Annotated in this window: 58 protein-coding genes, 1 pseudogene and 1 riboswitch (2 of these 60 only partly in view); of the genes and pseudogenes, 24 read left to right on the top strand and 35 right to left on the bottom strand. The window is 40.7% G+C overall.

Features of this window, described 5'->3' with window-relative positions:
* Both rsgA and asd read left to right on the top strand, forming a co-directional pair.
* On the top strand, positions 1 to 543 hold the 3' portion of the coding sequence (gene rsgA, locus J8L71_RS01325) for a small ribosomal subunit biogenesis GTPase RsgA (RefSeq protein ID WP_058546956.1). 516 nt of this gene lie to the left of the window's left edge; only the last 543 of its 1,059 coding nucleotides appear in the window; its start codon lies off the left edge, out of view; it ends in the stop codon at positions 541 to 543.
* A gap of 15 nt (positions 544 to 558) precedes the next feature.
* The gene (gene asd, locus J8L71_RS01320) at positions 559 to 1,425 is read left to right on the top strand and encodes an archaetidylserine decarboxylase (RefSeq protein WP_210998931.1); all 867 of its coding nucleotides are present in this window, start codon (positions 559 to 561) and stop codon (positions 1,423 to 1,425) included.
* Between the two features lie 144 nt (positions 1,426 to 1,569).
* Here the strand turns inward: asd and J8L71_RS01315 are convergent, their stop codons facing one another.
* The 8 genes from J8L71_RS01315 to J8L71_RS01280 all read right to left on the bottom strand — a co-directional run bounded on the left by J8L71_RS01315 (position 1,570) and on the right by J8L71_RS01280 (position 9,161).
* Positions 1,570 to 2,319: a HesA/MoeB/ThiF family protein gene (locus tag J8L71_RS01315; RefSeq protein ID WP_210998930.1), complete on the bottom strand. Its 750-nt coding sequence runs from the start codon at positions 2,317 to 2,319 to the stop codon at positions 1,570 to 1,572.
* Complete coding sequence (thiE, locus tag J8L71_RS01310; protein ID WP_210998929.1) at positions 2,312 to 3,850, bottom strand: thiamine phosphate synthase; 1,539 nt, start codon at positions 3,848 to 3,850, stop codon at positions 2,312 to 2,314. Before thiE ends, J8L71_RS01315 begins: the two co-directional genes overlap by 8 nt.
* 13 nt (positions 3,851 to 3,863) lie before the next feature.
* Complete coding sequence (locus J8L71_RS01305) at positions 3,864 to 4,655, bottom strand: thiazole synthase (RefSeq protein WP_210998928.1); 792 nt, start codon at positions 4,653 to 4,655, stop codon at positions 3,864 to 3,866.
* Positions 4,656 to 4,659: 4 nt separating this feature from the next.
* The gene (gene thiS, locus J8L71_RS01300; protein WP_210998927.1) at positions 4,660 to 4,854 is read right to left on the bottom strand and encodes a sulfur carrier protein ThiS; all 195 of its coding nucleotides are present in this window, start codon (positions 4,852 to 4,854) and stop codon (positions 4,660 to 4,662) included.
* A gap of 7 nt (positions 4,855 to 4,861) precedes the next feature.
* Positions 4,862 to 5,863, bottom strand: a complete 1,002-nt coding sequence (locus tag J8L71_RS01295; protein WP_210998926.1) for an FAD-dependent oxidoreductase — start codon at positions 5,861 to 5,863, stop codon at positions 4,862 to 4,864.
* 66 nt (positions 5,864 to 5,929) lie between these two features.
* Positions 5,930 to 7,882, bottom strand: a complete 1,953-nt coding sequence (thiC, locus tag J8L71_RS01290) for a phosphomethylpyrimidine synthase ThiC (RefSeq protein ID WP_247655156.1) — start codon at positions 7,880 to 7,882, stop codon at positions 5,930 to 5,932.
* Positions 7,883 to 8,024: 142 nt separating this feature from the next.
* Positions 8,025 to 8,131: riboswitch (TPP riboswitch) on the bottom strand.
* A gap of 107 nt (positions 8,132 to 8,238) precedes the next feature.
* Positions 8,239 to 8,637, bottom strand: coding sequence for an META domain-containing protein (locus J8L71_RS01285; protein ID WP_282098359.1), 399 nt, complete (start codon positions 8,635 to 8,637; stop codon positions 8,239 to 8,241).
* 125 nt (positions 8,638 to 8,762) lie between these two features.
* The gene (locus J8L71_RS01280; RefSeq protein ID WP_210998925.1) at positions 8,763 to 9,161 is read right to left on the bottom strand and encodes an acyl-CoA thioesterase; all 399 of its coding nucleotides are present in this window, start codon (positions 9,159 to 9,161) and stop codon (positions 8,763 to 8,765) included.
* Positions 9,162 to 9,245: 84 nt separating this feature from the next.
* Here J8L71_RS01280 and J8L71_RS01275 point away from each other — a divergent pair, with 84 nt between their 5' ends.
* The gene (locus J8L71_RS01275; RefSeq protein WP_210998924.1) at positions 9,246 to 11,384 is read left to right on the top strand and encodes a TonB-dependent receptor; all 2,139 of its coding nucleotides are present in this window, start codon (positions 9,246 to 9,248) and stop codon (positions 11,382 to 11,384) included.
* 202 nt (positions 11,385 to 11,586) lie between these two features.
* Here J8L71_RS01275 and epmA read toward each other — a convergent pair whose 3' ends face one another.
* Positions 11,587 to 12,561, bottom strand: a complete 975-nt coding sequence (gene epmA, locus J8L71_RS01270) for an elongation factor P--(R)-beta-lysine ligase (RefSeq protein WP_210998923.1) — start codon at positions 12,559 to 12,561, stop codon at positions 11,587 to 11,589.
* A 56-nt stretch (positions 12,562 to 12,617) separates the two neighbouring features.
* Positions 12,618 to 13,184, bottom strand: coding sequence for an elongation factor P (efp, locus tag J8L71_RS01265; RefSeq protein WP_058546947.1), 567 nt, complete (start codon positions 13,182 to 13,184; stop codon positions 12,618 to 12,620).
* A gap of 41 nt (positions 13,185 to 13,225) precedes the next feature.
* On the opposite strand from efp, the gene epmB reads away from it, so the two are divergent.
* Positions 13,226 to 14,239: an EF-P beta-lysylation protein EpmB gene (gene epmB / locus J8L71_RS01260; protein WP_210998922.1), complete on the top strand. Its 1,014-nt coding sequence runs from the start codon at positions 13,226 to 13,228 to the stop codon at positions 14,237 to 14,239.
* Here the strand turns inward: epmB and J8L71_RS01255 are convergent.
* Positions 14,236 to 14,445: pseudogene (locus J8L71_RS01255) on the bottom strand (hypothetical protein). The gene epmB and the pseudogene J8L71_RS01255 sit on opposite strands and share 4 nt — an antisense overlap.
* An 81-nt stretch (positions 14,446 to 14,526) precedes the next feature.
* Here J8L71_RS01255 and J8L71_RS01250 point away from each other — a divergent pair.
* Positions 14,527 to 14,817, top strand: a complete 291-nt coding sequence (locus tag J8L71_RS01250) for a hypothetical protein (RefSeq protein ID WP_024031487.1) — start codon at positions 14,527 to 14,529, stop codon at positions 14,815 to 14,817.
* 38 nt (positions 14,818 to 14,855) lie between these two features.
* Here J8L71_RS01250 and J8L71_RS01245 read toward each other — a convergent pair whose 3' ends face one another.
* Positions 14,856 to 15,347: a DUF3016 domain-containing protein gene (locus J8L71_RS01245; RefSeq protein WP_210998921.1), complete on the bottom strand. Its 492-nt coding sequence runs from the start codon at positions 15,345 to 15,347 to the stop codon at positions 14,856 to 14,858.
* Between the two features lie 241 nt (positions 15,348 to 15,588).
* On the opposite strand from J8L71_RS01245, the gene galE reads away from it, so the two are divergent.
* Complete coding sequence (gene galE / locus J8L71_RS01240) at positions 15,589 to 16,605, top strand: UDP-glucose 4-epimerase GalE (RefSeq protein WP_210998920.1); 1,017 nt, start codon at positions 15,589 to 15,591, stop codon at positions 16,603 to 16,605.
* A gap of 234 nt (positions 16,606 to 16,839) precedes the next feature.
* Here galE and J8L71_RS01235 read toward each other — a convergent pair whose 3' ends face one another.
* Together J8L71_RS01235 and J8L71_RS01230 are read right to left on the bottom strand one after the other, a co-directional pair.
* Positions 16,840 to 17,520 (bottom strand): Fe2+-dependent dioxygenase, encoded by a 681-nt coding sequence (locus J8L71_RS01235; protein ID WP_210998919.1) that lies wholly within the window; start codon positions 17,518 to 17,520, stop codon positions 16,840 to 16,842.
* A 77-nt stretch (positions 17,521 to 17,597) separates the two neighbouring features.
* Positions 17,598 to 19,778, bottom strand: a complete 2,181-nt coding sequence (locus J8L71_RS01230; RefSeq protein ID WP_210998918.1) for a TonB-dependent siderophore receptor — start codon at positions 19,776 to 19,778, stop codon at positions 17,598 to 17,600.
* Positions 19,779 to 20,154: 376 nt separating this feature from the next.
* Between J8L71_RS01230 and J8L71_RS01225 the strand changes: the two genes are divergently transcribed.
* The 6 genes from J8L71_RS01225 to J8L71_RS01200 are packed head-to-tail and all read left to right on the top strand — an operon-like array spanning position 20,155 to position 25,125.
* Positions 20,155 to 20,928: a DUF3450 family protein gene (locus tag J8L71_RS01225; RefSeq protein ID WP_210998917.1), complete on the top strand. Its 774-nt coding sequence runs from the start codon at positions 20,155 to 20,157 to the stop codon at positions 20,926 to 20,928.
* Positions 20,928 to 22,232 carry a MotA/TolQ/ExbB proton channel family protein gene (locus J8L71_RS01220; protein ID WP_210998916.1) on the top strand — a complete coding sequence of 435 codons (1,305 nt, stop codon included), beginning with the start codon at positions 20,928 to 20,930 and terminating at the stop codon, positions 22,230 to 22,232. The genes J8L71_RS01225 and J8L71_RS01220 overlap by 1 nt, the downstream gene beginning before the upstream one ends.
* 13 nt (positions 22,233 to 22,245) lie before the next feature.
* Entirely contained in the window at positions 22,246 to 22,620 is a 375-nt protein-coding gene (locus tag J8L71_RS01215) for a MotA/TolQ/ExbB proton channel family protein (protein ID WP_138683719.1), read from the top strand.
* Positions 22,621 to 22,629: 9 nt separating this feature from the next.
* Positions 22,630 to 23,034 carry a biopolymer transporter ExbD gene (locus tag J8L71_RS01210; RefSeq protein WP_210998915.1) on the top strand — a complete coding sequence of 135 codons (405 nt, stop codon included), beginning with the start codon at positions 22,630 to 22,632 and terminating at the stop codon, positions 23,032 to 23,034.
* Between the two features lies 1 nt (position 23,035).
* Positions 23,036 to 23,692, top strand: coding sequence for an energy transducer TonB (locus tag J8L71_RS01205; protein WP_210998914.1), 657 nt, complete (start codon positions 23,036 to 23,038; stop codon positions 23,690 to 23,692).
* A gap of 20 nt (positions 23,693 to 23,712) precedes the next feature.
* On the top strand, positions 23,713 to 25,125 hold the full coding sequence (locus tag J8L71_RS01200; protein WP_210998913.1) for a tetratricopeptide repeat protein: 1,413 nt from the start codon (positions 23,713 to 23,715) through the stop codon (positions 25,123 to 25,125).
* A gap of 92 nt (positions 25,126 to 25,217) precedes the next feature.
* On the opposite strand, the gene zapE is transcribed toward J8L71_RS01200, so the two are convergent.
* The gene (gene zapE, locus J8L71_RS01195) at positions 25,218 to 26,327 is read right to left on the bottom strand and encodes a cell division protein ZapE (protein WP_210998912.1); all 1,110 of its coding nucleotides are present in this window, start codon (positions 26,325 to 26,327) and stop codon (positions 25,218 to 25,220) included.
* Positions 26,328 to 26,386: 59 nt separating this feature from the next.
* On the opposite strand from zapE, the gene rsuA reads away from it, so the two are divergent.
* Positions 26,387 to 27,085, top strand: a complete 699-nt coding sequence (rsuA, locus tag J8L71_RS01190; protein ID WP_210998911.1) for a 16S rRNA pseudouridine(516) synthase RsuA — start codon at positions 26,387 to 26,389, stop codon at positions 27,083 to 27,085.
* A 40-nt stretch (positions 27,086 to 27,125) separates the two neighbouring features.
* On the opposite strand, the gene J8L71_RS01185 is transcribed toward rsuA, so the two are convergent.
* A complete protein-coding gene (locus J8L71_RS01185; protein ID WP_210998910.1) occupies positions 27,126 to 27,824 on the bottom strand; it encodes a methyltransferase in 699 nt (232 codons plus the stop codon).
* Between the two features lie 76 nt (positions 27,825 to 27,900).
* On the opposite strand from J8L71_RS01185, the gene srmB reads away from it, so the two are divergent.
* Together srmB and J8L71_RS01175 are read left to right on the top strand one after the other, a co-directional pair.
* A complete protein-coding gene (gene srmB / locus J8L71_RS01180) occupies positions 27,901 to 29,127 on the top strand; it encodes an ATP-dependent RNA helicase SrmB (protein ID WP_210998909.1) in 1,227 nt (408 codons plus the stop codon).
* 259 nt (positions 29,128 to 29,386) lie between these two features.
* Positions 29,387 to 29,707 carry a BON domain-containing protein gene (locus tag J8L71_RS01175; RefSeq protein WP_058549507.1) on the top strand — a complete coding sequence of 107 codons (321 nt, stop codon included), beginning with the start codon at positions 29,387 to 29,389 and terminating at the stop codon, positions 29,705 to 29,707.
* Positions 29,708 to 29,782: 75 nt separating this feature from the next.
* Here J8L71_RS01175 and J8L71_RS01170 read toward each other — a convergent pair whose 3' ends face one another.
* From J8L71_RS01170 to yaaA, 3 genes are all read right to left on the bottom strand, one after another.
* Complete coding sequence (locus J8L71_RS01170; protein WP_210998908.1) at positions 29,783 to 31,747, bottom strand: methyl-accepting chemotaxis protein; 1,965 nt, start codon at positions 31,745 to 31,747, stop codon at positions 29,783 to 29,785.
* 494 nt (positions 31,748 to 32,241) lie between these two features.
* Positions 32,242 to 33,165 carry a mechanosensitive ion channel family protein gene (locus tag J8L71_RS01165; RefSeq protein ID WP_210998907.1) on the bottom strand — a complete coding sequence of 308 codons (924 nt, stop codon included), beginning with the start codon at positions 33,163 to 33,165 and terminating at the stop codon, positions 32,242 to 32,244.
* 123 nt (positions 33,166 to 33,288) lie between these two features.
* Positions 33,289 to 34,068, bottom strand: a complete 780-nt coding sequence (gene yaaA, locus J8L71_RS01160) for a peroxide stress protein YaaA (RefSeq protein WP_210998906.1) — start codon at positions 34,066 to 34,068, stop codon at positions 33,289 to 33,291.
* A 225-nt stretch (positions 34,069 to 34,293) separates the two neighbouring features.
* On the opposite strand from yaaA, the gene tal reads away from it, so the two are divergent.
* Together tal and J8L71_RS01150 are read left to right on the top strand one after the other, a co-directional pair.
* A complete protein-coding gene (gene tal / locus J8L71_RS01155; RefSeq protein WP_210998905.1) occupies positions 34,294 to 35,244 on the top strand; it encodes a transaldolase in 951 nt (316 codons plus the stop codon).
* 190 nt (positions 35,245 to 35,434) lie between these two features.
* The gene (locus J8L71_RS01150) at positions 35,435 to 35,623 is read left to right on the top strand and encodes a DUF3545 family protein (protein ID WP_210998904.1); all 189 of its coding nucleotides are present in this window, start codon (positions 35,435 to 35,437) and stop codon (positions 35,621 to 35,623) included.
* Positions 35,624 to 35,690: 67 nt separating this feature from the next.
* On the opposite strand, the gene ung is transcribed toward J8L71_RS01150, so the two are convergent.
* The 8 genes from ung to J8L71_RS01110 form a co-directional block, all read right to left on the bottom strand.
* On the bottom strand, positions 35,691 to 36,353 hold the full coding sequence (gene ung, locus J8L71_RS01145) for a uracil-DNA glycosylase (RefSeq protein WP_210998903.1): 663 nt from the start codon (positions 36,351 to 36,353) through the stop codon (positions 35,691 to 35,693).
* Positions 36,350 to 37,210: a cobalamin-binding protein gene (locus tag J8L71_RS01140; RefSeq protein ID WP_210998902.1), complete on the bottom strand. Its 861-nt coding sequence runs from the start codon at positions 37,208 to 37,210 to the stop codon at positions 36,350 to 36,352. The genes ung and J8L71_RS01140 overlap by 4 nt, the downstream gene beginning before the upstream one ends.
* A complete protein-coding gene (gene cobO / locus J8L71_RS01135; protein WP_210998901.1) occupies positions 37,210 to 37,809 on the bottom strand; it encodes a cob(I)yrinic acid a,c-diamide adenosyltransferase in 600 nt (199 codons plus the stop codon). Before cobO ends, J8L71_RS01140 begins: the two co-directional genes overlap by 1 nt.
* Entirely contained in the window at positions 37,799 to 39,283 is a 1,485-nt protein-coding gene (locus J8L71_RS01130; protein ID WP_210998900.1) for a cobyric acid synthase, read from the bottom strand. The genes cobO and J8L71_RS01130 overlap by 11 nt, the downstream gene beginning before the upstream one ends.
* Before the next feature lie 4 nt (positions 39,284 to 39,287).
* On the bottom strand, positions 39,288 to 40,292 hold the full coding sequence (locus J8L71_RS01125; protein ID WP_210998899.1) for an iron ABC transporter permease: 1,005 nt from the start codon (positions 40,290 to 40,292) through the stop codon (positions 39,288 to 39,290).
* 1 nt (position 40,293) lies between these two features.
* Positions 40,294 to 41,106 (bottom strand): ABC transporter ATP-binding protein, encoded by an 813-nt coding sequence (locus J8L71_RS01120; protein ID WP_210998898.1) that lies wholly within the window; start codon positions 41,104 to 41,106, stop codon positions 40,294 to 40,296.
* Between the two features lie 355 nt (positions 41,107 to 41,461).
* On the bottom strand, positions 41,462 to 42,394 hold the full coding sequence (locus J8L71_RS01115) for a porin (RefSeq protein WP_210998897.1): 933 nt from the start codon (positions 42,392 to 42,394) through the stop codon (positions 41,462 to 41,464).
* A 183-nt stretch (positions 42,395 to 42,577) separates the two neighbouring features.
* Positions 42,578 to 43,429, bottom strand: coding sequence for a LysR family transcriptional regulator (locus J8L71_RS01110; RefSeq protein WP_210998896.1), 852 nt, complete (start codon positions 43,427 to 43,429; stop codon positions 42,578 to 42,580).
* Between the two features lie 91 nt (positions 43,430 to 43,520).
* Here J8L71_RS01110 and J8L71_RS01105 point away from each other — a divergent pair, with 91 nt between their 5' ends.
* Both J8L71_RS01105 and J8L71_RS01100 read left to right on the top strand, forming a co-directional pair.
* Positions 43,521 to 43,895 carry a DUF413 domain-containing protein gene (locus J8L71_RS01105; protein ID WP_210998895.1) on the top strand — a complete coding sequence of 125 codons (375 nt, stop codon included), beginning with the start codon at positions 43,521 to 43,523 and terminating at the stop codon, positions 43,893 to 43,895.
* An 87-nt stretch (positions 43,896 to 43,982) separates the two neighbouring features.
* Positions 43,983 to 45,218, top strand: a complete 1,236-nt coding sequence (locus tag J8L71_RS01100) for a diguanylate cyclase (protein WP_210998894.1) — start codon at positions 43,983 to 43,985, stop codon at positions 45,216 to 45,218.
* A gap of 15 nt (positions 45,219 to 45,233) precedes the next feature.
* On the opposite strand, the gene rarD is transcribed toward J8L71_RS01100, so the two are convergent.
* Both rarD and J8L71_RS01090 read right to left on the bottom strand, forming a co-directional pair.
* The gene (gene rarD / locus J8L71_RS01095; RefSeq protein ID WP_210998893.1) at positions 45,234 to 46,151 is read right to left on the bottom strand and encodes an EamA family transporter RarD; all 918 of its coding nucleotides are present in this window, start codon (positions 46,149 to 46,151) and stop codon (positions 45,234 to 45,236) included.
* Positions 46,152 to 46,280: 129 nt separating this feature from the next.
* Entirely contained in the window at positions 46,281 to 46,736 is a 456-nt protein-coding gene (locus tag J8L71_RS01090; protein ID WP_210998892.1) for a thioesterase family protein, read from the bottom strand.
* A gap of 134 nt (positions 46,737 to 46,870) precedes the next feature.
* On the opposite strand from J8L71_RS01090, the gene recQ reads away from it, so the two are divergent.
* The 4 genes from recQ to J8L71_RS01070 all read left to right on the top strand — a co-directional run bounded on the left by recQ (position 46,871) and on the right by J8L71_RS01070 (position 51,477).
* Positions 46,871 to 48,694: a DNA helicase RecQ gene (recQ, locus tag J8L71_RS01085; RefSeq protein ID WP_210998891.1), complete on the top strand. Its 1,824-nt coding sequence runs from the start codon at positions 46,871 to 46,873 to the stop codon at positions 48,692 to 48,694.
* A 7-nt stretch (positions 48,695 to 48,701) separates the two neighbouring features.
* Entirely contained in the window at positions 48,702 to 48,986 is a 285-nt protein-coding gene (locus J8L71_RS01080; RefSeq protein WP_210998890.1) for a DUF3630 family protein, read from the top strand.
* A gap of 138 nt (positions 48,987 to 49,124) precedes the next feature.
* Positions 49,125 to 50,834 carry a ShlB/FhaC/HecB family hemolysin secretion/activation protein gene (locus J8L71_RS01075; RefSeq protein WP_210998889.1) on the top strand — a complete coding sequence of 570 codons (1,710 nt, stop codon included), beginning with the start codon at positions 49,125 to 49,127 and terminating at the stop codon, positions 50,832 to 50,834.
* Between the two features lie 70 nt (positions 50,835 to 50,904).
* A complete protein-coding gene (locus J8L71_RS01070; protein ID WP_210998888.1) occupies positions 50,905 to 51,477 on the top strand; it encodes a mechanosensitive ion channel domain-containing protein in 573 nt (190 codons plus the stop codon).
* Between the two features lie 41 nt (positions 51,478 to 51,518).
* Here J8L71_RS01070 and J8L71_RS01065 read toward each other — a convergent pair whose 3' ends face one another.
* The 3 genes from J8L71_RS01065 to J8L71_RS01055 are packed head-to-tail and all read right to left on the bottom strand — an operon-like array spanning position 51,519 to position 53,908.
* On the bottom strand, positions 51,519 to 52,577 hold the full coding sequence (locus J8L71_RS01065) for a succinylglutamate desuccinylase/aspartoacylase family protein (protein ID WP_210998887.1): 1,059 nt from the start codon (positions 52,575 to 52,577) through the stop codon (positions 51,519 to 51,521).
* Positions 52,564 to 53,469, bottom strand: a complete 906-nt coding sequence (gene rimK, locus J8L71_RS01060) for a 30S ribosomal protein S6--L-glutamate ligase (RefSeq protein WP_210998886.1) — start codon at positions 53,467 to 53,469, stop codon at positions 52,564 to 52,566. The genes J8L71_RS01065 and rimK overlap by 14 nt, the downstream gene beginning before the upstream one ends.
* A 10-nt stretch (positions 53,470 to 53,479) precedes the next feature.
* Entirely contained in the window at positions 53,480 to 53,908 is a 429-nt protein-coding gene (locus J8L71_RS01055) for a RimK/LysX family protein (protein ID WP_210998885.1), read from the bottom strand.
* A 327-nt stretch (positions 53,909 to 54,235) separates the two neighbouring features.
* On the opposite strand from J8L71_RS01055, the gene J8L71_RS01050 reads away from it, so the two are divergent.
* Positions 54,236 to 55,207 carry a zinc transporter ZntB gene (locus J8L71_RS01050; protein WP_210998884.1) on the top strand — a complete coding sequence of 324 codons (972 nt, stop codon included), beginning with the start codon at positions 54,236 to 54,238 and terminating at the stop codon, positions 55,205 to 55,207.
* A 230-nt stretch (positions 55,208 to 55,437) separates the two neighbouring features.
* Here the strand turns inward: J8L71_RS01050 and rraB are convergent, their stop codons facing one another.
* From rraB to parC, 3 genes are all read right to left on the bottom strand, one after another.
* Positions 55,438 to 55,773, bottom strand: a complete 336-nt coding sequence (gene rraB / locus J8L71_RS01045; protein ID WP_006793171.1) for a ribonuclease E inhibitor RraB — start codon at positions 55,771 to 55,773, stop codon at positions 55,438 to 55,440.
* Entirely contained in the window at positions 55,773 to 56,486 is a 714-nt protein-coding gene (locus tag J8L71_RS01040) for a 1-acylglycerol-3-phosphate O-acyltransferase (protein WP_210998883.1), read from the bottom strand. Before J8L71_RS01040 ends, rraB begins: the two co-directional genes overlap by 1 nt.
* 166 nt (positions 56,487 to 56,652) lie before the next feature.
* Positions 56,653 to 57,671: the final stretch of a DNA topoisomerase IV subunit A gene (parC, locus tag J8L71_RS01035; RefSeq protein ID WP_210998882.1), read on the bottom strand. Its footprint extends 1,270 nt past the window's final position; only the last 1,019 of its 2,289 coding nucleotides appear in the window; the start codon falls outside the window, past its right edge; its stop codon occupies positions 56,653 to 56,655.

Raw genomic sequence — 57,671 nt, 5'->3', positions numbered from 1 at the left:
GCAGGTCTAAGCGAAATACAAAAGATTCTCGATATTTATCGAAGCCTTGGCTATCAAGTTCTACTTGTAAGTAATATTACCGGCGAAGGCATTGAGCAATTAAAAGACGTACTTGTTGGTAAAAATAATATTTTTGTTGGCCAAAGTGGTGTTGGTAAATCAACCCTCGTTAATACAGTATTGCCCAACGCTGAAATATTAACTAAAGAAGTATCTGAAAACAGTGGCCTTGGCCAGCATACAACGACAGTTTCGCGCTTACATCACTTACCTAGCGGCGGTAATTTGATTGACTCACCGGGTATTCGTGAATTTGGTTTATGGCACTTAGATGTTGAACGTGTAACCTGGTGCTTTAAAGAATTTAGAGAGTTTATAGGTGGGTGTCGTTTTAGAGATTGTAAACATTTAAACGATCCGGGCTGTATTATTAAACAAGCGGTAGCCGATGGCGATATTTCGCAATTACGCTTTGATAGCTACCACAGAATTTTAGAAACTATGGCTGATGGCCGTGCTGGGGCTCGTGCGCCTCGCGTATAAATTAGGGAACAACCTGTGAATTTAGATAAATTTAAAATCGCAATGCAGTACGCAATGCCAAAACATTTTATTTCACGCGTAGTAGGTAAATTAGCAGCAGCTAAAGCTGGCGCTCTCACTACAACATTAATAAAGCTTTTTATTAAGCAATATAAAATTGATATGAGCGAGGCTGAATATTCAGATCCTGCGCATTACAAAACGTTTAACGAGTTTTTTACTCGCCCATTAAAAGATGGTGTACGCCCAATGGCACAGGGCGACAATGTTATTACTCACCCAGTAGATGGCGCAATTAGCCAGCTAGGTGATATTGTTGACGGACAGCTAATACAAGCAAAAGGTCACGATTATAGCTTACAAGCACTGTTAGGTGGCTCTGAAGACGATACCACACCATTTTTAGGCGGAAAGTTTGCAACTATTTATCTTGCGCCAAAAGACTACCACCGCATTCATATGCCAATTGATGGCACATTGAGCAAAATGATTTACGTACCTGGCGATTTATTTTCGGTAAATCCGCTTACTGCGCAAAACGTGCCTAATTTATTTGCGCGTAACGAACGGGTTGTCGCTATTTTTGAAACCGAAATTGGTCCACTGGCTATGGTACTTGTAGGCGCCACCATTGTTGCCAGTATTGAAACCATTTGGGCAGGTACCGTTACTCCACCAGCAGGTAGCGATGTATTTAGCTGGAACTACCCAACTAAAGGCGAAAATGCGATTCCCCTTAAAAAAGGTGAAGAAATGGGTCGCTTTAAATTAGGCTCAACCGTAGTACTCGCTTGGGGCGCCGATAAAGCAGATATTTTAGACGATCAGCTACCTGAAACAGTCACTCGCTTAAATACAGCCTTTGCAACAATTAACGACTAAAATCAATCGTTAATTAGAAATCAAAAAAACCGCGTTTAATTAAACGCGGTTTTTTATTTTGTAGACGTAGAGCTTGCTCACGTGAAAAGCGCAGCTTTTAGTTTTTAACGACACATGTAATAACAGGCACAAGCCCCTTCAAACCTATTTTCCGCACTCTTTACAATTTAAATCTTTCACTACTTTAAAATGTTGCTGCTTTAAGCTCAGCGCATCGAAGGCAATAAACACACTCCCCTCAACGTGCCCTAATAATATATTAAGCGTAAGTTGTGCCTGCATAGAACCAATAACACCCAATAAAGGGCTTATTACACCCGCATTACTACAATTTACCACAGGCGCAGAGTCACTTTTTGTAAAAACGCAGCCATAACACGGGCTATTATTTTTCCTAAAATCAAACCCCATTAACTGCCCACTACTTGCAATCGCCGCTCCTGCAATTAACGGTGTTTTATTGGCAATGCAATAGCGATTAACACTATAACGTGTGGCAAAATTATCTGAGCAATCAAGTATTACATCGACATTGTTTAAAAGCTCAGCGGCGTTGTTATCATCAAGCTTCTTATTGTGCGTCACTATGTGTATTTGATTATTAAGGCTTGTTAATACTTTGCCTGCAGCTGTTACTTTGCTTTGCCCTAAGTGATTGACTTTATAAAGCACCTGGCGCTGTAAGTTCGAAAGCTCAACAGCATCATCATCTATTAATATAAGCGTACCAATACCCGCTGCCGCTAAATACAAAAGTGCAGGGCTACCTAAACCGCCCGCACCGACTACAGCAACGGTTGCAGCTTTTAGTGCTAACTGCCCTTCTAGGCCCACTTCTTTTAATAATAAATGGCGACTATAACGCAGGGTTTCTTTATCGCTTAGCTTATCCATTAGGCTGATTTATAGCACTTTGTAGCGCGCTAATCGCAGCAATATAATCATCCGCTTCACTAATTGCACGTACTACCGCAACGCTGCCTACTCCTGTTTGTGCGACCTCGCTTGCGCGTGTTATATCTATTCCGCCAATGGCAACCGTTGGGTAGCTTTGCATTAATGGCACAAACTTTTTAAGTTTATCGAGCCCTTGTATTTGCCCTGTCATATCTTTGGTAGTGGTTGGGTAAATTGCGCCAAATGCCATATAACTTGGTCGATAGTTGTGCGCACGTAGCATTTCGTAAAAGCCATGAGTAGAAAGCCCAAGCCTTAAACCCGCGTCTTTAATGGCGGCTAAATTAGCAATTTCTAAATCTTCTTGGCCTAAATGCACGCCATAAGCACCGTGCTTTATAGCTAACTGCCAGTAGTCATTTATAAATACGTGAGCGCCGTACTTTTTACCCAGTTCAACTGCCTGTTTTATGAGTTCATCAAGCTCAATATCAGTTTTATTTTTAACGCGCAGCTGCACTGTTTTAATGCCTTGTTCTAAGCATTTAGTTAACCAGTCAATGCTACTAACCACAGCATATAAGCCGAGTATTTTACTCTCACAGGGCGCAAAATCCGCAGCCATATTAAATTCAAGCGGCACATCAAAATCAAGCTCATCACCAAGCCAACTACCTGGCTCAATCACTTGTGGAAAATCGTCTAAATTTACAGGAAAAGCAGTATGCGCAACCGGGCCGATTCCTTCACCGTATCTAACTGACTGCTTTAAGCCTTGGTTTATATAAGCTTTAGCTAAAATAAAAGCATCTTTCAGCGGGTAGTCTTTTGCTAAACACGCGGCAATAACCGAAGCCATGCTGCAACCTGTGCCATGGCTATGAGGGCTTTGAATTTTTTTATTACCAAGCCAATACTCTTCACCCTTTTTCGTAAAATTGTTGATACAGTAATCAATACAATAACCGCTTGGGTAATCCCAATGCCCACCTTTAATAACAACCGCTTTTGCACCCCAACTTAATAACTTATTTGCGGCATCTTTAACGGCGCTTGGGCCAATTAAATACACACCGGTTAGTAATTGAGTTTCGTGCGTGTTAGGTGTAATCACATCCACCAGCGGCATTAAGCATTCTTTAATCGCACTTACGGTATCTTCTTCTGTTAATACATCACCACTTGAGGCAATAGCAACAGGGTCGTAAACAATCACAGGAGGGACTGGCCATTTAGCTTTGTAATGCGCTATATGCTCGCTTATTAATTGAATTTGCTGCACATTTGCTAACATGCCAATTTTAATTACTTTGGCTTTCATATCACTTTCAAGCGCCAGTAATTGCGATTCAATAATATCGGTAGATACTGCGTTAATAGCCTCTACACCTAAGCTATTTTGCGCCGTAAGCGCAGTAATTGCAGTGCAACCATGTACACCAAAGCTTTGCATTGCTTTTATATCGGCCTGAATACCTGCACCACCGCCAGAGTCAGAGCCGGCAATTGTCCACACTAGATTATTCATACTCTTTATTTCCTTACTGCTGATGCCAAAACGGCATGCCCATTGTAGGGGTTGAGGGGGCTGCTAAGTCTTTTTCAGGCATTGCTTTGGCATTATATGCAAAGCGCCCAGCCTCCACTGCGGCTTTAAATGCGCGGCTCATCGTAATTGGGCAACCCGCCCCTGCGATCGCTGAATTTAATAATACCGCATCATACCCTAATTCGAGTGCTTGGCAGGCATGTGAAGGTAAACCAAGCCCCGCATCAACAATCAGTGTTGTGTTTGGTAAGCGTTCGCGAATTGTTTTTAAATTATAACTATTTAAAAGCCCTTTTCCGGTGCCTATAGGCGCGCCCCATGGCATAAGCACTTCACAACCTAGCTCATTTAAACGCTGGCAAAGAACTAAATCATCAGTGCAATAGGGCAATACTTTAAAGCCATCATTAATTAATATTTCTGTTGCCTTTAGTAGCGCAAAAGGGTCGGGCTGTAAGTTATAGTCATCGCCAATGAGTTCAAGCTTAATCCAATCAGTGGCAAATACTTCACGGCACATTTTAGCAAGCGTAACGGCTTCTTTCACACTATGGCACCCTGCCGTATTGGGGAGTATTTTAAGACCGGTATTTTTAATTAATTGCCAAAAGTCATCCCCAGCTGCTGCACTTTGTTGGCGCCTTAATGACACCGTCACTATTTGCGCGCCAGAGGCACTAATCGACTCTTCCATCACCGCTGGAGATGGGTAAAGTGCAGAACCTATTAATAGCCGGCTACTTAGTTGCTCACCATAGATAGTTAAGTAATCGTTACTTTGCATAATGCTACCCACCTTGAATAGGCGATAACAATTCTATGCTATCACCATCGTTAATATTGGTGCTGTCGTGCAGGCTTTGTGGAATAAACTCACCGTTAATAGCAACAGCGAATGGAGGCTTTGCACCAAAACTTTGTAATACTTTAACAAGCGATGCGCCTTTAATAGTTAGCAACTCACCATTAATTGTTATATTCATTAGGTACTTATCCTATTTTTGCAAGTGCGTCTGCCACGAGTGCCGGTGCTAGCATATAACCGTGGCGGTATAAGCCATTAATACTAATTACATTACCCTCTTTCAAAACAGTAGGGCGATTATCACTAAAAGCCGGGCGTAAACCGGTTTGAATATTGAGTAATCGTGCCTCAGCAAATCCACTGTGTACCGTATAAGCAGCCGAAAGTAATTCAAGCGTTGAGCGCACAGTCGCAGGGCCATTATCGTCAGATTCTATTTCGGTAGCACCAATTACATATTCATTATTAGGCTTTGGCGCTATGTAAATTGGATAACGTGGATGCATTAAACGCACCGGCCGCGTTAAATTTACCTCTGGCGCATGTAACCTAGTCACCTCACCGCGCACCCCTCTAACTGGTTTGTCCGTTTTAGCACCTAAGCCTCTACAATCAATAATATAATCAAATGCCCGATTATTAATCTCGCCGTTTTTAATACTGACTCGCTGATTAAATACAAACTTAACTTTACGTTTATTGAGCATGCTAAAACTTGCTTTATAAAAGGCTTGGTTATCTATTTGTCCCTCGCAAGGTAAAAACACACCTTGGTTAAAACGATTAGTGAGTTCAGGCTCTAACTGCGCTATTTGTTGAGCGTTTAATACCTGTGCGCTATGCCCTGCTATTGGCTTTATTCGCTGAGTAAAACTCTGAAGGTCGCCTTTATCTTGCTGATGCGCAACGATTAATGTGCCTTGCTGCTGAAAAAAAACGTCACTTTCAAGTTCGCTTATTATTTCTGGCCAGCGCTTTAGTGAGTTAAGCCCCATAATTGCTAAATCAGTCTCACATAACACCGACTCGGCTAACGGTGCCAGCATAGCCGCAGCCACTTTACCGGCACTATTTTGCGTTTGCTCATCATCCGCTTCAAATACAGTCACATGATGACATTTGCTAAGTTCAAGTGCAGCTAACCGACCAGCTAGGCCAAAGCCTACCACCGCAATGTTGTAAAACATAAAACCTCCTTTTAGCAAATAAGCTACGCGTTACTTAAATTAGCTAACGCGCAACTTGCACTGAACCTATATCGCTTTATGATAAATCTCTGAGCCAGTTTGCTTAAACTCTTCAGACTTAGCCTTCATTTGTGCTTCTACATCAATCATTTTGATCTCTATTGCTTCACCTGCATTATTAGGATCAATACCATTAACTTCTAAGTCTTTTGCGTAATCACGCACTTCTTGGCTAATTTTCATTGAGCAAAACTTAGGGCCACACATAGAACAAAAGTGTGCAACTTTGCCTGATTCTTGCGGAAGTGTTTCATCGTGGTATTCACGGGCACGTTCAGGGTCTAAACCAATATTAAATTGATCATGCCATCTAAATTCAAAGCGCGCTTTCGATAATGCATTATCACGCTCTTGCGCCCCAGGGTGTCCTTTTGCTAAATCGGCGGCATGCGCTGCAATTTTATAGGTGATTAAGCCCTCTTTAACATCTTCTTTATTAGGCAAGCCTAAATGCTCTTTTGGTGTTACATAGCAAAGCATTGCACAGCCGTACCACGCTATTTGCGCAGCTCCTATACCCGATGTTATATGGTCGTACCCTGGTGCAATATCGGTCGTTAACGGACCTAATGTGTAAAATGGTGCTTCGTCGCAATGTTTTAATTGCTCATCCATATTGGCTTTAATCATGTGCATTGGCACATGTCCTGGGCCTTCAATAAAGACTTGTACGTCGTGCTTCCATGCAATTTTAGTCAGCTCACCTAAGGTGCGTAACTCACTAAATTGCGCCTCATCGTTGGCATCAGCAATAGAACCTGGACGAAGGCCATCACCGAGTGAAAAACACACATCGTATTGTTTTAAAATTTCGCAAATATCTTCAAAGTGGGTGTATAAAAAGTTTTCTTTATGGTGTGCTAAACACCACTTAGCCATAATTGAGCCACCGCGCGATACAATACCAGTAACACGTTTTGCCGTCATTGGCACATAACGCAGCAATACACCGGCATGAATAGTAAAGTAATCAACGCCCTGCTCGGCTTGCTCTATAAGCGTATCGCGGAAAATTTCCCACGTTAAGTCCTCAGCCACACCGTTTACTTTTTCAAGCGCTTGATAAATCGGTACTGTACCAATGGGCACTGGTGAATTGCGTACTACCCACTCACGCGTTTCGTGAATATAACGCCCGGTAGATAAATCCATTACGGTATCGGCGCCCCAACGGGTAGACCACACCATTTTTTCTACTTCTTCTTCGATTGATGAACTTACCGATGAATTACCAATATTGGCGTTAACTTTTACTAAAAAATTACGCCCCACTATCATCGGCTCAGTTTCTGGATGGTTAATGTTGTTAGGTAAAATAGCGCGGCCTCGTGCAATTTCGTCGCGTACAAATTCAGGGGTAATGAAATCAGGAATGCTCGCACCAAACGACTCGCCTTTATGCTGGGCTGCTAATAACTCTTCACGAATTTGTGCACGTCCCATGTTTTCGCGTACTGCCACGTACTCCATTTCAGGGGTGATAATGCCTTGGCGAGCATAATGCATTTGCGTTACATTTTTGCCCGCTTTACCACGGCGAATTTTTGGTAAATGATCAAAGCGAATATGATCAAGTCCGTCATCAGCCATACGTTGCTGCGCAAACTGCGAGGTGACAGAATCGAGTATTTCGGTGTCATCTCGGTTTTGTATCCATTGCTCACGAAATTTAGGCAGGCCTTTGCGTACATCTAATTCAAAATTAGGATCGGTATACGGGCCCGATGTATCGTAAACACGAAGCGGGTCATTAGGTTCATACACAGGGTTTTCGTCGGTGCCACCGATAAAGGTGTCGCTTAGTGTTATTTCGCGCATACCTACACGCACGCCCGGCTGGCTGCCTTCTACATAAACTTTATGCGAGCTTGGAAACGGCTGGCCCGTTAAATTGTAAATATAGTCAGATGCGGCTGCGCGCGTCTCTCTGCGTGTTGATTTATTTGTAGTGTTTGACATGACTTACCTCATTGCTTAATGGGTTGTCTTGTCAGATATTCCATAAGGAATAGAGAAAGATCGTAAAGCAGCTGTAATGCTACTTTGCGGCCTAAAAAGATGACATTTTGTTGTGCGCATAAAAAAAGACGCACAAGCGTCCCATTTTAGGCAGCTTGTTCCCTACGCAGGTATTAACCTGATCAGGTTCACGGATCCCGCTTTCGCGATCTCAGCCTAAATTAAACTTAGGCACTCCGACAAGTATTGATATATAAAATTTGTTCGTTGATTTGACAAATAATTCGTCTAATCTGCGCTGAGTGTACGCCAGTTAAAAATTGCCTGCAAGGGGCTAGTTTTTAAAAGCTCAAAAATTATTTTGGAATAAACACAAACGTTTGCTCGCCTTGCATCACCAATTGTTGGTCTTGCATTTTAAGCTCTGCGCCTTGTTTTAAAGCCTCTAGTAGCTGCTGCTCAAACTCGTCAAGCTCTTCACCGCACGACTTTCGCGTCATACCTAACTTACTTACTGTTAAACTACTTTTTTCAAGTTCGCCTTCGCCAAAAAACTTATTACAGCCAGCAAAACCGTTCACTTGAAGTGCTTCTATAAAACTCATGGAGGCGTTATAAGACGCCGGAATAGCTAAACCATCAACCTTTGATAATTGCCATTGTGTGTACTTTAGCTGCTCAGTGGTAACTGTCCCTGTTGATGTGCAACCAACACATAAACCGATTATAAGCATCGGTATTGCTGCTAATTTCATACTACTACTAACTAATTGTTTAATTAGCGACATAGTAACAATTTTTATGCTATTTATCCGTTAAAAATGCATGTTTTAAATGTAAATTTTTGTTCTATGATAGTTTAAAAGTTAAACAGCTTAATTTAGATCTCGGTTTTAAATAGGTTATCTATTTCGGGCGGTAAAAATGGTCGACCTTTTTCGTTTACCGAAGTACCAGTTACAAGCGCGTTAAGCATTACTTTTTCATCACACTTGCGCACCACTGTTTGCTTAAACGCAAATTTTAAACGACTAATGCGTACAGGCTCTACAGCCACGTAAAACTCATCACCCGGTATTAAAGAGTGTTTGTAATCCATTTCACTACGTATCACTACAAGGTTAATTTTATCTTTTGCTAATTGAGCAAAATCAACACCTTTAGCGTATAAAAACTCGTGGCGCGCGTGCTCTAAATAATTAAAGTAAACACTGTTATTTACAATACCCTGTAAGTCACATTCATAATCACGCACTTTAAAGTCAACTTTAAAGGTCATATTAGTAATCCTAATTATTTAACGTATAATTGCCGCGTTTATAGCACATGTGCTGAAATAATTGCTACCATACGAGTCCCTAAAATGGAGTTAAGTAACCCAATGAACTTACGTTTGTCTTTAATTACTGCCGCACTTTTACCGCTAATGAGTGCACCACTTGTAGCTTACGCTGATGACAGCGACCTTGAAAAAATCGTTGTAACTGGCGACTTTCAACGTGAAAGCATTCAAACGCTAAGTGCCAGTGCAAGCCTATTTAGCGAGTCTGAAATAAACCAACGCGGTGCAAATTTCTTAGACGAAATGCTAGGTAGTACAGCTAACGTAAACTTTACTTCAGGCGCTTCTCGTGGTCGTTATATTCAAATACGTGGTGTGGGGCTTCGTTCACAATTCGTAGATCCAATTAATCCATCGGTTGGTTTAGTTATTGATGGAATAAACTATTCAGGCCTTGGTGGCAGCTCATTATTGTTTGATATTGACCAAGTCGAAATTTACCGTGGCCCGCAAGGCACACGTTTTGGCGCAGATGGCATGGCCGGTATGATCCAAATGGAATCAGCTCAAGCCACTGCCGATCCTAGTTTAAAACTACAAGTAGGTATGGGCACGTACAACTCACGTGAAGCAGGCCTTGCAGCAAGTACAGGCTTAACAGATGACACTAGCGCACGCGTAAGCTACTTTCGTAGAAAATCAGACGGCTACGTTGATAACCTATATTTAAATGACGAAACTCAACAACAGGATGAGCAAGTAGCCCGCTTTAAATTAAATAGCCAACTTAGTGAGCATTTAAACACCGAACTAAACCTTCACTACATTGATATAAACAACGGTTACGATGCGTTCACGCTCGATAACAGCCGCAATAGTGTAGCCGATGAACCAGGGCAAGATAATCAAGAAAGCTACGCAATAGGTATTAATAATACCTACACAGGTTTTGATGCCTTTGATATCAGCTTAAACGTATCGGCTATTGATACCGAGTTACTTTACAGCTTTGATGAAGACTGGGTCTGTAACGATCCGAGCGAACCACAATTATGTGCAGCAGGTTTGAATCCAGACGGTTATAGCCATGAAGACGCTTACTATCGCGATCGTGATGATAGAGCAACTGAATTGCAGCTCAGTGGTAAATTAAAAAATTGGGTCTTGGGTGCGTATTACCAAGAGCGTGATGTAGGCCTTGACCGTCAACGTAGAAAATTTTCTGAATACCAAACCTTTAATTCTCGATATGAAGTAAGCAATGCTGCGATTTATGGCCAAGTAGCGACATCGATTGGGCCTAAAACCACATTAATTACAGGTTTACGTGTTGAACAGTATCAAGGCGATTACACCGACAGCAACGGCTTTATCGAAGATACAGACGATATAATGGTTGGTGGTAAAGTAGCACTTGAGTACCAAGTAATTGATCGTACCATGATCTACGCAAGTATTACCCGTGGCTACAAAGCCGGCGGCATTAACTCTGAAGCACTCGCTAAAGCTAAAGATGAGGGTTTAAGCCTAAGCGCTGATTTTCTCCAGCAGCACACCAGTTTCGACCCTGAATATTTATGGAGTGGTGAATTTGGTGTTAAGGGCTCATCGCTTGATGATAAATTTACCCTGCGTTTAGCGGCGTTTTATATGCACCGTGACAACATGCAGTTAAAAGGATGGTTAATAGAAGATCAACAATTTACCAGCTATGTTGACAATGCAAGTTCTGGTAGCAACTACGGACTTGAAATTGAAGGAAGCTACCAACTAACTGATAATCTGTTTTTAACAGGCAGTGCTGGTTACTTAAATACAGAAATTGATAACTTTGTTGCTAGGAGTGACATTTATCAACCCCCTTTGGACCAAGACGGCCGCGAACAAGCGCAATCACCTAAGTACCAATACGCGTTTAGCGCACGTTATAACTTTACGAATGAGCTGTACGGGATGATTGGTGTTGAAGGTAAGGACGATTATTACTTCTCAGATAGCCATAACTCACAAGCGCCAAACAGCAATTTAGTTAACCTAAGTGTTGGCTACGAAGCCGACATGTGGGCAGTACGTGCATGGGCTCGTAACGTGTTTGACGAAACAGTACCAACCCGCGGCTTTGAATTTGGTAACGATCCACTTGTTGGTTACGAAACACATACCTACGTACAATTAGGCGAACCTCGCGTAGCGGGTGTAACGTTTACGCTAGAGCTTTAAAATAAAACTGATAGTTGTCAGTTAAAGATTAGAAAACACCGCGCTTAATTAAAGCGCGGTGTTTTTATTTGTAGACGTCGAGCTTGCTCTCGTGAGAAGCGCAGCTTCTAATTACTTAAATTGAGTATAAACGGCATAATCGGACAACTTTTTAAAGCTTCGCTTTAACGCGCCAGCAAGCTGTGCGCCTACAGGCTAGGCATTAGGCTCTCTCTACATCAAACGCTATTACGTCTTTAATTTTATCTTTATCAGTTGCAAGCATTACTAGCCTGTCTATTCCCATTGCAACACCTGCACACTTTGGCAGTCCGTGCTCAAGTGCGGCTATTAAACGCTTATCCATGGGCACGTGGTTTAAACCATTGTCAGCACGGTATGCGTTATCTTCGTCAAAGCGTTTTGCCTGCTCTTTAGCATTAGTTAACTCATTAAAGCCGTTCGCTAATTCCATATTTTTATAATAAAGCTCAAAGCGACCAGCTACGCGTGCATCATGTTCACAAATTTGTGCAAGTGCCGCTTGAGATGCTGGAAAGTGATATACAAAACATGGGTTAGTTTGCCCAATAGTTGGCTCTACTTTCATACAAAATAACAGCTGCAATAAGGTGTCTTTATTTGTTTCGTTTTTGGCTATATCGGCAAAGCCGTGTTCGCTGGCAAGTGCTTGTAATTGCGTAAGCGTAGCTGTTAATGGATCAAGCGCTAACACTTGCTCAAACGCTTGCTGGTAAGTCAATCGCTCTGCAGGCTCTACATTTAAAATGAGCTGCATTAGCTCATCCATTTCATCCATTAATGCAAACTCATCAAACCCAGGGCGATACCATTCAAGCATAGTAAACTCAGGGTTATGATGGCTCCCCGCTTCTTCGTTTCTAAATGCCTTACAAAGCTGAAATATTGGCCCAGAGCCTGCTGCTAGTAAACGTTTCATTGCAAATTCAGGCGATGTTTGCAAATAAAGCGGCAAGCCACCAGCGTGGCCAGGGCCTACAAAAGTAGTATAAAAACTCGCTAAATGCACATCGGTGACGCTTGCACCGCTTAAGCTAGGTGTTTCTACTTCCATTACATTACGCGTATAAAAAAACTCACGAATAGTACGTAATATTGCCGCGCGCTGTTTAAGTGTTTCTATGCTTGCGCTTGGGGCCCAAAGTGTTGCTGACATATTTTCTCCAAAAAAAATCCCAGCTTAAGCCGGGATTTATTTAGCTGAGTTAAGTATTACTTAACACGGCCTACGTATTCACCGCTACGAGTGTCTACTTTAATAACTTCGCCAATTTGTACGAATAATGGAACACGTACTACTGCACCTGTTGTAAGCGTTGCAGGTTTTCCACCTGTGCCCGCTGTATCACCTTTAAGGCCTGGATCGGTTTCAGTGATCTCAAGCTCAACAAAGTTAGGTGGAGTAACCGCAATTGGGCTGCCGTTCCATAATGTAATTGTACATACATCGTTTTCAACTAACCATTTAACTGCATCACCTAGTGCTTTTTCGTCAGCGGCAATTTGTTCAAATGTTTCGTTGTTCATGAAATGCCAAAACTCACCGTCTGTGTATAGGTACGCTAAGTCGGTATCCATTACATCGGCGCCTTCAACTGATTCACCCGATTTAAAGGTTTTTTCAAGCACCTTACCAGAGATAAGTTTACGGATACGAACACGGTTAAACGCTTGGCCTTTACCAGGTTTTACCATTTCATTTTCTAAAATACTGCAAGGTTCGCCGTCCATCATAATTTTTAGGCCGCCCTTGAACTCGTTGGTGCTATAATTCGCCATCGTTTCCTCTATTTATATTTTTTCGAGTAATCTACGTGCCAATGATACAAAGAAATGAAGCAAATTTGCATAAAAACTGGCAAAAAGAATTAGCAAATGTAGTTACCTGCCCAAAAACCTTGCTTGAAATGGTCGGTTTATCGAGCCAAGCCCATGAAAACGACCTAAAAGCTCGCAGTTTATTTGCGGTGCGCGTGCCAGTCCCTTTTATAAAAAAAATGCGCAAAGGTGATGCAAACGATCCCTTATTACTACAAGTTATGCCGCGCCACCAAGAATTTATGACTAAATCCGGTTTTAATAAAGACCCACTGCTTGAGCAAGACAACTCCCAACCAGGGCTTTTACATAAGTATAAATCCCGTGTTTTAGTGATGTTTAAAACTGGCTGTGCGGTAAATTGCCGTTACTGTTTTAGGCGCCACTTTCCGTATCAAGAAAACCAACTTAATAAAAAAAGTCTTCTTGACGCACTGAGTTATATAAAATCAGATACCAACATAAACGAAGTGATTTTAAGTGGTGGCGACCCACTCATGGCCAAAGACGATGCCATTAGCTGGTTTTTAGATGAGCTTGAGCAGTTACCACAGATTAAGCGTATGCGAATACATAGCCGTTTACCCGTTGTAATACCTGCGCGTATTACCAATGAGCTATGCGCGAGGCTACAACAATCACCGCTAAAAATTGTATTTATTAACCATATAAATCACGCCAACGAAATAGACGACGAGTTTAAAGCCGCCATGCAAAAGCTTAAGCAAGCAGGCGTTATATTATTAAACCAAGCGGTTATTTTAAAAGATGTGAATGATACCGTTGATGCTCAAATAAATTTAAGCGAGGCGTTATTTGATGCCGACGTACTACCCTATTATTTGTATTTGTTAGATAAGGTTGAAGGCGCAAGCCACTTTGATATTAACGAAGAGCAAGCCATAAAAATAATGGCAGAGCTATTAAAAGCTCTACCTGGATTTTTAGTGCCTAAAATAGTAAGAGAAATAGGTGGTCAAAAAAGCAAAACACCTATCGACCTTAAGCTAATTTAAACGTACACGTTTATATTATTGCCAAGCGTTGCAGTGACCGACTGAGCCGGTGTTTGCGCGCTTGTTCATTGTGCAGCACCTTCAATAAGTGCAAGTGCTGCTGCGCCATCAGCTAACTGCTGCTTTTTAGATAAAGCTGCTGTATAAACTTCACCACCTTGGCCAGAGCTAGACATAGCGGGTAGGTTTCCACCTGATATATTCATGTTATAAGCCTTAATCAACCTGACATTTTAATGTAATCCAAGTACTATATCGGCAATGCAGTACATAGCTTTAGGAAATCCATGGATTCAATAATTGAACAACTCAACGCTAACTTAAAAATTGTTTATCGCCAAGCACTTGATGCAGACAAAAAACTAGATGAGCTACAGCAACAAGGCCATGGTAAATTTAAAGCCTTGTTCCCAGCTGATGCCGGATTTAGTTTTGAAGCTAAACGCTTTAAACCATACGTACTTGATGTAGCAGCCGATGTAGAAAGCTTAAGCACTGATGGTTTTAATGAAGAAAAGCTTAAAACAACAGTACTTAAATTACAGCAGTTACTAACGCTGTTAGCGACGTTTAAGTAAAGCGCAGAAAAAATGCCGCTATTTAGCGGCATTATTATTTAATCTAAGTTTGGTAATATTTGCTCGCCAAACCACTCTGTAATTAAGCGCTTTTCGTAATAAAATGACTCATCACGACCCATTTTTATTTTATCCATAAAGCCCATATCTTTAAGCTCTACATCGTTTGCTTCGCTTATTACGCTACCGTCTTTATCGGTTAGCGAGTAATTAAGCTTTAAGCGCGGAAAATAAATAGGTTTTACGACACGTATTTCATCCACACCGCCAAAGCGTACATCACCAGCTAGGTCAATATCCTTTATTTCTATGTTTAGCTTATAATCTTTTGGAAGTTGCTCCACCAATTTAGAAAAATGCTTTTCAAACTGTGTTTTTATCTGTTTATGATACGACGATTTACCTTGGTTAGAAGCGCGTACATCACGATAATCTTTAAAATCTTGCCACTTAACAACAGACTCTCCAGCGTTAGCAAATACAGGTAAAGTGAGACACATTACCATAGCTATTTTTTTTACTGAATTCATAACACTCTCCAAAGGGGCTGTTGCTAATTATTTAGACTAAGCCCTGCAATAATATACTAAAGTTTAGCAGTCACTTATTAACTATAACTTAATGATTGAACTAATTGAACGTTACGCAACCAAACTCAATTCCCCCCTCACTATGACCGCTATAAACGATAAAAGTTATAAATAAAGCATGTAAATTATCAGTATTTATGGTGAAATTAAGGTAATTGAAAAAGGTATCCACGGAGTATTCATGGCAATTTTAGTAACAGGTGGAGCAGGCTACATTGGCTCACATACCGTTTTAGAGCTTTTACAGCAAGGCAGCGACGTAATTGTCGTTGATAACTTAAGCAACGCATCAAAAGAATCGCTTGCACGTGTAAGACAAATTACTGGTAAAGCAGCCACATTTTACCAAGGCGACATGCTCGATAAGTTTTTTTTAGACTCAATATTTAAAAAGCACTCAATAGATAGCGTTATACACTTTGCGGGCTTAAAGTCAGTTGGCCAGTCAGTTGCTCAACCTATAGAGTATTACCAAAACAACGTACAAGGTACGCTAACGCTTGTAGATGCAATGCGTGATGCGGGCGTATTTAAATTAGTATTTAGCTCTTCAGCAACTGTTTACGGCGACCCTGCAAGCTTACCGATTAAAGAAGATTTCCCCGTGGGTGGCACAACAAACCCATACGGTACGTCAAAGTTAATGGTTGAAATGATGCTACAAGATATCGCTAAATCAGATGAGCGCTTTGCATTTGCTATTTTGCGTTACTTTAACCCTGTTGGTGCCCATGAGTCAGGTTTAATTGGCGAAGATCCTAACGGTATCCCAAATAATCTTTTACCGTTTATTGCACAGGTTGCTGTGGGTAAATTAAAGCAACTTGCCGTATTTGGCGATGACTATGACACAGTTGATGGCACAGGTGTGCGCGACTATATACACGTTGTAGATTTAGCTATTGGCCACTTAAAAGCGCTTGATAAAATTGCCAACAGCACGGGTGCATTAGTTTATAACCTAGGTACTGGTAACGGTTACTCTGTACTACAAATGGTTAATGCATTTATTAAAGCAAGCGATCAGGCTGTGCCTTATCAGGTTTCCCCTCGTCGCCCTGGTGATATTGCAGCGTGTTATGCCGCGCCTGAAAAAGCCCTTAATGAACTAGGTTGGGAAGCAGTACGCGGAATTGATGTAATGATGGAAGATACATGGCGCTGGCAGTCAAATAACCCAAATGGTTATAAAGGCTAGTCACCTTCACGCCTACAATACCTCGTGAATGTATTGTAGGCGCCTGGCTTTTTCATGCTAAAAGCAAAGCTCTAATCTTTAATACATTACGCATCTTGCGCGTCGCGCCAACAAGTTGTGCGCCTACGAGTTCATCAAACAACAATGTTAAACTTTGCCGGTAGGTGAAGAGCTTGCTCACGCGAAAAGCGACGCTTTAAATTACTTACATCTAATATCTAACATCAAATATTTTTATGTCTGCGCCCATTGCCTTAACAGGTTATGGTACACACCTGTTAATTGAATAATTTCTGGGCTGTCTTCTACTTTACTGCGCAAGCTTTGAATCGACATATCTAAATCAAATAATAATCCGCGCTTTTCATCGCTGTTTACCATGCTTTGCAGCCAAAAGAACGAAGCTAATCTACGCCCGCGAGTTACAGGCATCACGCGGTGCAAACTCGTCGATGGGTAAAGTACCATGCTACCTGCGGGTAATTTTACACTGTGCGAGCCGTAGGTATCTTCCACAACGAGTTCGCCGCCATCGTAATCTTCAGGTTCGTTAAAAAACAGAGTCATAGATACATCTGTACGAATTTTTACAGGCGTGCCAGGTACTTGTCTAATTGCATTATCTACATGTACACCAAACGATTGGCCGCCTTGATAGCAATTAAATAACGGCGGAAAAATTTTTGCAGGCAGCGCTGCCGACATAAATAAATTATTACGCGCTAATGCCCCCATTATAATTTCACCCAGTTCTTGTGCTTCAGGGCTACTTTCTGGCAATTGTAAGTTATTTTTTGCTTTGGTTGACTGATGCCCTGCAGTAACGCTGCCATTAGCCCACTGCGCCGCCAGTAATTTATCACGGCAATAAGCCACTTCGTCTTTAGTTAGTAGTTCTGGAATTTTAACTAGCATGTGCGCCCTCTCACATTTTCATCAAATAATTAAGGGCAGAGCTAACTCTGCCCTTTTATGCCGTACTTATTTTACTCTTAGAAAGAGTAGCTTGCTGTTAAGCTAAACTTACGACCATCACCTGGTACAAAGTGCCCACCACCTAACTGATCAACGTAATCTTTATCACCTAGGTTTTCACCATTAAACTGCAGGCTCAAATCCTTTGATATCTCATACGCAACCATCAAATCAAAAATAGTGTAACCCGGCGCGCGTGAACGCGTTGCAGTTGTGCCATTGTAACGCTCACCTACATATTGCGCGCCTAAACCAAACGATAATTTATCCGACATATCGTAAGTAGTCCAAACACTTGCGCTGTTTTCTGGTGTACGTGCAAGCTTGTTACCAATTTGTGATGCGTCGTCACCTAGTGCTTTAGTTACTTCACTGTCTTGGTAAGTGTATGAAGCAATTACAGTCCACTCTTTCGTAATTAAACCGGTTGCTGAAAGCTCTAAACCTTGTACGCGCTGCTCACCACCGAGTATTTCGTCACTTGAGCTATCTGCAAATGGGTCATCAGTCCGGGCATTGGTTTTTTCAGTGCGGAAAAGTGCTGCATTAGTTTGCAAACGACCATCCATTAGGTTCCACTTAGTACCTAGTTCGTAGCTGCGGCTTTCTTCAGCGTCTAAATCAGCTGCATTTGAACGCGTAGACACAGTTAGGCTTTCAGCTGATGGATTAAATGAATTACCTGCGCCTAGATATACACTGCCGTTTTCTGTAGGTTTATATACTACAGCTGCATTCCAGCTAAATAAATCGTCACTTGTAGAAATTAAAGCGCTTGGGTCGTCGTAATCGTTATGGTAATCGGTTGTGAAGCTATCAAAGCGAATGCCACCTGTTACTTCCCACTGCTTGTTAAGTGTTACTGTATCAAATGCGTAAATTGCTTGGTTTTTAGCTTTTGCTTCAATGCTTGTGCCATCACGGCCATACACACCTGTAAATGCAATTGTGGCATCAGGGTTGTATAAGTCGTTACGAATTTCGTCTTCAATTAGGTTATCTGGCGTAGTTGCTACAAAGTTGTGGCGTGTAAATGTTTCGTTAGCTAGTTCAACACCTACTACAACATCGTGAGTAAAACCTGCAAACTCGTAATTACCAATTAAATCAACTTGTATTGCTGCAAGTGAGTTTTGTGTATCACGTGTTTTTTCATCAGCAAAAGTTATGTCTGTATCGGTAGTAATTGAGAAATAACGTGGTGCAGTGGTTACTGACTCACGCTTAACTTCACCTAAACGGCCTTGTACACGTAGCATTGTGTTTTGAGAAAAGTCATACTCGTAACGAGCAGTTGTTGAGTAGGCTTCAATGTCTTCGTAATCACGGTAAATGTTACCGTAAAAGTTATCGTAATCTACCGGAGAAGGACTACGCGCGCTATCTGCAAGCTCAGCTACTGGTGTGTCGCTGTATACCCATGCAATACCGTAATCAGGTAGGTTATCTTGGCGTTGGTATTCTAAATTCAAATCAAAGCGGCTATTAGTACCTAAACCCGTTGCAAACGCTACAGCGACTGCATTTGTTTCGTTTTCAACGTAATCACGTCCAGCAACATCACCTTTATCGGCAAGTAAGTTAATACGCAAAGCACTGGTTTCGTTTACTTGAATGTTAGTATCAAAACGACCACGGTAATCGTTTTCAGTGCCTAAACGAAGCGACACGTCATTAAAGCTATCAAGCTTTGCTTTTTTGCTTTCTAGGTTAACACTACCACCGGTTGCACCACGGCCAGACACAGCAGAGCCAGGGCCTTTTGCCACTTCAACCGCTTCAATATTGTAAATATCACGTGTGTAACCTGCCACATCACGAATACCATCTACAAAAATGTCGTTTGTTGCGCTAAAGCCACGAATAGACATGCTATCGCCAGTCGGTGCGCCGCCTTCACCAGCAGCTAAAGAAATACCCGATACGTTACGTAAAGCATCACGAAGGCTATCTACGTTTCTGTCTTTCATTACTGCTTGGTTAATTACCGTTACAGTTTTTGCAGTCTCTAAAAGTGGCTGAGTATATTTATGCGATGTAGACTCTTCTACAACATAGCTAGACTCAGTTTTAGTCTCAGCTTTAGTTACCGACAGCTCTTGAACATCTTGCGCATTTGCCCAAGTTGAAAGAGTGGCAGTGACTACTGCTGCAATTGGCTTTACGTAGGCATTTCCTTTATTCGATGGCTTACTCATGTTTACTCCGTGGTTATTTTTTTGCCTTTAAGTAAGCAAGAAGTGACTGACTTAAAGGTGCTATGTGTGATTTCGGGCAAAATCCTACCACCGCAACAAAATAATGTAAACGATAATTGTTATCAGTTGTGTTGTTATGTGAATTCCTATATTGTATACATACTCAAAATTTAACAAGTAATGCCAATAAACTTAATTAAAAAAAGCTATTTTGAGGCTCAAAACCTTATCGCCAGCAGAAAAATCCCTCTATTTAGTTGTTATAAATAAGAAATTTTAATGTCGCTAACATCGGGTTTCCCTCTGAAAATGATTGAGTTTGTTGTAAATCAGTATATTTACTTGTTGTCGTAACTTTCAGGATTGTTGTTAAGTAATGCGAAGCTTAATTAAACCAGTATGTGCGGTAGTTGCACTATGTAGCACTATGGCTGTAAAAGCAGATACCGTTAGCGAGTTAGAGCAACTCGTTGATAAATGGCTAAAAATAGAAAACCAAACAAGTGAATTAAATACACATTGGCTTGAACAAAAAAGCAGTATGAAACAAACTCTTACGCTATTAAAAGCTGAACAAGAGCAGCTTAGTACCCTTAATAAAAACCGCGAAAAAAACTCGAGCGATCTTAGTAAAAAACGCGAACAGCTCGTTACTCAGCAAGGTGAGCTTGAAAAAGATCAACAAAATTTAAACAGCCAGTTAAAACAAATCAGCCAGCAGTTACTTTCGTTGCAAGTCCAGCTGCCACCTCCACTGCTAAACAGCTGGAAAAATGCAGGCGATTTAGCCGACCCACAACTAAGCACCACTGATAAATTACAAACAGCGCTAAAAATGCTGACCTTACTAAATGAGTTTCAGCAACGTATTTCAATTCACGAAATGGCAATTAAGCACCCCGACGGCCAAGAAGTATGGGTTAAACAGCTATATTTAGGCGCCGCACAAGCATGGTTTGTTAGTGAAGATTTAAGTTATGCAGGTATTGGCTTTCCTAGTGACCTAGGTTGGCAGTGGGAATTTGATAACAGTATTAACGCAGAGCAAGTAGCGCTAGGTATTGCAGTGCAACAAAAAAAACGCGCTGCTGATTGGGTAACGCTTCCGATGCTAAGTTATAAAAATAACGCACAGCAAGGAGCTAAGTAATGACTTTCTCTCAAAAAATTAAAGCTTTTAGCGCTATTATCTTATTTACTAGCTGCAATTTAGCGTTAGCAGCAACAAGTGAGCAAGCCAAACAAAGCGTATTAAACGATATAAAAACCGCACAACGTAGCTTAAGTAGTACTCAAAAGAGCATTGCTAAAGAGCAAGCGAGCCTTGCAAAGCAAATATTTACCAAGCAGCAGTCGCTTAGCAAATTACGCGAACAAGCCGCTGTTAATCGCCGTTTAGCTGACGAAAACACTTTAAGCCTTAATCAGTTACAAACACGGTTAGACACCTGGCAGCAGCAACAGCAGTACCAATTAAACTTACTTAGCCGATTTGTTCGCCAAAATAGCAATAAAGCTTTAAATAACGAGCAAACAAGTAATAATCAAAACGAATTATTAAGCCAAGTAGCCTCTTTTATTAATGACCAAGAGCAAGCGCTTTACCCTCGCTTTAAAAAACAAGCGGTGGTACTTAGCAATGGCGAGCTTACTCAAGCTAATACACTACAAATAGGCCCTGTTGCCTGGTTTAGTACGCAAACACCTAAGCTAATGGGTTTATTAAATTTAGACGATGAATCAAACGCATTAAAAGTGGCATTGGTACAATCAAGCAGTGACGACAACCCGCTTGATAACACTTTAAAGCAAAACGGTGTAGGTGAAACGTTATTTAGCTTTGATCCGAGCTTAACGCATTTAGTAACCAGCCAAGCTCAGCAAGAAAGTCCTTTAGAACACTTAGAAAAAGGCGGTTTATGGGCTATTCCTATTATTTTATTTGCCTGTTTTGCACTAACCATTGCACTAATAAAAGCGGCTCAACTTCTGCGTTTAAGCAAAATTAAAATGCACTCGCAAATGCAGTTACAAACGCTCTTTAAAAGTAAAAATAGCAGCGAGTTTTCAGGCATGCAGCAGCAATTATTTAACCTAACGCTACAAAGCGAGAAAGGCCAAGTACGAGACGATCAATTGTTTAACCAGCTAATACACGATAAGCACAAGCTAGATAACTTTATAGGCGCTATAGCGGTAACAGCAGCCGTAGCTCCCCTATTAGGCTTATTAGGTACTGTAAGCGGCATGATCGAAACCTTTAAAATGATGACCTTATTTGGCTCGGGCGATCCGGAGGTTGTATCGGGCGGTATTGCACAAGCACTTATTACTACCGAGTTAGGTTTAGTTGTTGCTATACCAGCACTCGTTTTAAATGCACTGCTATCGCGCAAAGCAAAAGCGTATTACAGCCAGCTTGAAGGGTTTGCATTACAACTAAGCCAGCTATAACAAGGAGATAACAATGTTTGAGCAAATCGTTAGCAACCCTATTTGTTGGTGTATTTTATTATTAGCTTTGGTTGTGTACCAACTGACTTTTCATGATTTATTGCACCTTAAGCAGTATCAGGCAAACCGAAACGGCTACTGGCAAGAAGTTAGCTCTATATTAACCGCAGCGCTTCCTTTGCTAGGCTTGCTGGGCACCATTGTTGGTTTACTTGATACCTTTAAAGTTATGGCGCTTGGTCATAACGAACTAATGAGCGATGCCATAGGAGATGCACTATTAACCACTCAACTTGGCCTTGTGTGCGCTATACCGGCGTGGTTAATACAGGCTTATTTAGCCTACTCGCAACGTAATCCTAAATTACATACATTAGTAAACAATTAGAGTAAAACCATGCAGTCACGTTTAAAACACAAGCTAGAACAAGAAGCTGGGCAGCATATTGATATGTCGCCACTGCTTGATGTTGTATTTATATTGCTTATATTTTTTATAGTAACCACTGTATTTGTTCGTGAAAGCGGCGTTGAGGTAGATAAACCACAAGCTGTATCGGCCAGTCGTCTTGAGCAACAAGTTATATTTTTAGCAATAACCGACTCCCAACAAGTATTTTTTGATGGCAGCCAAATTGGCGTAGCAGGTGTACGCACAAGTGTAGAGCAAATGCTAAAACAGCAGCAACGCTCTGTGGTTATTCAAGCAGATAAAACAGTACCTACAGAGCTATTAGTGCAAGTAATTGACGAAGCAAAACTTGCCGGCGCCTCGCAAGTTAATTTAGCGACCAAGCAATAATATGCACACGTTTAGCTCAACTAATAAAACAAAAAATAACCGCCATCCGCTTTTTGCGTTTGGCCTTAGTTTAATGGTACTTAGCGCAGCATTGTTATTATTGTGGTTAGGGCAAATGGCTGAGCATCACATGCAAGACAAAGTAGTTGTGCGCGAAATAGCGATGGTTGCCCTACCTCCTCCTCCACCGCCTTCGGTATCGCAGCAGCAAAGTAGCGAGCCAATGCAAAGCTTAAAAGTGCAAGGAGCAGGCGCGTCAATTCAAGCAGTAGACGTTAAAATTAAAAGCAACCTAAGTATTGTAAAACCCGATACTCCAAGCATCAAAGTGAGCACACCGCAGCTACAGTCAATCAGTGTAAATTGGGATGCCTTTAGCTTAAACCAGCTCGATGGGCTGCCAACGCTACTTACCCCTGTTAAGGCCGTTTTACCAAAAAGTTTAACTCGCCAAGGTGTCGATGTATTTACGGTAAAGCTTGATGTATTTATAGACGAAAGCGGTAGAGTAAGCTTAATAGAGGTTGTACAAAACCCTTACCCTGAGCTTAAACCCGCCATTGATAAAATTATAAAGCAAAGCCGTTTTAGCGCACCAAAAAAAGAAGGTGAAACAGTACGAGCTCGCTTTATTTGGCCAATAGAATTTAAACCTTAAGCACCAATAAAATGAAAAATATGAACGCAATTAAACTGCCTAAATCACTTACTCGCACCCTTTATACTTCGCTTATGTGCTCTTTGCCTTTATTAGGTATTACTAACGCATATGCAAGCCAAGAAAGTGCACCGCTTAAAGTCACGCTATCGCCAAGCGATCCTACTTGGCAGTTAGCTATAAATAATAAGCTTTTAGGTCCAACCGAGGTGCTAATTGAACCTACAGAGCGTGGCTTTGCTCGCCAAGTACAGCCATTATTACAAGAAGGCAAATACCAAGAAGTTGCCGCCCTTTTTAAAAGCCGCGATATAAACAGCGACAGCACAGCACTTAACTTATTACGCGCGCAGGTTTTACTCACTTTAAAAGAGTTTAGTAGCGCAGAAACGGCTTACCTAGCGTGTTTAAAAGCCGCCCCCGATTTAGTAAAGGCTCACCAAGGTTTAAGCCTTTTATACATGCAGCAGGCAAATTACACTAAAGCACAAACCCACCTAGTACATAGCATTGAACTTGGCCAAGCTGATGCACAAAGCTATGCGCAACTTGCTTATATTCATGTACAACATAGTCAACCTTGGAGTGCAGTGGCCGCATACCGCCAAGCACTTATGCTTGAACCCGAAACAGCGCAGTACCAAAAAGGCTTGCTGTTTGCACTAATTGAGTCGGGCGATTTAAGCCAAGCAAATGCATTATTAAAAGAGTTATTAAATAAAACGCCTGATAACGCAGAACTTTGGTTACAGCGTGCGCAAATTGCTTTGCAACTTGAGCAAAATAAACAGGCGCTTTCGGCCATTGAGATCGCTTTAAAACTTAACCCAAAAGATACCAGTAACCAGATACTTGCTGCGCAATTACATTTAAGTGAAGGTAGCAGTAAACGCGCCGTTTCGCTTTTAAAACAAGGTTTAAAGCATGCCACTAAAGCGCAGCAAACCGACGTAATTAACACCTCAATGCAAACACTAGGCTGGCTTGTATCGCAGCAACAATGGGATCTAGCAAAAGAGCTAATACGCAGCGCAAAAAGATTAACAAAGCGCCTTCCAAATGAAGAACAAGCACAGTTCTCGGTATACAGTGCCCAGCTAGCTATGCAGCAAGGTAATATCAAACGTGCGGTGAAAAGTTTAAATAATGCACTTAAAATAAACCCTAACTTGGGTGATGCGCTACTAAGCCTTGCCAGTATTTATCGCGATAAAAACCAGCTTACTCAAGCCAAACTAATGTATGTACGCGCACAAGCACTGCCTAAATATCAGCTTTCGGCTTGGCTTGGTTTATCACAAATAGCGATTGATTCAAAAAATTACCCAGAGGCACTTAAGCACCTTAAAAAGGCGTATCAGGCAAACCCACAGCGCCAAGATTTAATAACCAATATTCGCGCGTTAGAGAATATAGTTAGACAAGAAGGGTAAGTTTATAAACGCAGTTTTTAAATCGCTTAATAATTAGAAGCTGCGCTTCTCACGTGAGCAAGCTCGTTTACAGCACATATCAAATTAAAGTACTACCAATTTTGCATTTCGACTATGCGCGACTGTGTTCGCGCATATTCAAAACTTAATTTTTTACCTTCATAAAGCGTTTCTATCTGCGCTTGTGCATTAATTACTAACAACTTATGGCAATCGTAAAACTCATCAACCAATGCAATAAAACGCCGCGCTTCGTCATCTAAATAATGCTCATCAAGCGTTTGCTTTTCTCGTTGATAGCTATCTTCAATCCCGTGCACTATTACCTTACCTGTAGCCCCTACCCCCATTTTTGGCACGTTTGCTATATACAAAACATCAAACTGTTTGGCTAAATACATATAATCGTGAGCACTTCTAGGGCCTGAGCACAGCGCCATAAAATCAATCATCAGCGCATTATTCGCTTTAAATAAATATGGCAAAGCGCGCGAATGCACCTGTAAGCTTTGGTTTTTAGTCGCTTGAGGATACCGCTTAGTAAATAGTTTATTAAACTCATCATTGGGTAAATTAATAAAATAATGGCGGTTATTTTTACCATATCTAAAGCGGTGATCTTCCTGCCCGGCCACACTCACTATGTGGCAGTGGTTGTTAATTAAATCGATTGTAGGTAAAAATCGTGCGCGTTGCAGGCCGTTATAATAAAGCTGCGTTGGTTTTACATTTGAGGTTGCCACCAGCACGACACCATAATCAAACAAGGCGTTAAATAACCTAGCCATAATCATTGCATCGCCAATATCGCTTACAAAAAATTCATCAAAGCACAGAACTTTTATATTTTTAGCCCACTGCTTGGCAATCAGCGTAAGCGGATTTTTTTGCCCTTGTAGCTGGGCAAGTTGGCCATGTACTTGCGCCATAAAATGATGAAAATGCAGCCTTTGTTTTTTAGTAGTTGGTAAGTTTTTATAAAATAAATCCATTAACATAGATTTACCGCGCCCTACTGGCCCATGTAAATAGACCCCTTTAATTAAAGGTGCTTTTTGCCACCAAGGTGTATTAACTTGCAGCTGTATAGCCAAGTTATTTAACGCGTTAACCGCATTTTGCTGAGCGCTGTCAACACACAGTTCTCCCGCCTCTATCTTTGCTGTATAAAGGCTTAATATTTGTGGGCTGTGTACTGTCATGGTATTTCACTATCAGCTATAATCGCGCCCATTGTAGCCGACTAAAAATGTGAACCAAAATGAAATTCCCTTGCCGCTTAGATAAATTTGTTAGCCATTTAGCAGAACTTCCTCGCTCAAAAGCACGCGCCGCAATTAAGCGCCAGGCTGCAACTGTAAATGGCGAAGTAGTTACTGCGTTCGACTTTCAAGTAAAGCAACAAGACGAAATAATGTTTGAAGGTGAGCAACTCGTATATTTAGGTAAACGTTACTACATGCTAAATAAGCCCGTGGGTTACGTATGCGCAAATAGTGATGAATTACACAGAACGGTTTTTGACTTACTAGATGAGCCTAATATGGCCGACTTTCATGTAGCAGGCCGCCTTGATATAGACACTACAGGTTTAGTGATTATTACCAACGATGGTGATTGGTCTCATAAAATCACTTCGCCAAAAAATAATAAATTTAAAACCTACCTAGTAGAAACCCAAGAACCCATTACCGACGAGTCGCTTGAGCAACTACGAACAGGCGTGCAACTGCATAACGAAAAAGACTTAACTCGTCCGGCAAAAGCACAGAGGCTCGCCAACTTTGGGCTACGTTTATCTATTTGTGAAGGTAAGTACCATCAAGTTAAACGCATGTTAGCCGCTGTAGACAACAAAGTGGTAGAGCTACATCGTGAGCAGATTGCGGGTATTAAATTAGATGAAAGCCTAGCCAGCGGTGAATATCGCCAGCTCACCGCTGAAGAAATTAAATTATAATTCAGCACACCTTATCTCATAATTTTAACCTTAAATAGCACTACATTTTTAAATAAAATGCTTTGCATAGCGCCACATAATCAGCCGTGTAAGTGTTGTTTTCATCTTTTATGCAAAGCACCGAATGTTCAGGCTCTGTTTTTATTGTACTAAAGGTCATTAAGCTACGGCTAAATGCTTTAGTTGGTGTGGTTTTTACTTGGCAATGCGCGTTTAAATACAGCCCCCTTTGCTTTGCAAGCTCTATAAATAGACACGCCTCTGCACTTGGTAAAATGACGCTAAAGCGCGAACGTTTATGGCTTAAACGTTTATAGGCATTTATTAACTCTTCAAAGCTTAGGCCATCAGTATGACGAGCAGTGTTACGGGCATTACTTTGACCTTTTAAGCTCTGATTAAAATAGGGCGGGTTTGAAATGACAACATCAAATGGCTGGGTGTATTCAAACGCTTGAATTGTTGTATGCACTACGTTGATATTAGGCCATGGGCTATTAGCACTGTTTTGCAGTGCTTGATTGTAAGCAGCTTCATCAACTTCTACAGCGGTTATTGCAAGATCATTACTTCGCTGCTGGCACATTAATGCTAGTAACCCCGTGCCGGTGCCTATATCGAGTAGTGACTTTGCATCACTTAAATTAGCCCACGCGCCAAGCAAAATACCGTCGGTTGAGACCTTCATTGCACACCTGTCGTGCTCAACCTTAAATTGTTTAAACGTAAACCCTGACATTTTTTCACCTTTTCGTTCACCAACTGGCGTATAGCGCGTATAATTGCAGGTAATTGTCCCTTATTTTAGACACTCTATGCAATTTTCTGAATTTGATCTTGATACCAAGTTACTCGACGCCATTGATAAAATGGGTTACGAAACGCCAACTAGCATTCAACAACAAGCTATTCCTGAGGCATTACAGGGGCGCGATATTTTAGCATCTGCACCTACTGGCACAGGTAAAACAGCGGCATTTTTAATTCCTGCCATTCAATACTTATTGGATTTTCCACGTCGTGAACCTGGTTTTGCCCGCGTATTAATAATGACTCCAACACGTGAGCTGGCATATCAAATTCATGAACAATGCGAACTACTTGCTAAACGTACACACCTAAAAATTGGCGTGGTAACGGGCGGCATTAACTACGGTACTCACAAAGAGATTTTTGAAAAAAATAACGATGTATTAATTGCCACTCCAGGGCGATTAATGGAATACCTAGAAACTGAAAACTTCCATGCTGAACATGTAGAAATGCTTATTATTGATGAAGCAGATCGCATGTTAGACATGGGTTTCAAAAAAGAAATGAGCCGTATTTGTGACGAAGCTAAAAACCGTCGTCAGTGCTTTTTATTCTCGGCAACGCTTGAAGGCGACAGTGTAGAAAGATTTGCAGAAACAACGCTAAACGACCCTGCTCTACTTGAAGCTGAATCGTCACGCAAAGAAAAAGCTAAAATTCACCAGTGGGTTCACCTTGCAGATGATTACCACCATAAACTAGAACTTTTAGTAAACACCCTAAACGGCCCTGATGTCACTAAAGCCATTGTGTTTGTTAAAACGCGTGAGCGCCTTGAAACGCTCATTGGTGAGCTTACTAATAATGGCGTAAAAGCGGCGTGGTTACGCGGCGAAATGCCACAAGATAAACGCATGAAAGCCATGGAAAACTTTCACAGTGGCCGTACTAAAATACTTATCGCTACTGATGTTGCAGCGCGTGGTATAGATGTATCAGACATCAGCCATGTAATTAACTTTGACCTACCGCGCACCGCAGATGTATACGTACACCGAATTGGTCGTACAGGCCGTGCTGGTAAAAAAGGGGTAGCAATATCGCTTATTGAAGCACACGACATTGGCATTTTATATAAAGTAGAGCGCTACATTGAGCAAAAACTTAAACGCCGTGTAATTAAAGGTATTGAGCCGCAGCATAAAGAAGCTAAGCCACCGGCTAAAAAGCGTAAAGATCCAGCAAAAATGAAAGCTAAGAAAAAAGCGAAGGTTAAAAAGAAAAAGTAACCTAAAACACTTTATATTAAAGCCGGCATTAGCCGGCTTTTTAACGAAACCCTTATAGGCTCTGCCCTTTGTACCCGTTACAAATGTAACCCAAGCATGTAACTCATACCCAGTAAAATGTAATTATTGCCCACCTGAATTCTCACTTAATAAAATATCCTTATATTTCAATGTATTAATTTTGGCACTGAAATTGTAACTGTAAGAATAACTCAGCAAACAATTGCTGCACTATTCACCGTAATGTAAGGATAAAGTTATGAACCGCTTCAAGTTAACTATCGCTTTAGTATCATTTTGTTGTTTATTTTTATTAGCTTGCGCTACAAAGGTAAGTGCAGCAACCAACATGGCCGTAGTAAGCAGTGTAGCCACTCAACCTAACTTACAGCAATCAATAACGAATACACTACGCACTAACCCTAATTTAGAGCTAAACGATATTCGAGTGCAGGTAAAAAATGGTGAAGTTGATTTATACGGTGAAGCGCAAACTGGTTTTCAACGTGCACTAGCTCAAAAGTTTTTAGAAAATATGGATGGGGTTAAAATCATTCGTAACAAAATTAGCGTTATTTAATACGTTAGCTGTAACCCAATTTATAAACTCCCCATAAGCGCAGCTTGTTACTCCAACACAAGCTGCGCTTCTTTATTACAATATAAATTTTCGTGTTTTGTCGTGTAACCTATTAGCTATTGTAGAAAGTTCCACACTTGAGTCCGCAATGTGTTTCACTGCTTGTTCCGTCTCGGAAATCCCTGTGTTTATACCCTCAATATTTCGGGCTATTTCGTCTATTGTCGTCGTTTGCTCTTCCGTGGCCGTGGCAATTTGCACTACCATGTCGAAAATACCATCAACTTCTTTTGCTACGTCTCTATTTATTTCATTTGCTTTACTTGCGACGTCTTTCACTAACATTGTTTGCTCAACGTTAGTAGCCATCGTGTCAACCGCAGCATTACTGCTGGTTAATACAGCATCAATAATCACCTCAATTTCTCTGGTAGATTCCTGCGTTGATTTGGCCAAGCTACGCACTTCATCAGCAACGACTGCAAACCCTCTTCCTTGCTCACCAGCTCTTGCAGCCTCGATGGCTGCATTTAGCGCTAATAAATTTGTTTGATCTGCAATTGATTTTATTACGCCTAGCACGTCCACTATTTTCTCAGAATTTTCGCGTAAGTTACTTACCTCACCTGCAGTCGTGCGCGTTGCATCACCAAGTTCAATAAGTGCATTGTATGTATTTTCATTATTTTCAGCGCTCTCTCTTGCCATTTTTTTTATGTCTTCACATACCAGGGAAGCACTTGCTGTAGTGGAAGCGATCTCTTTAATAGTAGAACTCATTTGCGTGCTTGCTGTGGAGACTTGGATGGTTTGAGCTTGTTGTTCATTAACAGATTGGCTTGTCTGCTCAGTTAAAGATGCAAGCTCAGTTGCCGTACTACCTTGCTGCGCCGCAACATCACTCAACTCACTGATAATATTTCGTAAATTCTTAAGCATAGTATGCAAAGCTTCTTGAAGCATACCTACTTCGTCATGGCGATTTACTTCTATATTTTCACTCAGGTTGCCTGTTGCAATACGATCTGCAAATCGCGAAGCTATAATGATAGGGTTAGCTATCTTTTGTGAACATAAAAATCCGATCGCAACCACGACAATCATAGTGATACCTATTAATAAGGCACTTACAAGTATGGTTTTTTCAACTAAACTAAAAGCCTCAGCTTCATCTATTTCGCTAAGAACCGCCCATTTAAATCGGCCGACATTAATACTATTGTAAGCGGATAATACATTATTACCGTTATAATCTACGATTACTTTTACGCCATTTTGACCATTCAATGCATAACTAACCGCCTCTGTATCGGCACCATTGTCTGTTACGTTACCAGCAAAGCTGGCCTTCAATGAATGCCCTATAGGGTCTAAATATGAATCTGAACGCATCAGTTTATCTTCACCTACAAGGTAACTCTCACCAGTTTCGCCCATCCCTTCGCGTAAAGACATAATTTCGTTAATGTCATCACTAGAGAGCTGTAATGCAACTATTTCATCACTATTAGGAATTGGCATAGCAATGAATGCAGCTGGTTCATAATTACTTGGGGCATAAGGCTGATAATCGACAATTTCGAATCTATTTGAGCGTTTTACCTGTTTGATTAAATCACCTAAGTTAGACGTCGAATACTCACCATGGAGAATATTGGTACGATAATCAGACTCTTTAGCTTGAGTATAATAAATTAGACCCGCTTTATTAATTATAAAAATATCATAGTATCTGTACTCTTTAATATAACGCGTGAAAAAGTCATCGTATTGGCTTGGCTCAAGCTGAGGTACTATATGCGCTAACATTTTAATATCAGCTTCTTTTTTCTCAAAGTAACCTTCTATTTGCGCAAGTTTTATATGGTTAATAGCTTTAAGTGACTGAGACACATTGTACTCAGTATTCACTTTAGAGTTCAGTGTAAGTACCACTGTGGAAATAATAGCTGGTAAAATACCCACGCATAAAAAAAGCAAGGTGAGCTTTGTTTTAAGTGTCCAATGACCTACCGTCTGGACTAAATTATTATGGTGCATGAAAATGTGTTTGCTCGTTAAATTCAAAAAGTTAGCTTTAAATGTTACCAAAACAGAAACACACATGTAAACAAGTTTGATTCAAAGGGGGGTTTATGTAGTTTAATTGTTAAAATTGATTTATTTAATTGAAATTTAGTTGTTATTGGTTTAAATACATGCAGGAGAAAGCTGTAGTAAATAAAATAACCAAATAGGTACTGCTCTTATCACCAAAATAGCTATATTTACGCTGGATATATTGTATAAAAATGTAAAATTTATGCATAGAACAGTAATTTTTTCTCACCTTACCTGTCAAGCTTACAAACGCACTCTGTAAATTCAATTCATTTAATTAGCCCTCAAATCATGAGATACACACCTATTTTTGTTCAGAACTGAGCTATGAACCATACTTGGATTGTCGGGTGTATCTCACATGCTTTAAGCCTACATTCTTAGCTTCGGTGATAAATACTACGCTGTACTTAATAACTTCCAAAATACAGAGCTTAACCCTTACCCTGAGATGAAGGTTTCACATGATCACCTATCATGGCATCGAGTTTTTCGCCGCCTTTAATACCAAAATCTAAAGTACGAATTGGAAAAGGAATACTAATATCAGCCTCGTCTAGTGCTTGCTTAACGGCAACAACACCTTTGTGGCGTACCGTCATAAAATCAGGCTCGCCTGGGTATTTAATCCAAAACCACACCAACAAGTTAATGCTGCTGTCGCCAAAACCTTCTGCGTATACAGCGGTTTCGTCTTTGCGTATAACAAAGTCAAATTCGTTAATTTTATCAACTATAACGTCTTTGGCCTTTTCAATATCGTCGCCATACGAAATGCCGACCGGTACTTCTATGCGCCTAACGCCTAACGTGGTGTAATTTTTTAGTATATTTCTAAATAAGACTTTATTTGGTACGAGTATTAGCTGCCCGTAAAAGCTCTCTATTAGCGTGTTACGCAGGTTTATAGAATGTATTGAACCGAAAACATCGTCGGTTTCAATTACATCACCCGCTTTAAATGGTTTGCGTATTCCCATCGCTATACCGGCTATTAGATTTTCGGTCATGTCTTGAAATGCAAAACCAATAGCTAAACCCACAATACCGGCACCGGCAAGTAGCGAGGTAACAGTGCCCTTTAGCCCAACAAAATCGAGCGCTATAAATAAGCCAATACAAAGTACAATAACTTTAAATATAGAAGCCATTAAGTCAGCTATTTGTGTTGAGTCGAGCGAGCGGCGCAATACGTTTTTCATCAATTTACCGGCATAGCGCGCTAATATAGAAAATACGAGTGCGATAACAATAGCGACAATAAAGTTAGGAATGTGACTTATTACTACATCAAACCAGCCACCAAGTTTTTCTTCTATCAGTTTTTCGGCTTCGCCAACGGTTGGCATATTCATCATAATGCTGTACCTGCTTGTTAGTCGTTAGTTAATTTTAGACAATGTTTGCAAGTTTAGCGCCAGCATAAAAAAAGCCATGTAATGCATGGCTTTTTTGTAATTATGAGACGTAAGATAAACCCGTTAGTTTTGCTCGTCGCGCATAAATACTGGTTCAAGATCTTTAGTTGTTGCCTCGGGGCTAAAGTAATAACCCGCAACAGTAAACTCTTTTAATTGGCTGAGCTGCGTTATTTGGTTTTCTATAATGTAACGGGCCATCATGCCGCGTGCTTTTTTAGCGTAAAAACTAATAACTTTATACTGACCATTTTTGCAGTCTTTAAAATGTGGCGTGATAACTTGTGCATTAAGCGCTTTTTTATCTACCGCTTTAAAGTACTCGTTTGAGGCAAGGTTAACGAGGTATTGTGCGTCTTGTGCTTTTGTTACTTCGTTTAGCTTGTTAGCAATAATACTACCCCAAAACTCATACAAATTTTTACCACGAGGGTTTTCAAGCTTGGTACCCATTTCTAGGCGGTAAGCTTGCATTAAATCAAGTGGTTTTAATAACCCATATAAACCAGAAAGAATACGTAAATGGCTTTGTGCGTACTCTAGGTTACTCGCGGTAAGCGTGGCGGCATTTAAACCACCGTAAACATCGCCGTTAAAGGCAAGCACTGCTTGTTTAGCATTGCTTTGTGTAAACGGCTGCGCCCACTCACTAAAGCGTGCTGCGTTAAGCCCAGAGAGCTTATCGCTAATTTTCATTAGGCTGCCAATTTGCGCTGGTGTTAGTTCTCGGCATACTTTCATGAGCTCTTCGCTGTGCTCTAGTAATTCAGGCTGAGTGAACTTGTCTGTTGCGGGTGGCGTGTCGTAATCAAGATTTTTTGCTGGTGAAATAACAGTGATCATAGTTAGCTATTGACTTGTAATTTATTTAATGTCAATTTCAACATTAAATGAAACGAAAAGCACGTTTTGTTTAAATAAATCCTCCCTTAAATAACTCATACATCGCCGTTATTCTATTGATAAGGACATAAGACCTATCAAGCATTGTCACACTGTTGCAGTATGGATTGTATATATTAAGGGTGTTTAGATTTTCTTTTAACTTGCTTGGAATGAGGAAAGCAAATGACTTCAGCTCTACAAAGGCTCAAACAACATTCATCTATCGTAGCCGACACTGGCGATATTGAAGCGATCAAAAAGCATCAACCAGAAGATGCAACAACAAACCCATCGCTTTTGTTAAAAGCGAGCGAGATTGAAGCTTATAAGCCTTACCTTGATAAAGCTTGGAGCTATGCAAAAGAAACCGAGCAAGATGCAGCTAAACAACTAGAACTTGCATGTGATTACTTTGCAGTATTGCTTGGTAAAGAAATTAGTGAAATTGTACCGGGTTACATTTCTACAGAAGTAGATGCTCGTCTATCGTTTAATACTCAAGCTACAATTGACAAAGCCCATACGCTACTTAGCCTTTACGAAAAAGAAGGCGTAAGCAAAGACAAGATTTTAATTAAAGTTGCGTCTACGTGGGAAGGCATTAAAGCCGCTGAGCAGCTAGAAAAAGAAGGGACTAAATGTAACCTTACTTTATTATTTAGCGATGCCCAAGCTCGCGCATGTGCCGATGCAAACGTATTTTTAATCTCACCATTTGTTGGCCGTATTTTAGATTGGCACGTTGCTAACGGTATGGAAAAACCAACTGATCCATTACAAGATCCTGGTGTTCAGTCGGTTCGCAGCATTTTTGAATTTTACAAACGTCATGATTATAAAACCGTTGTTATGGGCGCAAGCTTTCGTAACACGGGCGAAATTATTGCCCTTACAGGTTGTGACAAGCTAACTATTAGCCCTAACCTTTTAGAAGATTTAGGTAATTTAGAAGGCGCAGAGGAATACCTATTAGAGACAGATATTCCTAAAGAGCCAAAACCTGAACCGCTTACAGAGGCTCAGTTCCGTTGGTTACATAACCAAGATGCAATGGCAACTGAAAAGCTAGCAGAAGGTATTCGCTCTTTTGCTGATGCACAAGAACAACTAGAAGCACGTTTTAAAGCAATGTAATTGGTTTAAAACGTACTTTAAAAAACGTCGCAATTGCGACGTTTTTTTATGCCTAAAATAATATAAGACCTGTATAAACCTTCATCAAGCTATCACATATTTGCAACATTACTGTCACTTTTTTATTCTATTTTAGCTAGGCCTGTGGTATAGGTATTCTTGAGGTCAATAAAATCAATAGGAGAAGTACATGGATAGCCTAAACGATATATTAGAGATATTAGAAGGTCCTGATACAACACGGAAAACCTCTCAGAAAAATAAAAAAAGGAAGTGGCGGGAAATAGAAGCAATAAAAGACAAACACCGTTTACGTAAAGAACTAGAAGAATACGATTACTTAACAGACAGCATTTCAATTGACGAGCTAGACTTTTAATCCTTTACAACCAACTAAGCAAAAAGGCTTTCACTATATGAAAGCCTTTTTAATGCGTTGCTTTTAGTTAGACCTGCCAATTAATGGGTTCATTACCTTGTGATTGTAATAACTCATTTGTTTTTGAAAAGTGCTGACAGCCAAAAAAGCCACGATGCGCCGAAAGCGGCGAAGGGTGCGGTCCTTTTAAAATACGATGGCGTGCACTGTTAATACTTTTACCTTTTTTTTGTGCGTGTGCACCCCATAAAATAAATACCACGCCTTCGCAGTGCTCGTTTATATGCGCAATTACATTATCTGTAAACTGCTCCCAACCTAAGTGCTTATGAGAATGCGCTTGCCCTTGCTCAACAGTAAGTACAGTATTAAGTAAAAACACACCTTGCTCTGCCCAACTTTGCAGGTAACCGTGTTCTGGAATAGTAAAACCAGCAATGTCGGTAGCTAACTCTTTATACATATTTTTAAGCGACGGTGGCACTTTTTTAACCTCAGGCAATACCGAAAAACACAAGCCATGTGCTTGCCCTTCGCCGTGATACGGGTCTTGCCCTAAAATAACAACGCGGATATTTTTGAGTTCTGTAGCATCAAAAGCGTTAAATACTTGCTGTTCTGGCGGATAAACTGCAACGCCTTCTTCTCTGCGCTTAGTGACATAATCTAAGGTTTTCAGCATATAGGGCTGCTGTAATTCCCTTTGTAAAAAGCCTGACCAATCGCTCATTGTGTGCTCTTAATTTGTTTACGAGATGCATCTATTTTATCACACATATCAGCAAGCCCATCGAGCATACGCGGCGAAAAACGATGTAATAAATCAGCATTTACACTAATAAAATGATTATTTTTAACCGCAGGCACTTCTGGCCACTTTTGCCAATTGACGACCGGTTGTGGTGTTTTTGATTTTTCATCAGGGGTAATAATAATTTGCGGCTTAGTCACAACAACATTTTCGATACTAATCTGTGGGTAGTCGGTATCGCTTTGTGCAAACACATTACTTACATGACATGTTTCAATAAGCTGGTTTATCCATGTATTTTTACTTACCGTCATCATTGGCTCTGGCCATAGTTGATAAAAACCAGTTAATATTTTTTTGCTTTGCTGCTGTTTTTTAATTTTTTTGAGCTTAATAATAAATGCGTTTGCTACTTGCTCGCTTTGCTCAATACGCCCAGTAAATTTACCAAAAGTAATCAGCTCGTTTGCAACTTCTTCTATTTTTTTGGGATCACTTAAATGTACTTTTATACCTAGGCGTTTAATTTGTTCTAAATCTTCACTTTGATTACCACTTTTCCAACCAATTACTAAATCAGGTTTTAGCGCTAATAACTTTTCAAGGGAAATACCATAGTAACCACCAATGCGCTCAATACTTTTAGCCTCAGCTGGGTAATCGGCGTAATCAACGGTGCCGACAATATTACTCCCCGCACCTATAGCGAACAGGTTTTCTACTATATGCGGCGCAAGTGCCACTACACGTATCTTATTAGGATTTGTTACTTCATTTGCAGCTGCATTGCCTAATAAGCTGCATAGCCCAAGCCCAACTAAAAGCGCTTTGTACATTAATAATCAAACCCTTCTAGTGCTTTTATTCCTGAGTCGAACGCATGTTTTACATTACGTACTTCACTTACTGTGTCTGCAAGCTCGGTTAAAGTGCGATGTGCTGCACGACCGGTAATAATAACCGACTGCATAAGTGGGCGGTTATTAAGCGCACTGACCACTTCGTCTAGATCGATGTAGCCGTAAGTCACCATGTACGTAAGTTCATCAAGCAATACTAAATCAATACTGCTATCTGCAAGCATACGTTTAGATTCTTGCCATGTTGCTTGCGCAGCAGCAGTGTCGGCCTCTTTGTTTTGCGTATCCCATGTAAACCCTGTATTCATTACTGCAAATTCAACGCCTGCACCTTGCAATAAGTTACGCTCGCCACATTCCCACGTACCTTTAATAAACTGACATACTGCGGCTTTTTTACCATGACCAACGCAACGCGCAACCACACCAAAGCCCGAGGTTGATTTACCTTTACCATTTCCTGTAATTACTTGGAATATACCTTTTACATCTTGCGCAGCAGCAACAAGCGCATCGACTTGCTCTTTTACTTTTTGCTGGCGCTGCTGGTGCTTATCGTTGCTTTTATCTGTCATTATTGTGCCCTTCATAAATCGATATAATTTGTTGTATGTTTAAGTGCGCCTCGCACATAGTTGCTAAGCGTTCTAATTGCTGTTCGCGGTGCTGGACAATACTAATTGGCTTTATTGTGGCCTCTGGTTTTACCCAGTTTAAAATTTGCGATGTGGCGTTTGCTTCATCAAATAAACCATGTAAGTAAGTACCTGCTATAGCATTGTCATCACTAATAAAGCCATCGTTTACAAACCCATTAGGATGCTCATTAAAAGTTAAAAATGGCTTATTAAGCGCTGTGCCTTTACTAATACCTGCATGTATTTCGTAGCCGCTGCACGGTGTTTGTAAATCATTTAACTGCATCGTCGCTGATAATTTAGAGAGTACTTTTTGCGTGCTCAATGTGGTTTCAAAATCGCACAGGGCAAGCCCCGTTATTTGCTTTAATGACGACTCAACTCCATCTGGATCGTTGATTGTATTGCCCAACATTTGCATCCCTCCACAAATACCAAGTACTTTGCCACCATAGCGTAAGTGTTGCTTTATTTGTGTATCCCAACCTTCGCTTTTTAAAAAGGTTAAATCCCCAAGCACATTTTTACTACCCGGTACAATGATCAGATCAACTGCTGGGATCGTTTGCGTGTAGCGTACATACGCTATATTAATATTGGGATGCAAACGCAGTGCATCAAAGTCGGTATGGTTACTAATATGAGGCAATAAAAGTACTGCAATATTAATGGTGGCACTCGTCACTTTGTTATCTATCGCAACGGCATCTTCAGCATCAAGGGATAAATCGTGCAAATACGGAAGTACACCAAGCACGGGCTTATTTGTGTATTGTTCAAGCCAATCAAGCCCACCTTGTAGCAAACTCAAATCGCCTCTAAAACGATTTATAACAAACCCTTTTATGCGCGCTTGTTCTGATTCGCTTAGTAGCGCTAATGTACCCACTAAGTGTGCAAACACGCCGCCTTTGTCAATATCAGCAATGATAATGACCGGGCAATCTACTGCTTCTGCGTATCCCATATTTGCTATATCGTTTTCACGTAAATTAATTTCAGCCGGGCTACCAGCACCTTCAACCAATAATAAATCAAAACGTTTAGCTAAGCGGTTATGCGAGGTAAGCACGGCATCCATTGCCACTTTTTTATAGTCGTGATATTTGCCCGCTTCCATATTACTAATAGCTTTGCCATGAATAATAACTTGTGCGCCAGTGTCACTATTAGGTTTAAGTAATATGGGGTTAAAGTCTATCTCTGGCTCTACCTTTGCAGCTATTGCTTGAAGAGCTTGGGCACGGCCAATTTCGCCGCCATCTTTTGTTACTGCACTATTAAGTGCCATATTTTGTGGCTTAAACGGGGCAACATTTACTCCTCGCTTTGCAAACACTCTGCAAAGCGCCGCTACTAACGTGCTTTTACCCGCATCTGATGTAGTGCCTTGAACCATTAGGGTTTTCATTGGGCTACACCTTCGATTTTCTAAAAAACAATAAGCTTAAAAAAAACACACTACCTATTGCAGCAGTAATAACACCGACAGGTAGCTCTTGGTTTTTTAATAATGAGCGTGAAAACACATCAACCCACACCATAAACGTGCCGCCAACTAAGCTAGTCACTAATAGGCCAGCCACACTACCTTGTGATATAAAAAAGCGCACAATATGCGGTACCATTAAACCTACAAAGCCTATACCACCACACATTGCCACCAGCACTGCGGTTATTAACGAACTTAAAACAAGCATTAAAATTCTAAATCGATGTACCCGTACACCTAGCGTTATGGCGCTTTCATCGCCCAATAGCATGGCATTAAGCTGCCTTCTAAAGCTCAGCAAAAAACCAATACACACAACAATAACGACTAACGGCAACCAAAGCGTTGCCCATTGCGCACGTGCAAAGCTACCTAGCGTCCAAAACAAAATAGCCGCAACAGCCTGGGGATCGCTCCAATAAAGTAATAAGCTAGTAAATGCGCTAAATAAAAACGACAATGCAACACCTGCCAACAACATAGACTCAACTTGAGCACTTTGCTGCCTACCGGCTATAAGTATTAATAAACTCATTGCAGCCAAACTACCTAAAAGCGCCGCAGTAGATAACATAAAACCAGCGCTAATACCTGTAACAGCCATAAGCACTACCACACCAAACGAAGCCCCCGATGATATACCGAATAAATACGGATCGGCGAGTGGATTACGCGTAACAGTTTGTAAAATAAGCCCTGCAATTGCTAATCCTGCGCCTGCCATAAATGCAAGTAAGGTACGCGGCATTCTCAGCTCGTAAATAATACGCGTATTGAGGGATGCATCATTTGACAGTAAAAAACTAGTTAGCACATCCTCAAGGGAAGTATCTGCTGCGCCAAAACTAAGTGCTGCAAATAAGCTAAATAACGCAGCTAAAATACTTATAAATAACGCAAGTGAGTGGCGAGTATTAACTGCGCTCATATTATTCATAACCATAAAAGTAAGTGATGTGCGGAATGCTATTTCCTGATTTCGATAGTTGTGGATGGCTATTGACTTGAGCACACACACCAAAAACGTCGTCTAGCATATTTTCGGTTAATACCTGCGTTGGCGTGCCCGAATGCGTAATTTCACCGTTTTTAATAACGACTAGTTCGTCACACATTGCTGCAGCTAGGTTTAAATCGTGAAACGATGCAAACACCGTTACCCCGAGCGATTTAGCTAGCTCCATAACTTGTATTTGGTATTTAACATCTAAATGGCTGGTTGGTTCGTCCATAATTAATAACTGAGGCTGCTGCACAATAGCGCGAGCTATTAAAGCGCGCTGCTTTTCGCCGCCAGAGAGCGATTCGAAACTTTGATCACTATGATCTGCCAACCCTACAGTGTTGATAGCTTGGATGATTTTTTGTTTATCGCTGCCGGTAACTGAACTGAATATCGATTTATGAGGAGTAAACCCAAGTGCAATAACATCAAATACACTTAGGTTAAATTGCGAAGGCGTTTCTTGGAGTACCACAGCAACTTGCTTTGCATAATCTTCACTTTTAAGTTGCCAAATATCGTGATTATTAAAAGTAATCTGCCCTGATGTTGGCTGATTAAAACGATATAAGCAACGAAGCAAACTCGACTTACCTGCGCCGTTTGGGCCTATTAAGCCCACAAACTTACCTGGCGTTATTTGCAAATTAATATTATTTAAAATGTTTTTATTGGCAATCCCCCACGAAACATTATTAACATTAAGTAAAGGCGTGTTTGGCGCTGATTTAGTGTGCAACAGTGAGTCCTTGGTAGGCGCGTACCCACTAACAATACAACTAACAATACCTAGTGCATTAAAAAAAATGAGTAAACCCGCTCGTTAAAAAATTTTTACCGATCTGCTTAGATACAAAAACTATTAAGCGATAAAATTTAATTCGTTAAATGCTCAAATATTTATGCTGATTGGTATTACTCATTTGTATCTGACTTAAAGCTTTATGCTAATTACAGTTACGGGAATAGTTGAGGGTTTACACCTCATTCCAAATGAGGGTCTATTATGGGCGGGTAAAGAATTTAAAGCAAAAAAAACCGCGCTCAAAGGAGCGCGGTTAAAAAGGGAGTGTTTTAACTAATTTAGCGAATAGTTAAAACTTGTATTCCATACCTAAGCCTACATAATCTTGGTCAACGTTGTTGTCCATGTCGAAGCTTGAGTAAAAACCAAACACTTTAATGTTTTTGTTCAACTTGTGATCAACACCTACCGATACCGCTGTTTTATCATCGCTATCGTCAAAGTCCATTGCTTGGTACTGTACTTTGAAGGTGTTTTTACCCATGCTGTAAGCTGCATTTAATAAGTAACCATCCGCTTCTGCACTGCCATCTACAGTTTCTTGCGTTTGGTACATTGCGCCTAGTTTAAAGTTTTCAACTTTACCTTGGATTGACGCACGTACAACATCGTAGCCATTTACTTCGCTATCGGCTGCAACTGACGCATAAATAGCGCTCTTTTTAAGTGCTACATCGCCATAAGTAACCGCTAATGAGTAACCGTTATCTGCATCTACGTCATCTTCAGCAATAAAAGTAGCAAGTAACTTAAAGCCTTCGTATGTTTTAGATGTATAAGTAATTGAATCACCTAAACGGTTTTCACCTTTAAATACGTTTTTAATATCGCCTTCAAGGTCGTTAAATAAATCTAATTTGCCTTGTGATTGTTTAAGGGCTGTATCGTTGCGACCCACAACTACCTGACCATATGCGCCTTTTAAGCCCACATATTGGTTACGAGCAGAAATATTATCGTCGTTATCACCTTTTGAGTCAGCATCAGACACGTCTACTTGAAACTCAAACTTATAAACCGCTTCTAGGCCATCTGTTATTTTTTCAGAACCTTTTAGACCAAAGCGAGATGCGTTACTTTTAATTTCAGTGAAAGACCCTTCACCATCATCAGACGACTGCACAGTCACATTCGCTTTACCGTAAACATCAACGCCTGCGAGCGCATTAAAAGACAAACCACTTAATAAAGCGACACATAAGCTCGATTTTACAAATTTCATGTTATTTCCTCGATAATCACAAAAGACTAATTTTTAAAACAGGTGCAGTTTGGCACCAATAAATGACAAAAATATTACAAATGAAATATTTTTGTCTTTTAAAGTTAATGAAATTGCATTGTTTATGAAATTAAAAGTACATGAACAGTCATTGGGTACTTAGTACCAAATAAAAAATACCTATTAAGTTAGCTCAACTTTAGGTAGTAAGTTTATTAAGGTTTCTATTAATTCCTTTTGTTCATTGTCTCTATGATAGGCTACAAAAATGCCTCTTGAGGTATTTTCTACATCTTTAACATGAAACAGCTCACCCTTATCAAGATGATCTTGCACAAGTACCTGAGGTATAAAGGCACTGCCACCACATTGTAATATTAAATCAAGCGCAATACGCCCAGTACTCGTTCTAAAATAAGGTGGGGTATTCCCCGTAAATTGACGAGCATGCCAAAGCGAAAACGTCGTACCCCAATCAACATATACATACTGGTTATCAAAAAAGTTTTCGTTTGTTGCAGTATCGTAGCCACTCACTGGAATAATAGGTAACTCACATATACGCTCAACCACTAGTTCGTCTACCTTTGGCGGATCAAACAAAATAGCTAAATCGAGTGTGCGCTCTAAAAGTAGTCGCGTACTTTCTTGCTGCGCTTTAACCTCTGCTACAAGCGACACCCCAGGCATCGCCGACACTATATTAGTAATACCAAACTGTAAAAATGCATCCCATATATTTGGTGTGCCAGCCAAACTTATTTGTTTGTGCATATTATCAGCCAACGCCACATCTACTTTTGCGCGCTGCATGCCCGTAATAATCATTTTTGCATGAGGTAATAAACGCTCACCAGGTGCCGTTAATTGGATATTATTTCGTTGGCGTATAAATAAATTAACACCAAGCCCTTGCTCGAGCTGGCGAATCCTAAAACTGACCGCAGATTGTGTTATATAAAGGTTCTCGGCTGCTTTACCAAAGTGGCGAGTACGCACGACTTCTACAAATGTTTTTAATAAATCTATATCCAATTTTTTATCCTCACGATAAAAATAATTTGTTTAATAAATTACCAAACTTGCATCATACTCCAACTAATTAATAGGGCATGAGGATAAAGTTATGAGCAATAATATTTCACTACTACGCCAAGCATTTGTTAGCCAACGTCAATTTTATGATGATCAAAACTTTCCACGTGGCTTTAGCCGCAGCGGAAACTTCACCTTGTTAGAAGCAAGCATACTAGAGCAACATGGGGTGATTTTAAAAGATCTATACTCTAAAACTATAGCGCCACAAAATGAGCATCAAAAACAATTTGTAGCTGTGGTAACCGGTTCTTTAGAGCCAACAAACCCGATTGAGCGTGCTTGGGTTAAATACTTAAAACTTACAACCTGTAAATCTAAATTCCACACATTATTTGGTCGCTCTAAAATATCGGGTCCAGCCCCCATTAGCCAAGAATATTATTCAGAAGCAGATAGCTTGTAAGCCACTAAGTTATTTGCTTTTTTGCGTTTTAGCAGTTACAACTTGTATTAGCAAATACTTTTGCAAAATATTAAACAAGGTAGCTACGTGACGCGAAAAATATTAATAATTGAAGATACGCCGACTATAGCGCGAGTGCAAAAGCACATTGCGCTAAAGTCTGGCTACGAAGTTGATATAGCTGAGTCGTTAGCTCAAGCCAAAGAGTTGTTGAGTAAAAGCACTTATTTTTGTGCTGTAGTAGATTTTATTTTGCCTGACGCACCAAAAGGTGAAGCTGTCCCTTGTACTATAGCAGCTGAAATTCCTACCATAGTAATGACTGGCAATATCGATCAGCAAACACGCGACACGGTAGAAAAGTACCCAATAATTGATTACATAACCAAAGAAAATAAACAAGCCTACCAATACCTAGAAAAACAATTAATGCGTCTTCCCCGTAACGAAAGCGTAAAAGTGCTCGTGGTTGACGATTCAACCTCAACTCGCCGTTATATTTGCAGCCTACTTGTTCGTCACAAGTACCAAACAATAGAAGCTAAAGATGGTATTGAAGCACTTAAAATGCTCGAAGATTCACCTGATATCACGGTAATAATTACCGATAACGAAATGCCAAATATGAACGGTGACGAATTATGTATACAAATTCGTAGGTTATATAGCAATGATGAAAAAGCGATTATAGGGATTTCTGGAGCAGACTCCTCTGTGCTTTCTAGCTTATTTTTGAAAAATGGCGCAAACGATTATCTGCATAAACCTTTTAATAGTGAGGAGTTTTACTGCCGCCTTAGTCAAAACGTCGACATGCTAGAGCAAATAGCCACTATTAAGCGCCAAGCTAATACAGATTACCTTACAGGCTTACCTAATCGCCGCTATTTCTTTGAGGAAGCCGAAAAGTCACTAAAACAAATTAAAGATGCCAAAGGCAATGGCGCCCTCGCTATGCTTGATATTGACCACTTTAAGTCGATTAATGATACACACGGGCACGACACAGGCGACGAGGTATTAAAAGGGCTTTCTATTTGTTTTAAAAAGTACTTTAAAAAGCACTTAGTAGCACGTTTGGGTGGCGAGGAGTTTGCGGTTTACTTTAAAGGTGTAGACAAACAAGAAGCACTCAAACGCCTTGAAGGATTTAGATACTTTATAGAAGCCAATAGCCATGAATTTAGTAGCGCTAAGATTAAGTTTACTATTTCAATTGGCTTTGAGTATGGCCCAATCTATCAAATTGATGAATTATTAAAGCTGGCCGATTTAAAGCTATACGATGCTAAAGAAACCGGCCGTAACAAAGTAGTAAATTAAACCTAACTTACTACTTTATACTTCAGCGGCTGTTATGGCCGCTTTTTTACGTTTACGTGATTGATGATAAGAATCCCACGTAAATATAGCCAAAGCGCTCCAAATACAGGCAAACGTAATCACCCGTTCGGCATCAAACACTTCATCGTAAAATACCACCGCTAGCATAAACATTAAGCTTGGCCCTATGTATTGGAAAAAGCCCAGTGTTGTGTACTGCAAGCGTTTAGCAGCGCCAGTAAAGCAAAGCAGTGGCAATGTGGTAATAATACCAGCACTAATTAGCAATACATTTGTATGCCAATCATTTACTACCAAATCCGAGGTTGCTGTAGGAGCCATTACCCACCAATAAATTAACGCGACAGGCAGTAAAATCAGTGCTTCGAGTAAAATACCAGGAAGTGCTTCAACTGGTAATTTTTTACGTAACAAGCCATAAATAGCGAATGAGGTAGCCAGTGAAAACGCTACCACAGGGAACGAGCCAAAGCTAACAAGCTGTAGTACCACGCCAGCAAATGCTAAAAATACCGCAAACCCTTGTAGTTTTCGTAAGCGCTCGCCTAAAAACAACATACCTAGTAACACATTAAGCAGCGGGTTTATGTAGTAACCTAAACTGGCGTCAAGCATGTGGTTGTTATTAACGGCCCAAATAAATAAGCCCCAGTTAAAGCCTAATATAGAAGACGTTATAACCAACATAAGCATAATTTTTGGCTGAACAACAATGCGCTTAACCTTATCCCAATATTTAAGCACACTCACTACAAGTACTAAAAATACGACCGACCAGACAACGCGGTGAGTTAAAATCTCAAAAGCAGAAACATGTTGAATTTGCTTAAAATAAATCGGTGCTAAGCCCCACATTAAAAAGGCTAAACAGGCAAAAATACCGCCCTTACGCTGCTCGTTTTCCATCGACATAAATACAACTTACTCATACTAAAAGGCCGACAGTTTATACCAATTCGCACTATTAAGTGATGTATTTTGAGGCGAGTAAACCTAAACGCAAGGCAAAGCTTTTTATTTAGCAGTACTTAATTAGTTGCTTTACCCTACTAAATACGTACCTGTGCCAAAAGCTATTTGTACTGACTTTTCATTATGCAGCTCCATTCTGCACACACATACTTTATTACCTGAACGAATAAGTGTGGCACTCGCTATAAAGTTCTCCCCTTTACCTGGGCGTAAATAGTCGGTGCGTAAATCAATAGTGCCTAATGTGGCAAGCTTTTGCTGCACACTTGGCATATCTATATTGGTTAGTTTGTCTATCACACTGGCTGCAGCGAGCATACCGCCGACATTATCAAGTACGGCTGAAATAATTCCACCGTGAAGAATTTTTTGCGCAGGGTTACCAACAAACACATCCTGCCAAGGAAAGCTTATTTTAGCTTGTTCAGGGCTTAGCGACTCCACTGATATGTTTAAAAACTGGTTAAATGGCATACCACTTACAAACAACGCGCCTACTTGTTCAATTAACATTTCTTTATTCATTATTATTCTCTATGTTTAAATCAACACTGGTACGATGAGTAAAACATAACTTGATCAAAACTACGAGACTCTGATCAAATCATTTACCTTTAAGCTAAAGACATCTTATAAAAAAAACACTAAAATACCCGCCGATGACTACATTAACGCAACCTTCTAGCACTCTTGTGCGCAAACCCGAAACTGTCCTCAAACAAGTGTTTGGCTACAGCGAATTCCGCGATGGCCAAAAAGCAGTGATTGATGCGGCTATTAGCGGTAAAGATTCTCTGGTATTGCTGCCTACAGGCGGTGGTAAATCAGTGTGCTACCAAGTTCCGGCCTTAGTACTTGATGGCGTTACTATTGTTATATCTCCACTTATATCGTTAATGCAAGATCAGGTTACGCAATTACAAGCATTAGGTGTTAAAGCTGCTTATGTAAATAACAGCCTAGGACGAGAAGAACAGCAATTAGTGTATCAACAGCTCCATCAGGGGTTAATTAAACTATTATACGTAGCCCCTGAAAAAGTATTGCAGCGTGACTTTTTAGAGCGCTTATCGCACCTAAATGTAAGCCTCTTTGCCATAGACGAAGCGCACTGTGTATCCCATTGGGGGCACGACTTTAGGCCCCATTACTTTAGATTAAACGAGCTTAAACAACGTTTTTCTCATGTACCGATGATGGCGCTTACTGCCACAGCCGATAAAGCCACTCGCTTTGATATAGTTGAACAATTAAAACTACAACAGCCCTATATCCATACTGGCAGCTTCGACAGGCCTAATATTCGCTACACAATAGAAGAAAAATTTAAGCCTATGGCGCAACTACTGCGCTATTTAAAAGAGCAAAAAAATCAAAGTGGTATTATTTACTGCACCAGCCGCAAACGCGTTGACGACATTGCCGAAAAGCTTGCCGATGCAGGCCTCAATGCCGCCGCCTATCATGCGGGTATGAGTAACGAGCAACGCCAATTTGTACAAACCGGCTTTGCCCGTGACGACATTCAAATAGTGGTCGCGACCGTTGCGTTTGGTATGGGAATAAATAAACCTAACGTGCGCTTTGTGCTGCATTACGATATCCCTAAAAGCATAGAAGCCTATTATCAAGAAACCGGGCGTGCTGGTCGTGACGGCTTAGCCGCAGAAGCCATAATGTATTTTGATCCGGCCGATATTGGCCGTGTTAGGCGCTTTTTTGAAGATATAGACGATGAGCAACGCCGCCGCGTAGAAGAACAACGCTTTAACGCTATGGCAAGTTTTGCAGAGGCACAAACCTGCAGGCGCCAAATACTCCTTAACTACTTTAGTGAATACAAGCGCGAACAATGCGGTAACTGCGATATCTGCATAAATCCACCAAAAAGCTTTGATGGAACCTTAGTAGCCCAACAAGCGCTTTCATGTGTATACAGAGCCGGGCAACGCTTTGGCTTAGGTTATATTGTTGAATTATTACGCGGGGCTAATACAAGCCGCATACGCGATAACAACCACCACGAATTAAGTACTTACGGCATAGGTAAAGATAAAAGCAGTGAATTTTGGCTCAGTATTTTACGCCAGCTTATTCATCAGGGTTTACTAAGCCAAGATATAACCCAAGGTGCGTCACTGCGTTTAACCGAAGCAGCACGCGCTATTTTAAAGAGTGAATATGCTTTGCAAATGGCTGAACCTCGCCTGCAAGCTAAACACGTATACCAAGATAAGCTAGCCCAATTTAATTACGATAAAAAACTGTTTGCCCGCTTACGTGCTCTACGTAAAGAACTCGCTGATGCAGACGATGTACCGCCTTACGTTGTATTTAACGACAAAACGTTAGCCGAAATGGCGCAGCTAATGCCTACTAACGACAGCGAATTTTTAAAAGTGTCGGGAGTTGGCTTTACCAAGCTAAACAAATATGGCGGCGAATTTTTAACTGCAATTCGCAATTACCTTGCGACCAATTAAGAACACTATGACCCAAATAGAATACGATCACGCCCATAAATGCATAATTGTTAATCCAACAGAGCCACCACACGATGAAGACTTTGAGCTGTGGAGCACTTTATTTTTACATTCAGATGAAATAACAATCAACGAATATTCTGGTGGTGCGGACCGTCATCAAGTACGTTTTAACTACCAACAACATACTTTTAATTTAAACTTTGAACACTATAGCGAAAGTATTTGGATTAACGGTGAAGGCCTAGAGGCCGAGCACTTATTGGCAGCCCTTGCCTTTTATTTAAGCTAAAACTGCAGTCATTAACAAAGGTGCATAACGGTAACAATTAATTAGTTTCAAAATCCATACCTTTTACTTACATTGTAATAACAATGATGTAAGCTGATATTATGATCGGCAGTTGCTACTAAGTAGTAAAGAGGTTTAATGGTGAATAAGAAATGGATTGCACAATGCTGTATTAGCTTAACCGCTTTAAGCTTTTTAATGCCTAGCGCGCTTGCCCAGCAAGTAGCAAAAAAAACAGATACTTGCCCACTGACTCAAGCCCATTTAGATAATAATAAAAATCTACGACGTGAAGTTGAAGATAAAGCAACACTCATCACCAGCCGAAGTGATGCGCAAATAGCCTCGATTACGCTTTCTCAACTTAATGTATTTAACACAGAGCTAGAAGAAGAAAATAACGCCCTTTTTCGCTTTGCTAACCGTGCTCATATACAAACAGAACCTGCTGTGATCAGTAATATTTTACTGTTTAAGCAAGGCGATAAATACAATGCTAAAAAGCTGGCTGAGTCAGAGCGCTTATTACGCCGCCAAAATTATTTATATGATGCGCAAATAAGCGCCACAGAAAACTGCGACGGTAATGTAGATGTAATCGTAGTAACCCGCGATTTATGGACCTTATTACCTGAAATCAGCTTTAGCCGTAGCGGCGGAGAAAATAAATCGAGTATAGGTTTTCGTGAATCAAATTTATTTGGATGGGGAAAGCGCTTATCGCTTGCACGCACAACCGACAGCGATCGTAATGGTTACTTATTTGTTTATGATGATCCTAATATTTTATCAACCCGCTACCGCGGCCGCTTAGAATATGCCGATAACAGCGATGGTAAACGCCACTTATTAGAACTCACCTACCCGTTTTATGCCATAGATACGCCTTATAGCTATGGTATTAAAAGCTTTTCTGAGCAAAGAGAAGAATCGTTGTATCGCCGTGGTGATGAATACAGCGAGTTTGATCAAACAACCGATCTATTTAGTGCATTTTTAGGCCACTCTACAGCACTCAGCGATAGCTGGACCCAGCGCCTAACCCTTGGTTATGTAGATCAACAAGACAGCTTCGAAGAAATAGACACCACCTTTGCCCCACTAGCACAAGACAGAAAGCTCAGTTACCCGTATGTTAGCGGGCACTGGTTTGAAGACAATTATATAAAAGTACGAAATTTTGACAGTATTTCGCGTACAGAAGATTTAAATTTGGGCTGGAACATAAAAGCATTATTAGGCTATTCAGACAAGTCACTAAGTAATGACGATACCCGCGCTATTTACTCTTTTAAAGCTAAAAAAGCACATTTTACCACCGATAGAACACTATGGCGCTTTAGCACTGAGCTTGATGGTTATTGGAATAAAGAACAAAAAAAGCTTGAAAACTTTTTAGCCACCGGCCAAATACAATACTACTTAAACACCAGCGAAAACCAATCTTGGTTTGTTAAAGCCCGTGCCCAGTATGCTAAAAACCTAACCGCCGATAAACAGCTAACACTTGGCGGCGAAACGGGTCTTCGTGGCTATCCTATGGATTACCAGCACGGCGACCGAAGCTTTTTAGTCAGCTTAGAAAAACGCTATTACTGGGAGTACGATTTACTGCAGCTATTTAAAGTAGGTGCAGCGGGCTTTGTTGATGTTGGCCGCGCTTGGTTTAACGATGAAGACAACGGCGAGAACGATCATGTTTTAAAAAATGTCGGTATTGGACTGCGCCTAGCCCCTAGCAGAGCAAACTCTGGCACCATGATTCACCTTGATATTGCCGCCCCGCTTGATAGCTACGACGATGTTGATTCGGTGCAGTGGCTCGTGAGTGTTAAAAATACCTTTTAAATAGCGGACAATATACTAAAGCGCTAAACTAGCGCTTTAAACTCGCTAAAAAATAGTACGGGATCACACTTTGGAATTGTTCGCGCTTTTAGAGCTAATGGGTACACAATATAAATTAGTTGTCACCCTTATTGCCATTTTACTTTTTCCACTGTTATTAAAAGCAACAAAAAAGCTGCTCGAAAAAGCCATAAAAGGAAAAGTAGATGTTCATCGTAAATTTAGAGCTGAGCTGTTATTAAAAATAATACTCGCGTTTGTAGTACTTTGCTTAGTGCTCATATTTTGGGGTATAGAGCTGCGTGGGTTATTAGTTCTAGGCTCATCACTGTTTGCAATGTTAGGGGTCGCTTTATTTGCAGCTTGGTCGTTACTAAGTAATCTTACCGCCTTTTTATTAATGTTTATTCAAAACGATTTTCATGTTGGCTACTGGGTGCGTATTGTTGATGGCGCAAACCACGTAGAAGGACGTATTGTTGAGCTAGGCTTAATGAATGTCGTGCTTGAGCATGTAGATGGGCACAGAGTTGTATACCCAAATAACCTGTTTGTGACACGCCCTGTAATGGTATTAAACAAAGAGCCTAAGCCCACAAAAGCGCCTGTAATTAAGCGTATTATTGGCCCTAATAAACGTTAAGCCGCAGTAAGAAAAACCTTACTGCGGCTTTTTAATAGCTATTAGTTATTTAGCTCAGCTGTTTTTAATTCATCATCTAAATCATTTATTTCGTCAATAAAGTGCTCTAGTTGCTGCTCTACTAAGCTGTTGTCATGTGCAAAGTAAGCAAGGTGGAATACCGCATCCCCTTCGTTTACTAATGGCATAGTTTGCTGACCAATTACAATACCGCCTTTAGGCGCTAAAAGTTCAAGCTCAGAGTCCCCTAAAGGACTACTTATATACGCCAGCACTTGGCCTTTTTCTACATGCTCACCAAGCGATACTTGCGCACGTACAATGCCGTCTACTTCAGCACGTATCCAACTTGTAGAGCCTGCAATAATAGGATCGGGTAGTTTTTTAGGGCGTTTGCCACGGATCATTTTTAAATGACGCATCACATAATCCACTCCCTGCACACCTGCTGCAATAGCAATAGGATCAAAACGTAGTGCTTCACCTGCTTCATAAGTAATAACCGGTATACCTAAATTAGCGGCTTCACTTCGTAGTGAGCCATTACGAAGGGATGCATTAATAACAGCAGGTGTGCCAAATGCTTTAGCCATATCAGCGGTTGCTTCATCTTCTAAATTAGCGCGTATTTGCGGCAAATTAGTTCTGTGAATCGCACCCGTATGTAAATCAATAATGTGAGTACAATGTACTGCCACCTGATTAAAAAACATGTGCGCCATACGCCCAGCTAGCGATCCGCGCTCAGACCCTGGAAAGCTGCGGTTCATATCGCGTCTATCGGGTAAATAACGCGATTTATGAATAAAGCCAAACACATTAACAATAGGCACTGCAATTATGGTTCCGCGCAACTGACTTGCATCTATTTTAGAGAGCAGCTGACGTACAACTTCTACACCATTTAGCTCATCACCATGAATAGCTGCACATACCATAAGCACAGGCCCCTCTAAAACACCATTTACTACCTCAATAGGAATATTAAGCGGTGAGTGGGTATAAAGCTTTGCTGCTTCTAAGGCCAACGTTTTGCGCTCGCCTACACCCACGCTTTTACCTAATAAGGTAAAAGGCCGGTTTATTTTAACCTTTGCCACGTGTTGCAGTTCCTTTAATAGCAGCATTTTTTTCGATAAATTCGATGACCATGCCCGCAATATCTTTACCTGTTGCTACTTCAATACCCTCAAGGCCTGGTGAAGAGTTAACTTCCATTACCAGTGGACCACGAGACGAGCGCAGTAAATCAACACCCGCAACATTTAAGCCCATAGCTTTAGCTGCGGCAACCGCTGTTTTTCGCTCCTCAGGTGTGATGCGAACAAGTGCAGCACTTCCCCCACGATGAAGGTTTGAACGAAACTCCCCTTCTTGCGCCTGGCGCTTCATGGCAGCTATCACTTTATCGCCTAATACAAAACAGCGAATATCAGCACCGCCCGCTTCTTTAATATATTCTTGAACCATAATATTGGCTTTTAAGCCCATAAACGCTTCAATTACACTTTCAGCCGCTTTGCGCGTTTCAGCAAGAACAACACCAATACCTTGCGTACCTTCAAGCAGCTTAATTACTACCGGTGCGCCGCCTACCATTTCTAGTAAGTCTTTTACGTCATCTGGCTTGCTAGCAAACCCTGTTACCGGCATGCCGACCCCTTTACGCGAAAGAAGCTGCAATGAGCGTAATTTATCGCGCGAGCGAGAAATAGCCACCGATTCGTTAACAGGGTAAACCCCCATCATTTCGAACTGGCGTAACACCGAGCAACCATAAAAAGTAACTGATGCACCAATGCGTGGAATGATAGCGTCAAATTCTTTTAAATTTTCACCGCGATAGTGAATTTCAGGCTGATCTGAGTTTATATTCATGTAACAACGTAGCGCATCAATTACTTTTACTTCATGACCACGTGCTTCTGCCGCTTCAATTAAGCGACGAGTTGAATACAAATTACTGCTGCGAGATAAAATACCGATTTTCATAGTTAAAACCTTAACTACCTAATAAATGTGATAAAGCCGGATTAACGACTAAGTGATTTTCCATGGCTGTACGGCCAAGTAACATCCTAAATTTCATTGTTGCCCTACTTGTTAACGTCACTTCAATAGGCCAGCTATGTTGGCCAGCATGTAATGTTGTTTCTATAAAATAGCGCATTTCTTTTTGCCCACTTGAACTGGTTACAGCTTTAATTTTTTTAACCTTAGCCTTGCAAGTGACGCGTGTTTGTTCATCGCCTTGTAGCGGTTGAGCTATAAATTTCACCCATTTTTCGCCATTTACTTCATACTCTTGAATATTAATTGCATGAATACACGAGGTACGGGCGCCGGTATCTACTTTTGCTTTTATTCTCTCAATACCAAGCTCTGGTAAGCTTAACCACTCACGCCAACCCACTGTGATATTTGTAGTCATAAATATGCCCTTAATAAAAAAGAGACTTATACGCTACGGGTCAAAAAACACCAACGAAATAAATTTATCTAGTCGATGAGTAAATTAAATTGATCTTTTATACAAACTGGTCACACAATGCGCACCTTGCTGGTGAGCTTGTGCATTGGTTTTGATTTATAAAAGCGCGCTGTTAGATTTTGAAGTAGGCTTAACTCATCAAAATAAAAGGTAAGTTTGTAGAAGAGACAGTAGATGCACTAAATTTAATCTGAACTCGAGATAGTAAAGCTCTTTAGAGTACAGGTTAGCTAACACGATCAAATACACAATTATACGGGTTTAAATATGATTAATGGTTTACTACATGCACTAGTACTTGACGAAAATGGCGGTGCGCGATCTATACAAAGTACACAGGATCTAAATAATTGGCAGCCAAGCCAAGGAAAACTATGGATTCATATGGATTACAGCCAAAAAGAAGCGGTAGCGTGGCTAAAAAGCCAATCCCATTTAACAGAATTTGAACTTGATTCGTTAATCGCTGATGAAACCCGCCCACGCATAACGCCTACTACAAACGGACACATGTTATTTTTACGTGGCGTAAACTTAAACCCAGCACAAAGTCCTGAAGACATGGTGTCTATACGTTTATTTATCAGTGAGTCTGTTGTCATAACAACTCGCAAACGTAGATTGCTATCAATTCAAGACATTCTTGAATTATTTAATATAAACAAAGGGCCGTGCTCTATTTCAGAGCTAGTGTGCACCATTACACATAAGCTTACCTCTCGTATGCAAACGGTGATTGACTCGCTTGATGAAACACTTGATGAATTTGAAGAGGAGATAGATGAGCCAAGTAAGAAGTTTGATAACCAAGGCTTATCACAACTACGTCGCCAAACCATTGCCTTAAAGCGCTACTTAAAGCCGCAAAAAGACGCGCTATCTTCAATGGTTAATAAACATTACCCGTGGCTTTTAGATGATGACAAAGCAAAATTAAACGAAACCACTAACCTACTGATTCGTTATTTAGAAGAATTAGACAGCTCAATCGAACGCGCACAAATTATTCAACAAACAATTACCAACCAAGTCTCTGAGCAACTAAATCAGCGTATGTATGTAATGTCGGTAGTGGCGGCTTTATTTTTGCCACTTGGCTTTTTAACAGGCTTATTAGGAGTGAATGTAGGCGGTATCCCTGGAACTGAAAACCCCTATGCATTTAGTGCTTTTGTTATATTTTTAATCGTTCTTACCGGCGGTATTGCAGTGTATTTTAAAAATAAAAAATGGCTATAATAAACAGCCATTTAAGTACATTTAATAATGTAAGTTTTAACACTATTTATATGGAACTAGTTAGTTTCTCGTGTGTAGCTAACTACGGTAAATCCATTGTTAGCGTCAGGTTTTACCCTTAAAATGATGAAATAGGATTGAGGGTTGGTATAAAACTATTTCAGACATAAAAAAACGAGTATTTATAATACTCGCTTTTAAAATACAAACCTAGACGTTAGATAGGTACATTACTCTTGAAAGTAAGTGCCCCAACCGTCGTATTCAACGTCGCACTCAACAGCTAAAGCTGCAAGTTTATCCACATCTTCCATTATTACGTCTACGTCTAGCTCAGCTTCGACTACTATATCGAAGCTCCAAATCTTGCTGCCGTCTTCAAGCTCGAGCTCTGCAGGCTCTTCAACATCGTAGCCTAATTTAAAAGCCGCTAATGCCGCTTGTTCTAATTTAGGGAAGTCTTCACATACAAAATGGTGTTCTACTTCGTAAAGTATTTCAGGATCTGATCCATCTTCAAGTAATGAACTTACGATGTCTTCACTTATTTCGCGCCAGTTTTCCATTATTTATCTCTCACTTGAGCATCTAATTCAGTTATTTTAGCAGCCATAATACTATGCACGCTTTTAGCATGCTCACGCGCGCTAATATTTTTATCAAGCGATACGGGCGCTAACATTTCAATGTAAATTGTACCATTATCCCATCGATTTAGCTTTATGGATTTATGCGTTGTATTCATACATACCGGAATAACGGGCACATCTGCGCTCATTGCGGTGTGAAATGCACCTGTTTTGAAAGGTAACAGCCCTCTTCCATAGCTTCTGGTGCCTTCAGGAAACATCCATACAGATAGACCATTACTTTTAATTTTTTCAGCGGCTTTTGAAATAGTTCCAGCCGCTTTTGAGCGGTTCGATCTATCGATTAATATATTACCCGATAGCCAGTAAAGCTGCCCAAAGAACGGGATCCACTTTAAACTTTTTTTACCTAAACTTACGCAGTTTTTTGGCACCATGGCTGGAATCGTAAATAAGTCATAGTTGTTTTGATGATTTGCTAAGTACACTGCTGGCCCTGCTTTTACGGCCTCTGGATGGCGTGTAAGCACAAGTTTTACACCCAACATTTTGGCCATTGAGCCAAACCAAGTTGCTATAACATATACATTATTTGCGTGAAATGGCCTTACTATTGAAAGCAATAAACCAAAAACACAGCTTAATAATATAAACAGCAACATAATAAAAATACGTATAACGGCTAACAAACTATCTCTCCAATTGTGTGTGCAGTGCGCCAAATGCTACGCACATTATAGTATTATAACGCTATTTTGTTACACACACGAGACATAGCGTACACTTGTGCGCTGAAATTATATGCACAAACAAAAACGGCCTACAAAAGCAGGCCGTTTAATGTATTACTATGTATTATTCACTAATCGTCTCATCGGGATCATCTGCAGGTGTAAACTCAACAACCGCCTCATCAACGCGTTGTAAACCACGCGGTAATTTGTTACCTCTGCGGCCGCGCTCGCCATGATAATGTTCTAAATCAGTAGGCTTAAGCGTTAACTTACGCTTACCTGCATGGAGCGTTACACTGCTGCCTTGTGGCACAACAGCTAATACTTTAACAAACTCTTCTCGCGCTTGTACCTTTGCTCCAGGTATAGAAATAATCTTATTCCCTTTACCTTTACCCAGTTTTGGTAAATCACGTAGCGGGAATAAAAGCATGCGCCCTTCGTTTGAAATGGCCATACAATAATCGGTTGCTACATCGTTGACTCTAATTGGAGAGAGTAGTATGCCGCCTTTTGGCACGCTCACTAAGGCTTTACCGTTTTTGTTTTTACTCACCAAATCTTTAAAGTCGGTTATAAAGCCGTAACCCGCATCCGATGCCATAAGCAGTACTTGATTGTCATCAGCCATCACCACATGTTCAAAATTAGCCCCTGTGGTTAGGTTAAATCGCCCTGTCATTGGCTCACCTTGGCTTCGCGCCGAAGGCAAGCTATGTGCATCAGTTGCAAAGGCACGGCCTGCTGTATCTAAAAATACTGCGGGCTGATTACTCTTTCCTCGAGCTGAGGCTTTATAGTTATCGCCTGAGCGATAATTAAGCCCTTCTACATCTAGATCATGACCTTTACCAACGCGTGCCCAGCCTTTATCAGAGAGTACAACCGTCACTGACTCTGATGGGATTAAATCTTTTTCGTTAAGCGCTTTAGCTTCCGAGCGCTCAATAACCGGCGAGCGACGATCGTCACCATACATTTCTGCGGCTTCTTGAATCTCTTTTTTAAGAAGCGTTGACATACGACGATCTGAACCCAGTGTTAGCTCTAGTTTGTCACGTTCTTTAGCTAGCTCATCTTGCTCACCACGAATTTTAAACTCTTCTAGTTTTGCTAAGTGGCGAAGTTTTAATTCTAAAA

It is taken from the genome of Pseudoalteromonas sp. MMG007, from assembly GCF_018100985.1.
In the GTDB taxonomy this organism is placed as follows: Bacteria; Pseudomonadota; Gammaproteobacteria; order Enterobacterales; family Alteromonadaceae; genus Pseudoalteromonas.
The sequence above is the reverse complement of the archived record's forward strand: the minus strand, read 5'-3'. Positions and strand labels throughout refer to the sequence as shown.

Excerpts from the sequence above, each read along its gene's own strand:
- J8L71_RS01315 (WP_210998930.1), bottom strand. The coding sequence starts at position 2,319 with ATGGATAAGCTAAGCGATAAAGAAACCCTGCGTTATAGTCGCCATTTA.
- thiE (WP_210998929.1), bottom strand. The coding sequence starts at position 3,850 with ATGAATAATCTAGTGTGGACAATTGCCGGCTCTGACTCTGGCGGTGGT.
- J8L71_RS01305 (WP_210998928.1), bottom strand. The coding sequence starts at position 4,655 with ATGCAAAGTAACGATTACTTAACTATCTATGGTGAGCAACTAAGTAGC.
- thiS (WP_210998927.1), bottom strand. The coding sequence starts at position 4,854 with ATGAATATAACAATTAATGGTGAGTTGCTAACTATTAAAGGCGCATCG.
- J8L71_RS01295 (WP_210998926.1), bottom strand. The coding sequence starts at position 5,863 with ATGTTTTACAACATTGCGGTGGTAGGCTTTGGCCTAGCTGGTCGGTTA.
- thiC (WP_247655156.1), bottom strand. The coding sequence starts at position 7,882 with ATGTCAAACACTACAAATAAATCAACACGCAGAGAGACGCGCGCAGCC.
- J8L71_RS01285 (WP_282098359.1), bottom strand. The coding sequence starts at position 8,637 with ATGAAATTAGCAGCAATACCGATGCTTATAATCGGTTTATGTGTTGGT.
- J8L71_RS01280 (WP_210998925.1), bottom strand. The coding sequence starts at position 9,161 with ATGACCTTTAAAGTTGACTTTAAAGTGCGTGATTATGAATGTGACTTA.
- J8L71_RS01275 (WP_210998924.1), top strand. The coding sequence starts at position 9,246 with ATGGAGTTAAGTAACCCAATGAACTTACGTTTGTCTTTAATTACTGCC.
- epmA (WP_210998923.1), bottom strand. The coding sequence starts at position 12,561 with ATGTCAGCAACACTTTGGGCCCCAAGCGCAAGCATAGAAACACTTAAA.
- efp (WP_058546947.1), bottom strand. The coding sequence starts at position 13,184 with ATGGCGAATTATAGCACCAACGAGTTCAAGGGCGGCCTAAAAATTATG.
- epmB (WP_210998922.1), top strand. The coding sequence starts at position 13,226 with ATGATACAAAGAAATGAAGCAAATTTGCATAAAAACTGGCAAAAAGAA.
- J8L71_RS01250 (WP_024031487.1), top strand. The coding sequence starts at position 14,527 with ATGGATTCAATAATTGAACAACTCAACGCTAACTTAAAAATTGTTTAT.
- J8L71_RS01245 (WP_210998921.1), bottom strand. The coding sequence starts at position 15,347 with ATGAATTCAGTAAAAAAAATAGCTATGGTAATGTGTCTCACTTTACCT.
- galE (WP_210998920.1), top strand. The coding sequence starts at position 15,589 with ATGGCAATTTTAGTAACAGGTGGAGCAGGCTACATTGGCTCACATACC.
- J8L71_RS01235 (WP_210998919.1), bottom strand. The coding sequence starts at position 17,520 with ATGCTAGTTAAAATTCCAGAACTACTAACTAAAGACGAAGTGGCTTAT.
- J8L71_RS01230 (WP_210998918.1), bottom strand. The coding sequence starts at position 19,778 with ATGAGTAAGCCATCGAATAAAGGAAATGCCTACGTAAAGCCAATTGCA.
- J8L71_RS01225 (WP_210998917.1), top strand. The coding sequence starts at position 20,155 with ATGCGAAGCTTAATTAAACCAGTATGTGCGGTAGTTGCACTATGTAGC.
- J8L71_RS01220 (WP_210998916.1), top strand. The coding sequence starts at position 20,928 with ATGACTTTCTCTCAAAAAATTAAAGCTTTTAGCGCTATTATCTTATTT.
- J8L71_RS01215 (WP_138683719.1), top strand. The coding sequence starts at position 22,246 with ATGTTTGAGCAAATCGTTAGCAACCCTATTTGTTGGTGTATTTTATTA.
- J8L71_RS01210 (WP_210998915.1), top strand. The coding sequence starts at position 22,630 with ATGCAGTCACGTTTAAAACACAAGCTAGAACAAGAAGCTGGGCAGCAT.
- J8L71_RS01205 (WP_210998914.1), top strand. The coding sequence starts at position 23,036 with ATGCACACGTTTAGCTCAACTAATAAAACAAAAAATAACCGCCATCCG.
- J8L71_RS01200 (WP_210998913.1), top strand. The coding sequence starts at position 23,713 with ATGAACGCAATTAAACTGCCTAAATCACTTACTCGCACCCTTTATACT.
- zapE (WP_210998912.1), bottom strand. The coding sequence starts at position 26,327 with ATGACAGTACACAGCCCACAAATATTAAGCCTTTATACAGCAAAGATA.
- rsuA (WP_210998911.1), top strand. The coding sequence starts at position 26,387 with ATGAAATTCCCTTGCCGCTTAGATAAATTTGTTAGCCATTTAGCAGAA.
- J8L71_RS01185 (WP_210998910.1), bottom strand. The coding sequence starts at position 27,824 with ATGTCAGGGTTTACGTTTAAACAATTTAAGGTTGAGCACGACAGGTGT.
- srmB (WP_210998909.1), top strand. The coding sequence starts at position 27,901 with ATGCAATTTTCTGAATTTGATCTTGATACCAAGTTACTCGACGCCATT.
- J8L71_RS01175 (WP_058549507.1), top strand. The coding sequence starts at position 29,387 with ATGAACCGCTTCAAGTTAACTATCGCTTTAGTATCATTTTGTTGTTTA.
- J8L71_RS01170 (WP_210998908.1), bottom strand. The coding sequence starts at position 31,747 with ATGCACCATAATAATTTAGTCCAGACGGTAGGTCATTGGACACTTAAA.
- J8L71_RS01165 (WP_210998907.1), bottom strand. The coding sequence starts at position 33,165 with ATGATGAATATGCCAACCGTTGGCGAAGCCGAAAAACTGATAGAAGAA.
- yaaA (WP_210998906.1), bottom strand. The coding sequence starts at position 34,068 with ATGATCACTGTTATTTCACCAGCAAAAAATCTTGATTACGACACGCCA.
- tal (WP_210998905.1), top strand. The coding sequence starts at position 34,294 with ATGACTTCAGCTCTACAAAGGCTCAAACAACATTCATCTATCGTAGCC.
- J8L71_RS01150 (WP_210998904.1), top strand. The coding sequence starts at position 35,435 with ATGGATAGCCTAAACGATATATTAGAGATATTAGAAGGTCCTGATACA.
- ung (WP_210998903.1), bottom strand. The coding sequence starts at position 36,353 with ATGAGCGATTGGTCAGGCTTTTTACAAAGGGAATTACAGCAGCCCTAT.
- J8L71_RS01140 (WP_210998902.1), bottom strand. The coding sequence starts at position 37,210 with ATGTACAAAGCGCTTTTAGTTGGGCTTGGGCTATGCAGCTTATTAGGC.
- cobO (WP_210998901.1), bottom strand. The coding sequence starts at position 37,809 with ATGACAGATAAAAGCAACGATAAGCACCAGCAGCGCCAGCAAAAAGTA.
- J8L71_RS01130 (WP_210998900.1), bottom strand. The coding sequence starts at position 39,283 with ATGAAAACCCTAATGGTTCAAGGCACTACATCAGATGCGGGTAAAAGC.
- J8L71_RS01125 (WP_210998899.1), bottom strand. The coding sequence starts at position 40,292 with ATGAGCGCAGTTAATACTCGCCACTCACTTGCGTTATTTATAAGTATT.
- J8L71_RS01115 (WP_210998897.1), bottom strand. The coding sequence starts at position 42,394 with ATGAAATTTGTAAAATCGAGCTTATGTGTCGCTTTATTAAGTGGTTTG.
- J8L71_RS01105 (WP_210998895.1), top strand. The coding sequence starts at position 43,521 with ATGAGCAATAATATTTCACTACTACGCCAAGCATTTGTTAGCCAACGT.
- rarD (WP_210998893.1), bottom strand. The coding sequence starts at position 46,151 with ATGTCGATGGAAAACGAGCAGCGTAAGGGCGGTATTTTTGCCTGTTTA.
- J8L71_RS01090 (WP_210998892.1), bottom strand. The coding sequence starts at position 46,736 with ATGAATAAAGAAATGTTAATTGAACAAGTAGGCGCGTTGTTTGTAAGT.
- recQ (WP_210998891.1), top strand. The coding sequence starts at position 46,871 with ATGACTACATTAACGCAACCTTCTAGCACTCTTGTGCGCAAACCCGAA.
- J8L71_RS01080 (WP_210998890.1), top strand. The coding sequence starts at position 48,702 with ATGACCCAAATAGAATACGATCACGCCCATAAATGCATAATTGTTAAT.
- J8L71_RS01075 (WP_210998889.1), top strand. The coding sequence starts at position 49,125 with ATGGTGAATAAGAAATGGATTGCACAATGCTGTATTAGCTTAACCGCT.
- rimK (WP_210998886.1), bottom strand. The coding sequence starts at position 53,469 with ATGAAAATCGGTATTTTATCTCGCAGCAGTAATTTGTATTCAACTCGT.
- J8L71_RS01055 (WP_210998885.1), bottom strand. The coding sequence starts at position 53,908 with ATGACTACAAATATCACAGTGGGTTGGCGTGAGTGGTTAAGCTTACCA.
- J8L71_RS01050 (WP_210998884.1), top strand. The coding sequence starts at position 54,236 with ATGATTAATGGTTTACTACATGCACTAGTACTTGACGAAAATGGCGGT.
- rraB (WP_006793171.1), bottom strand. The coding sequence starts at position 55,773 with ATGGAAAACTGGCGCGAAATAAGTGAAGACATCGTAAGTTCATTACTT.